Here is a 56,885-nt window from a genome sequence, read left to right as displayed (position 1 = left end):
TCCCTTGCGATGTGATTGGACTGGATTGGCGAACATCCATACATCAAGCACGGAAGCTGGGGATTACAAAAGCGCTTCAGGGAAATTTGGACCCTTCACTGCTTTTAGCCCCGTGGGATATCATTGAAGAGCGAGCAAGGGAAATTCTTGATCAAGGATTGGAAACACCGGGATATATTTTCAACTTGGGTCACGGAACCTTTCCTGAACTAGAAGTGGAAACCCTCCAACGATTAACGCGATTTATCCACCAATATACGCAGAAATGAGGTGAAGCGTTATGCCCAAACAAATCATCGGATTATTGATCATGGCCTATGGCACACCTCGGAGTGCAGAAGAGATCGAACCTTACTATACACATATCCGTCGCGGAAGAAAACCATCCAAAGAGATGCTTCAAGACCTGGAGAACCGATATGAAGCGATCGGCGGCCTGTCCCCTTTGGCTCAGATTACCAATGACCAGGTTCAGGCCCTGGAACAGAAACTAAACCAATCTCTTGATGAAGTGGAATTTCGAGCATACCTTGGTCTAAAACATATTCACCCCTTTATTGAAGATGCTGTGGAACGGATGCATCAAGACGGAATTGAGCGAGCAGTCAGTTTAGTATTGGCTCCCCACTATTCTACCTTTAGTGTGAAATCCTATAATGGACGAGCAAAGGAAAAAGCGAAGAGTTTGGGTAGTCCTGAGATTCATTCAGTGGAAAGTTGGTATAAAGAGCCCCGGTTTATCCAATATTGGGCCAATCAGCTAAAAGCGACTTTTAACCAGATTCCAAAAGAAAAACAGGATCAGTCGGTTGTGATTTTTTCAGCGCATTCCCTTCCGGAAAAGATTTTGGCGGCAGGAGACCCTTATCCACAACAGTTAGAAGAAACCGCACAGTTAGTCGCTGAAAAGGCAAACATTCACCATTATGCCATCGGATGGCAAAGTGCCGGGAATACTCCAGAACCATGGTTGGGCCCTGATGTCCAAGACTTAACCCGGACGCTCTATCAAAAAAAAGGATTCACATCTTTCATATATTGTCCTTTGGGATTTGTTGCGGAGCATTTGGAGGTTCTGTACGACAACGATTTTGAATGTAAAGTGGTCTGTGATGAACTTGGTGCCGATTACTATCGTCCCCCGATGCCCAATGCCAACCCTGAATTTATCAAGTGTTTGGCAGAAGTAATCCGCAAAAAATGGGAAGAAATCCGAGGAGGTCATCGATGAAACAAACGCGAGTCGCCATTGTCGGTGGTGGGATCACCGGTCTTTCAACCGCCTTTTATCTCCAAAAGGAAATAGAAAGGAAATCTCTCCCTCTTAATTTCGTTTTGATTGAAGGTAAGAAACATCTGGGCGGAAAAATTGAAACCGAACGAACGGATGGCTTTGTGATGGAAAAGGGACCGGATTCGTTTCTGGAACGAAAGGCGGACGCGAAACAATTAGCCATCGACTTGGGGCTGGAAAAAGAATTAGTGCGAAATCAGACTGGCCAAGCATACATTTTGCACCAAGGTAAGCTGTTACCCATTCCCGAAGGAGCCATTATGGGGATTCCAACCCGAATTACCCCATTTGTATCCACTCCACTCTTCTCTTGGCCAGGGAAGTTTCGTGCCATAAAAGACCTCTTTATGTCCCGTCACCAGGAGGCCAACGATATATCCGTAGGGTCTTTTTTTCGTCGACGATTGGGAGATGAAGTAGTTGATCACCTGATCGAACCCTTATTATCCGGTATTTATGCCGGAAATATCGACCAATTGAGCCTCCAGGCGACTTTCCCCCAATTCGCTCGGATGGAAAAAGAACATCGCAGCTTAATCATCGGAATGAAGCGAAGCCGTCGTTCATCCCATAAATCCCCTCGATCGCAAGGGCAATTCCTAACAATGAAACGAGGGCTAAGACGTTTCGTTGAACAGATTGAAAACCAGCTTCCGGAAGAGTCCATCATTAAAGGGAACCCTTTAAACCGGATTATCAAGGAAAGAAATGGATATCTTCTGGTCCTTTCTTCAAACCGGGTCATACAAGCCGATGCTGTAATCATGACCCTGCCTTTTGAACGGATGAAAGCCTTACTCCCTAATCATCAATTACCGCACCCTGCTCATTCGGGAACAGCTACCTCTGTCGCTACTGTGATCTTGGGTTATGATGCCGAACAATTTCCGGATATTCCAAACGGAACCGGGTTTGTCGTTCCCAAAAGGGAAAATTCGACCATCACTGCTTGCACATGGACCCATAAAAAGTGGCCTCACACAGTTCCACAAGGGAAAGCGATGGTTCGCTGCTATGTTGGTCGGTCTGGAGACGATTCCATTGTGGAAGAATCAGATGAAACCATTGTAGAACGGGTTCAAGCCGATCTAAAAAAGATCCAAGGCATCGAGGTCACACCGGAATTTACAAACGTTACTCGCTGGCGGCAATCCATGCCCCAGTATAGGGTCGGACATGTCGAATGGCTGGAGAAACTGAATCATACCTGCCGAAAACAGCTTCCCGGTTTATTTTATGCTGGCGCTTCTTTTTCAGGAATTGGCATTCCGGATTGTATCAGACAAGGAAAACAGTCTGTTCGGGATGTTTTGCACTATCTTGAACAATAAAAACGAACCGCTTTGGGTTCGTTTTTTAATATCAGTGAAAGGAGGTTTTAATATTGGGGTGGCTATTCTTATATCTTTTGATTATCAATACAGTTTCCTTTTTTCTTTTCCGAAGGGACAAAATACGGGCGGAACGCGGTCAATGGAGAATCTCTGAAAAAGTGTTATTTCGTATGGTTTTAATCGGGGGAGGGGCAGGTGCCTTGCTGGCAATGAAAAAATACCGCCACAAGACACAGAAACTCGGATTTACATGGGGAATTCCTATCTGTATCCTCATTCAGGGTTTGGTATTGTTTTTCTTTTTGTCTGAATGAATTCCCAAACTTAAATTCTGTCAGTAAATTTCGAACTGATGTTTGTGCTATAAGCTTTCATCGTGTATACTAAAGAAAATGTGTTCGTTTGTCGATTATAAACCGGGGAAAGGAGTCGATGATGTTGACGGCTAAGTTATCACCACGACAACAGGCGATATTGGACTACATAAAACAAGAGGTGAAACAAAAGGGTTATCCACCTTCTGTACGAGAAATTGGAGAAGCTGTTGGGCTGGCTTCCAGCTCCACCGTTCATGGCCATCTTGCCAGATTGGAAAAAAAGAATCTGATCCGCAGAGATCCCACTAAGCCCCGAGCGATAGAAATATTGGAAGACGAACAGGAGACCTTTCCCGATCCAACCGAGCATACGGTTATGGTGCCTCTCATCGGAAAAGTAACTGCTGGGGAACCGATTACCGCAGTGGAAAACGTGGAAGACTATTTCCCTCTTCCCCGCCGTATGGTAGGACCCGACGATTCAATCTTCCTTTTGTCTGTTCACGGCGATAGTATGATCAATTCCGGAATTATGGATGGAGATTATGTACTGGTTCGGCAACAACAAACGGCAAGCAACAAAGACATTATTGTTGCCATGACCCCGGACAATGAAGCCACCGTCAAACGGTTTTACAAGGAAAAAGATCATATTCGGCTACAACCCGAAAACGACAATATGGAACCCATCATCCTCCCTGAAGTAACGATCCTTGGAAAGGTGATCGGACTGTTTCGGGATTTGACATAAATAGAGATCCGGACTTAAATAAGTCCGGATCTCTATTTTGTTTTACAATGAGGTAAACCGCTCGATCCGATCCATTGCTTTCTCCAGCTGATCCATCGACGTCGCATAAGAAAGACGTACATGGGCTGGTGATCCAAACGCAGCTCCTGGGATCAAAGCCACTTTTTCTTTCTCCAACAGTGCCTTCACCCACTCATCGGTGTTAGAAAAACCACTTTTTTGGGCTGCTTCTTCTACATTGGCAAAGACATAAAAAGCACCCTGAGGAGTGTCACATCGAATACCGGCCATCTTTGAAAGACGGTCTACAACATAATCCCTGCGTTCCTTAAAAGCAGCCAACATCTTTTTTACCGGTTCTTGCGTTCCATTCAAAGCCTCGATCGCCGCATATTGCGCCACAGAAGTCGGGTTAGAAGTGCTGTGACTGGATAATCCAGACATCGCTTTGATAATCTGGGCATCCCCTGCCGCAAAACCGATACGCCACCCGGTCATGGAATATGTTTTGGATACCCCGTTAATAATGACTGTCCGATCTTTTAACTCTGGACTTAACGAGGCCATGCTTATATGTTTTTCATCCCCATAAATCAGATGTTCATAAATCTCATCGGAAACAATGGTCAGCTCATGTTTCAAACAGATCTCACCTAATTGGTGAAGCTCCTCTTTACCATACATCGCACCTGTTGGATTGGAGGGGCTGTTGATCAAAAAGGCGACGGTTTTGTCCGTAATGGCCGATTTCAATTGATCTGGAGTCACTTTAAACGTATTTTCTTCTTTTCCTTCAATCACAACCGGGACGCCTCCGGCCAGTTTTACCTGTTCAATATAACTTACCCAGTACGGAGCGGGAATAATCACTTCATCCCCTGGGTCCAAAATGACTTGAAACAGGTTGTATAGAGCATGCTTGGCTCCAACAGTAACGATAACCTCATCCCGTGTATATTCCAGCCCCTGATCCCGCTTCAGTTTGTCCGTAATGGCATCCTTTAGTTCAATGACCCCTCCGGGAGGAGTATACTTGGTTTGACCTTTTTGCATGGAATCAGATGCAGCTTCCAGTATATGATCCGGAGTGTTGAAATCCGGCTCCCCGGCACCGAGCACCACAACATCATGCCCCTGTTGTTTCAGTTCTTTGGCCATTGCTGTGATTTCAATCGTTTTTGAAGGTGTTAATTGCTGAACCCGCTGGGATAACTTCATTCAGATTTTCTCCTCTCATGCGGTATTGCCATCATTGTAACACAGAAAAATGTTCTTTTACATTTGTCTATAAAAAGCCCGCCTAAAAGGCGGACGTGGATTTCATTACAGCGGCAACATCTTTTTCTTAGCTGCTGACTGAAACAGATGAGGGAGCATATTGCTTTAATAATTGACGAAATTGCTCTCCGGAGAGAACTTCTTCCTGCAAAAGTACGTGAAGTCCTTCTTCAAATACATGTGTATAGCGATGAAGCAAGTGCAATGTTTGGTTATACAATTCCTTCAGAATTTTTGACGATTCCCGATGGAGAGTTTCGTTGCTTACCCACTCTTTATTGATAATCCCCAGGTCAGATAAACCTGCATCAATCATCATGCGAATATTTCGGTTCGCTTGTTCGTAATCATTCTGAGCACCTGTAGAGCGGTTCTGATAAACCTTATCCTCCGCAGCTGCTCCTGCCAGACAGATCATAATTTGCTCCTCGATCTGCTTTCGTGTTTGCAGATACCGATCTTCTCCCGGATGATGGCGAACATACCCCAAAGCCTGTCCCCGAGGAGAAAGAGAAACCTGGGAGACCGAACCGGGACGAACCCACTCCGACACAATCGCATGCCCCAATTCATGGACAGCAACCCTTTCCCGTTCATCCTGAGTCGCTTCCCTGTCGGTTTTTTCGCCCATCATCACTTTATCGATTGCCTGGGACAAATGTTTTTGAGCGATCACTTCACTTTTTTCCCTGAGTGCATAAATGGCTGCCTCGTTTGTTAAGCTTTCCAGTTGCGCACCGGAGAAGCCAAAGGTCTCATCGGAGATACTTTCAACACTGACATTCTTGGCCAATGGCTTATTCTTCAGATGCAGATTCAAAATTGCGATTCGGGCTTTCTTATCAGGAAGATCCACAACAATGTGTCGATCAAAACGGCCAGGACGCAAAAGGGCCGAATCCAACATATCTTTTCGGTTTGTGGCTGCAATGACCAACAGTTGAATTTCCATGTTTGCAGAAATCCCATCCATTTCCGTGAGCAACTGGTTTAGGGTCTGATCATATTCCCGATGTTGAGATCCTTCTCGTTGGCCGCCAATAATGTCAATTTCATCAATAAATACAATGGCACTTTTCTTCTGTTTCTTTTTGGCTAAATTACGGGCCTCCTGAAATAAATCCCTGATCCTTTGCGCTCCAACCCCGACATACATTTCCACAAACTCGCTTCCACTGGTGGCAACAAATACAGAGTCTGTGTAATGGGCCGCTGCTTTCGCCATCAGCGTTTTCCCTGTTCCCGGAGGACCAGACAACAGAATCCCTTTGATAGGGCGGATTCCATATTGATTAATGCGATCCCTGTGAATCAGAAAATCCAACGCTTCCTTCAATTCCCCTTTGGAACGGTTTTGTCCCCCGATATCTTCAAACGAGAGATCAGGAACGGAGTCTTTTTTCTTCGTACGGCTTCCGCGATTGTTTCTCAAGGGAGAACCGGAGCGAGAAAGGAACATCCAAGAAACCCCTATGATTCCGACCAGTATGGCTAGAGGAAAAATATTATATCCAAGATATATCAGGAATAGAAAAACGGCTGGCGTCGCTCCAATCATCACACCTTTACTCACTACTTTTCACCTCGCTTTCCGCAGGATGCAGAGGAAGAACCTTATACAAAAATCGGTCTCCCTGGTGCAACTCAATATAAACAAATGAATCATCTATAGAGAGCTTGTATCGAATGCTTTCTTCTGTCGCTACCTTATTTACGTTTTCACGAACCCATATATAACGTTGGTGAGCAGTCCTTGCTCTCACATTGTATGGACTCCATATATTTTCTTCTGTCGCGATCTTGTTTACAGTTTCGCGAATCATTGTATAGCGCCGATGAGCCAACCCTTCTTTTACACCAAATACCATTTGATTCCACGCTTCATTCAAAGCGGGATTGGGTGCATCGATCAAGCGGACATCCATCGTTCGATCTCCGGCAAGAGACGCCATTTTTCTTCGCAGAAATGGATAATCTTTTGCGAGGGAATACTTTTCATCCGGTTTCAAGGTCAGAGTAACTTTGTTCGGTTGTACGAAAATATCTTGTAGTTGAAGATGAGGTGCTTCCTTAACCATTTGACGGATGGGTTGTTCTACTGTGAACCATTGGAACGCATAAAAACCCCCGAATAATACGATGAGGCTGATAAGCAGAGTAGACACCGCTATAGGCCATCTGATTTTCACTAATCTCCAGCCTCCTTTCTGCGAATAGGATCATACGGAAATAGTATATCATATTGTATATACGATTCGTGTTAAGGATAAAAGTAACAAAAAACCTTGAGCGGAACTCAAGGTTTAATCAAAGCGATATTCGATGGTTTCTGCAGACTCTGTCTTACTGGAAGGAATGATTTGGATTGTAAAGCGATCCAATCCTCCCTGAGCAGGATCGACATAAAATAAATAATGAACGCGAAACTTCCGGCTTGCTTGATTGGCCACTCCTTGTTTAAACGCTTCTCCCATCCATTGCCCCAGTTGATCCCCGATTTTTTCACTGGAAAGAACCGCTTTCAATCCGTTTTCCTTTCCCAATGGGTGAACCCGGAGAATGGATGATTTCACCAATAACAGGTGATCCTTGGGAGAAAGAAGCCCCAATTGACGATCCTTCAGCTTTTCTGTCTGCCCTCCCCAAGTCAATCGAATAACCTTTCCTTTTTTTACAATATGGATCGCTTTATCCTGATCGGGAGAAGATGTGCTTTGAATCGACCAATTGTCACCCTTTTGCTGTCCTTTGAATAAAGCCTGATCAACATAAATGGAAAAGGGATAATCCTCACGCTCCAACTGTGCGTCAATCGCCTGCAAAAGACGGGAGCGCAACATTTTTTCTTTGACGGATGTTTCTTCTCCCTGTTTTTCTTGTGTAGAAGCAGAAAAATCCTGACGAGCGCATCCGGAAACGATAATTAACACAGTCATCAAGATGAGACCGGGCATTCGGAAATTCATTGTCTCTCCTCCTGTGCCCTTTTACCGACAGTGTACGAAACGGAACCGTTATTTATCACTAGAAAAGATCTGATTATTTATATAATTTAATATTGAATTGGACGGAATAATATGCGGAAACACAAAGTCAGGATAAGGTTAAGGATTTTATCCAAGACAACATTGGATATCACTGTAAACAGAGAAATCGAAAATACGTTCCCATCAAGGCTGTGACAGGAGGTCGCAACAATTCCTGCCATTATACATCCTTTCCGTATCCATCTAGACAAAAATGTGTTAGACATATTGCTTTTCCACCGGGTGATACTAAGCGTACACAAGGAGGTGAAGCAATGGGTATTTCTTTTTCCTCCGGGTGGGATCTGATCCAGTACGAACTGCAACAACATTTTTCCGATGAAGAAATGGAGAAGATCCAAGCCTATATGCAATCGGAATCCTGGATCTCTCCAACATGCAGAAATCGCTGGTGTCAACGTTCTCCGTTGGAAATGCCGTTGCGTTTCCATCTGGATGTGGATTTAAAGATGTAGCTTATTCTGTAGTATAACTAATTTTCTCCTGCCTATACTTCCTGCCATCTTCCCTGCCGCTTTGTCGGCAGTTTTTTTTATGATTTCACTTCCTCAAAGGCTTGAAGCGCTTCATATCGAATCTTTTCTTCGTCCAGTGTACAGAGTTCCCCGTTTTGCATCAATGGAATACCATCCACATATACATCCCTTACATCGTCTCTTCCAGCAGAATAAACGATATGCGACAAAAGGTCGTGTGGAGGCTGCATATGGGCGCCAGTTAAATCCACAGAGATAAGGTCCGCCTGTTTTCCGGGTTCCAACGTTCCAATCGCATGATCCAAAAACAGTGCTTCCGCCCCAAAGCTTGTCCCCATCCTTAGTGCAGTTTCAGCCGGAACCGCTTCCGGGTCTTCCTGCACTCCTTTATGGATTAAAGCAGCCAAACGGATCTCTTCCAGCATATCCAGGTTGTTATTGCTGGCAGCTCCATCCGTTCCCAATGACGGGCGGATGCCTGCTTTTAACATTGCTGGTATGGGAGCGATTCCACTTCCCAGTTTGAGATTGCTCCCTGGATTGTGAGAGATCTTCACTCCGTATTCCGCCAACATCTGAATCTCTTCCTCAGTGACATGAACCGCATGAGCCACTAGTGTTGGACGGTTAAATACCCCCAGTCGCTCAAGGTGTTCCACGGGACGGACCCCGTATTCTTTAACATTTGTCTCCACTTCAGCACGTGTTTCTGACATATGAATATGAATCGGAAGATTCAGATCTTCTGCATCAGATACAATCCTTTCAATATAATCCGGAGGACAGGTATAGGGCGCATGGGGGGCCAGCATGGTTGTAATTCGCCCTTCACCGGCTCCATTCCAGTTACGGGCAAATTGAACGGCTTCTCTTCGTTTGTTTTCTTGCTCTTCTGAAGAACCCAGTCCGATCACACCTCTGCACAGTCGCGCACGGAGTCCAGCTTCAACCGTAACCTGAGCCACCTCGTCCATATGGTCATACATATCTGCATAGCAAGTGACACCACTACGGATCATCTCAACGACAGCAAGGGCTGTTCCCCATTTCACTTGTTCAGGACCAAACCGACCTTCAATAGGCCACATTTTTTCTTCCAGCCACGTTTGCAGCGGCAAATCATCCGCAAATCCTCGCAACAATGTCATAGCTGCATGACTATGTGTATTAATCAATCCCGGAAGAAGAAGCCGATCCTTCATATCCACCACTTCATCGATTCCTTCCGGTGGTTGTCCACTCCCGATTTGAGCAATCATACTGCCGTCAATCAGAAGATATGCATCGTCCAATATTTGATTGTCTTGACCCATGGATAAAATGCGCGCATTTTTAAGCAATTGTTTCATACCCTTCCTCCTTTTTATATCGTCAAATCCACCATACCTCAGTCACCATGGATCAAACAAGATCCAGATTCCTTCTTTTAGAAAGAAAGCCAAGAAGATCCGTTAAATCATAACGATGATGCGGTTGGGAAATCGAAGCAAAAAGATCCTGTTCCTTTTCCAGCCGTTGATGAATGGTTTCCAACGTGAACTGTCTTGGAGTAAAACCGGGCTTTAACTCTTCCCATTTCAGCGGTGTCGAAATGGTTGCTTCCGGTCGTGCTCTGGGGGAATAGGCGGCAATCAATGTCTTTCCTCCCCAGTGTTGCAGGTAATCAAAATATACCCGATGCCCCCGTTTTTTCACTTTCCGTTCAATGGTAATCAAATGAGGATACTTCTTCTGAAGATAGCGGGCCAAAAATTCGCTGATTTTTCGCGTTTCCTCAAATGTAAAACGCGGTTGAATGGGAACATAAATTTGCAACCCTGTCGCTCCGGATGTTTTTACCACCCCGTCTAGACCCATGGAACGAAGAGCTTCCCGTGTATAGAGTGCGGTTTCCATGACAGATTCAAAACCGCTTACTGAAGGATCAATATCAAAGACCAGTTCCGTTGGATATCCAGGATGATCAACCCGATCAAAGGAAACGTGAAACTCCAGACAAGCGAGATTCCCCAACCAGACTAAGGTCGGGAGATCCTGGAGGAGAATATATGTAATCTCCCCTGACTTTGCTGTTTGCACCCATTCCGGAGCATGAGAAGGTACATTCTTTTGGTAAAAAAATTCCCCATCTACCCCCTCTGGATAACGAATGGTGGTTAAAAAACGTTTCCGCACATAGGGCAACAGATACGGAGCCAGTCTAGTCAAATGGAGAACCCACTCCCATTTAGTTAATCCTGGAAACAATAACTTTTCCGGATTGGAAATCCGCAGTTCTCTTCCTTCAATACGAACATATTGATCGTCCATGTTTTTACCCTCCTTGTCGTCCCGCCCAAATCCAACAGGACAAATGACCCATACACCTTTAGTTACATACATTGCATAAGGAAAAGAGAAATTACCTTGAGGAGGAATCATCATGTCCCAAAACGAACAGCCTTTGGAAGATTACACCCTTCCGTCAGCACCCCTAAACACCGCTGGTGTGCAATCAAATGAAGGCGTCCCTTCATTTGACCTGATGAACCCGTATGGCGGATATAACGGTGATTACACCCAAATTTCCTCGTATGGTGGCTATGGAGATTTTGGGCACTATGGCGGTTATGGCCCTGTAAGCTATGAGAGAGATGCTCATACCAGTATCTTTTTCCCCTTCTTTGGATTCCCTTTTTTTGGTGCCCCGTTTTTTCCGTTCTTTCGTCCATTCCCCTTTTTTCCTAGACGGTTCTTCTGATAAGCGGATGATAAACAGAAACCCGGCATAAACCGGGTTTCTTATCGTTTGGGCGGCATTCGAAACCCCATAATCGTTGGAGAGCGAAGAGTTCCTTCCGGTGTCCATTCCAAATACCGAATGTCTACTGGGAGAGTCGGGCGTAGCCAAGTAACCCTGTCGTTCCTAGGAGGATTGATCACCGAAGGATCTTTTTGACACAACAGAGGAACAAACTGAGTCAGTAGCATCCGTTCCTCTTCATTCAGCCCGGACCCTGCTCGACCGATATACCTCCAATGATTTTTTTCCCTGATCCCAAGCAGCAATGACTGAACCACTTCTCCCCGTCGCAATGCACCCACAGCTGTCGCCGTCAAGGTTTTGAAGTGCTTGATTTTTAGCCAAGTAGGATGCTTTTTTCCGGGATGATACCGCCCATGACGTTCTTTCATAACAATTCCTTCCCAACCCTTCTCTTCAGTAGCTTTCCATAATTCCTTCCCATCTGGGAAACTCTCACACATTTGAACGGTATTGAACTCTTTACCGGAAAAAACGTTCTTAAGTTTTTCCAATCGCTCCTCTAAAGGCGTATTCAACAAGGATGTTCCATCAATGGAAAGAAGATCAAAAACGACATAATAAACTGGGATATCGTACATCATGGAAGATAACCCCTTTCCTTTCCCATACAATTCACGTTTCAAAACCTTGTAAAAGTTAGGTCGGCGATCTTCCATGGCTATCACTTCCCCATCCACTATTCCAGAATTCATCGGGAAATCCATAAGTGATTGTACAATTTCCGGATATTGATCCGTTCGGCGACGAAGCTTGCGATTAAACAGTTCCACCTTCCCTTGGTTTAAGTATGCTTGCATACGAATGCCATCCCATTTCACCTGGTAAAGCCAATCATCTGACTGAAAGATTTGCTCTCGGGATACAGGTTCCATAAGGGGAACGGGAGCCATCACCACCCTTCACCCTCCTTGTATGTTGTTTCTTGATTCAGGGAATGTACAGATATGCTTTAGTATGAGCACATCGGATTGTCAACATGAAAAAAACCCCGATCGGGGTCAGAAAGCTGTGTTAATGGTTTGTATCTTCGTGGTGATCTTCCCTATGATCCTCAGACTTTCCCAACCTTTTTCTTAACCACCACCAGGGACCGACAATGAGGAAGATCGGATTTCTGAAAAAAGACGGCTTTTTCCCTTCAAACATGTGCCCGATCAACTGCAGAACCCAACCCAGTATAAATAGAATAAGGGCTGGAGCCCAGTTAAAGAAAAACAAAGGAAGTGATACCACAATCATGGGAATACCGATGGCGTGAGTCAATTGATTAAGCGGATGTTGATGATCTTTTTTGTATTGTTCAAATAAATCGGAAAATTTCATGTTAAAAACCTCCTTTGTTACTTTCTTATTCCAGTTATTCTCGGACTTTCCTCCTTTTCAGGTATGGTTCTTTGGTTTTTACCATAAACATGTACCACAAAGGAGGCGACACAGATGAATGTTTCCATTAAAAAGAACTGGACATCCACTCTCCTGGTAACCGTCATCGCTTTTAATATGATGATGATCGGTCTTATTATCGCTCAACACCAGATTGCCCTGAAAGAAACAGCTCCCGTTACCACATCTCCCACTTCCGCCTCTCCCAACCAACGGATTGATACCCGTACAGAATTCAGGGGTAGCCGACGTGTCGGAAATTGGGAAGTGGAACATTACCAAAAGGTGGAAGTCATTCGGGATAAGCAGGGGCATGAAATAAAAACACGCCCGACCGGAGAAGACACATATATCCGGTATTGGAAAGGAGATCAGCCTGACTCCTGATCCATCTGCTGTTATCGAACGGCTTTTTTCTTTTTTCGGGGTTTCTTTCCCTTCGTATCCTCCAAGCTGGCTTTGAGAGCTTCCATCAGATCGACAACTCGCTCCGGCTTTTTTTCGGGGGCTTCGACGATCTCTTCTCCCTTGATCTTTTTCTCAATCATTTCTTCGACGGCTTGACGGTAGGTATCTTCATATTTGTCCGGTTCAAATTCTGTAGCCAGATTTTCAATTAGTTGCTTGGCCATTTCCATCTCTTTTTCCGGCAATTCCAGATTGGATGGCACTTCCGGAACGTGTTCTGTATTGCGAACCTCATCCGGATAAAAAATGGTTTCCAATATCAGACACTGTTGGTATACGCGCACCACAGCCAAGGATTGCTTGGAGCGAAGGGTTATTTTGGCCACTCCGATTTTCCCTGTTTCATTCATCGCTTCTCTCAGCAGTGAGTATGCCTTTTCACCATGTTCTCCCGGACCCAGATAGTATGTTTTATCAAAATAAACCGGATCAATCTCCTCCAGTTGAACAAAATCTAAAATTTCAATCGCCTTTCGGTTCTCCGTCTCAATCGCTTCCAATTCCTCTTTTTCCACCAGAACAAATTGATTGTCCCCATATTCATAGCCCTTTACCACTTCATCGAACGGAATATTTGTGTCACAGGTGGAACAGTATCGATTGTATCGAATAGGGGTTTTACATTTTTTATGGAGACTTCGAAAGGATACATTTTTCGGCTGTGTGGCTGTAAACATTTTGACAGGAATATGAACCAGTCCGAAACTGATTGATCCCTTCCAAAGGGTATGCATATTTCACCCTCCTATTTTAAAATGGTTTCCCAACACTGTCGGGTTTGATTGGTTTGGCCGGTCAATACATAACATAATCCTTCATAAAACACTGGATCTGCCCAGTGCGGATTCTGTTCCTGCGCTTTTTGAAAAGCTTTTACGGCTTGTTGCGTTTGATGTTGTTCCAATAACACGCGACCAAGCTGATAATATCCCAAAGATTGAGCCAACGGGTCGGTTTGATGAATGACTCGACGGGCCATGGTTTCTGCATGTTGAAGATCCCCGCAGTAAGCAGAAATTCGGGACTGTAAAACCAACCATATCGGGTGTTCAACCAACGTCTCTGGAATGCGGGCCAGAGACTTTTGAACTTGTTCCAAATCGCCCTCTTGCAAACAATACCACACATAAGTAAACAGAAGTTCCTGGTTATCGGGAGCCAGTGTCAATCCTTTTTGAAGAGACGCGATCGCTTCCCTCGGCTGTCCCGACAACCATAAATTCCAACTAAGTCCATGATAGGCATCAGTCCTTTCCGGAGAGGCCTTGAGGACTTTCTGATACCAATAGACAGCCTGCTCATTTTCCCCTCTTTCTTCAAAATGATGGGCGATGGACTCCATGACTGAGGGATGTTTGGCTTTACGAAAAGAAGCCATTCGCCAATAGGTGACGTATTCCCATTGACCTAACTTTTCGTAACAACAGGACAGATAGTACATACTTTCCCAGTCTTCTGGATTCTGATCAAGAACGCGCATAAATAAAGGGATCGATTCATGATAATTTCTGAGACGAAAGTGACAGGTGGCCATATTAAACAAGGTATCCTCTCTGTCCGGTTCAATGGATAGGGACTTCTCAAACTGCCGAATTGCCTGGGAATCCTGTCCTTTTCGAACATGTATGCAACCCAGCATATGGTAGGCAAAAGCACTAAACCGGGGGATGTCAGAGGTTTCAGCCACCATTTGAAACTCTCGGTGAGCTTCCATCAGTTTCCCTTCCTGAAAATCACTCAAAGCCAGATACAAACGTCCCAGAAGAAATTCCGGCTCATTTTGAACGACAATTTGAAAATAAGGACGAGCTTCTGCGAACATTTTTAACTGATAAAAACCTTGTCCTTCCCGAAAAGCCCGAACGGCTTGGCTGTCCAGAAAAAATTCTTCGCTTAATTCTTCTTCAGATTCTCCTAGGTCAGGACAGTGATTCAGGAGGGAGGTCATCTGTTCTTCCAAATCAATCCAACCATCTAACAGCTCATTCAGATCCCGACGCAGTTTTCGGAATGTATTCCGAAGTTGGATGCGCTCTTGGTCTCCCGCTGTTTCATATTGCCTTTCAATATCGGTTAACTGTTTTTTTGTTTGTTGCAGCCATTTACGGAACATACATTCCCCTCCCTGCAATCACGAAGTATTCCACAGTATCTCCTAAGTGGAAAAATCCATGCAGCCATCTAAACATGAACACAACTTAGTATGAAATGAAGAATGGAAAATAACGGTCTCTTTGCAAAATCCGCAAATGACTGACTTTATTATTTTTTCAAGTAACCTTGTGGTCGCAAGCGGTGGAACATGTTATGAAAATGGTAGGAGTCAGTTTGGAAAGAAGCAATCGCCAGATACATAATCCCTCAAGTAAAAAAGGGCAGTTCCCTTAAAACGGGATTCGTCATCTTTTTGGACAAAAACCTCCTACTTATAATTAAAATAGGGGATTATTTCTGTTAGGAAAAATTGTTATCCTACAATAATCGCATTTTTGTATGGATTTTTCGTGTTAAAATTGTATGAAAAACAGCTGGCCATAAAGGATGTGAATCATATGAAAAAAAGAAATCAAATATGGATGGCATTTCGTTCGGCTTTTCCGTATACAACCCCCATATTTGCAGGCTTTGTATTTTTGGGAATCGCTTATGGAATCTATATGAATTCATTAGGTTTCAGTGCAATTTATCCAATCCTGTTGAGTCTAACGATATTTGCGGGATCCATGGAGTTTGTTGCAGCCCATTTATTGCTTGCTGCCTTTCATCCGATTAACGCCCTTTTTCTAACGTTAATGGTGAATGCTCGACATTTGTTTTATGGCATTTCCATGCTGGACAAGTATAGGGGAACCGGCAAGAAAAAGTTTTATATGATTTATGGGTTATGCGATGAGTCTTTTTCTATCAATTGTACCGTTGATGTTCCAATGAATGTGGACAAGGGCTGGTTTATGTTCTTCGTGACATTGCTTAATCATTCCTATTGGGTCATAGGAGCGACGATTGGTGGCATTTTTGGATCTCTAGTGCAGTTCAACACAGAAGGGCTTGATTTTGTTATGACGGCTCTCTTTGTTGTAATCTTCATTGAACAGTGGATGAAAGAGAAAAGGCACCATAGTGCTCTCGTAGGGCTTGGACTGTCAACTGTCTGTCTTATTATTTTTGGCGGAAACAACTTCATTATTCCCGCTATGCTGGTGATTCTGGGGATGCTTACGGTTCTTAGAAAACCATTGGAGAAAGCTGAGGCTACTGTATGACTATGAGTTTAACGCAGCAAATTGTCACGATTGCTATGGTTGTATTAGGCACTATGCTTACAAGGTTTCTTCCATTTGTTATTTTCCCACCCGGTAAACCCACACCGAAGTATGTTCAGTATCTGGGCAAAGTGTTGCCCTCAGCAGTGTTAGGACTTTTGGTGATTTACTCTTTAAAGGATGTAAGCTTATTATCTGGCAGCCACGGGGTCCCTGAGTTTATTGCAATAGCGGCAGTTTCTCTGCTTCATTTTTGGAGGAAAAATATGCTGATCTCTATAGCAGGAGGAACAATGGTCTACATGATTTTGGTCCAATTGTTTTTTTAATTGGAAATAGTCAAAGGGGGAGTCCATAGTGGTGAAAAAATTAATGAGTTTGAAATACATGAGAAACATCATTAGACTCTCGACAACAATATGGAGGCAGTTTCTTATCGTACATCCGTTTTACACTTTTTATAATTGCCGGCGTCGTACTCAATCTAAAGCCAACCCGTGAAGGTTGGCTTTAGATTGAACTCTTATTCAATTGATTTCTTTTTCCTTGATCGGCGTTCGCTCCCTCTACCCCTATTTTTCGATTATAAGGTGGTTCCCTGGATTTCCTTTTCGATGATCTGTGTAATCTGGTTTCCCTCTCCCATGATTGCGATCTTCGGTTCATGATGCCGGGCGTCGTTTTCCGGCATCATGGTATAGGAGATGATGATGACCGTATCTCCGGGTTGAACCAAACGGGCAGCTGCTCCGTTTAAGCAAATGGTTCCACTTTTCCGGGGGCCGGGGATGACATACGTTTCCAAACGTGCTCCATTGTTGTTGTTCACAATCTGCACCTTTTCATTGGGCAGAATATCTAGGGTATCCATTAATTCCTGATCAATGGTAATGCTCCCCACATAATTCAGGTTTGCTTCCGTTACCGTAGCACGGTGAATTTTAGATTTCATCATCATGCGATACATATTCATCTCTCCTCTGATGACCAAATCACATTATCAATCAAACGAGTGTTTCCCAGCCAGACAGCCACCGCTGCAATGCTGGTCTGCTGTCCAAGTTCTTGAACGGGGGCCAGACCAGGATAGCTTAACACTTCCACATAGTCTACAGAGAGGCCAGAAATCACTTCCAATTTCTTCCTTATAAAGTCAGCGGCCTGAGAAGCATGGATCAACTGTCCACTTTCCTTTTGTTTTGTCGCCTCGCAAAGCGTTTGATAAAGAATGACTGCCTTTTTTCGCTCCTCCGGTGACAGATATATGTTGCGGGAACTCATCGCCAATCCGTCCTCTTCCCGTACGATCGGACATGGAACGATTTCGACCGGAAAGTTAAGATCATTCACCATTTGCTGGATGACGGCAACCTGTTGCGCATCTTTCAGTCCAAAATACGCCCGGTTTGGCATAACGATGTGAAACAATTTGGAAACGACGGTTGCCACTCCGTCAAAATGGCCGGGGCGGGAAGCTCCACACAATCGATGGGTTAACTCTGTTACAGAAACGGTTGTTCGCGGTTTGGCGGGATACATTTCATTGATTTCAGGGCAAAATACAAGGTCCGCTCCCGCTTCTTTTGCCAAGCGGAGATCTCGCTTTAAATCCCGTGGATACCGCTTTAAATCTTCATTTGGAGCAAATTGGAGAGGGTTGACAAAGATACTCACCACAACCCGGTCACATTCCTGTACGGCTCGCTCAATCAGGCTGATATGCCCCTGGTGCAAATATCCCATCGTTGGAACCAACCCTACGATTTTCCCCTGTTCTTCTGCAAGGATTCCCTGAAGTTCTCGGATGGTTTGAATGGTTTTCATGAAGAACGTCCTCCATATAGGGTATCCATTACGGAAGGATGAAGCTGAAACGTATGTTTTTTGTCCGGAAAAGCTCCTTCCCGAACCTCTCTTACATACGTCGCAATCCCACGAATCACCTCTTCACCGGTTTTGGCGTACGTCTTGACAAATGAAGGGCTCATTTCACTGCCATATTGTAAGAGATCATGGTATACAAGAACTTGACCATCACAAAAACGACCCGCTCCAATTCCGATTGTGGGAACGTTGAGCGCTTCCGTAATTCTGGCTGTCACTTCTTCCGGAACGCATTCCAGCACAATCGAAAAAACTCCAGCCTCTTCCAGTCGTTTGGCATCATCCATTAACTGTTTGGCGGATTCCAGGTCTCTTCCCTGGATGCGATACCCGCCCAATTGATGAACGGATTGGGGGGTTAACCCGATATGGCCCATGACAGGAATCCCAGCATCCACACAGGCACGAATTCCGTCCAGTACTGCATTGTTGCATCCTTCCACTTTAACAGCTTGGGCGCCTCCTTCTTGCATCAAGCGACCGGCAGCTTTTAAAACATCTTCCCGACCAAGGTGAGCCGTTAAAAACGGAAGATCGGATACGACCAGTGAGTGGTGTGCTCCGCGTACCACTGCTTTGGTATGGTGAAGCATATCTTCAAGCGTAACAGGGACGGTAGATTCGTAACCAAGTACAACCATCCCCAAAGAATCTCCAACGAGCAGAAGATCCGCTCCTCCGGCTTCCGCCATCTTGGCCGAAGGGTAGTCATATGCGGTAACCATAGCAATTTTGGTTCCCTGATTCTTCATTTGATGAAGGGTCCGAAGCGTCACTTTCTTTGCATGTGTACTCATGACACCAACCTCCTTGTGATGCTCCGGAGTCAGAGGTAATACAATACAAAAACGCCTTCCTAGCCATCAATGGACAAGAAGACGTCTGTTTTCGACGATACCTCTGTCTCCGTCCCGAGGGCTCAGAGCAGAAAACAAGATGTAATTCAGTTTTGCAGAAAGCAAAGTGATAAGTGCGACTCCAATTGGATGCCGCCTGTTGCTTCTTATTCAGATTAAACCATCTTTCGCTCGTTGACAATAAAAATTAATATTCGATGTCGGAGGAAAACACCGGTGTTACCTTTTCTCCTTGACGAATCAGGAGAGCGCCCGTTGAATCCAGCCCCATAGCTACTCCCTCAATAACTCCCCGGTGGGTGGTGGTGCGCACCTGTTTTCCCAGTATCGCAGCGTATTCCTCCCACAAAATCCGAATGGGTTCAAACCCATTATCCAAAAAAGCATCATATAGATCTTCCATCTCTTTTAATATCGCCGGAATTAACACCCTTCGACGATATTGCTTTTTCCCTTCAATGGCCAGGGAGGTGGCGATCTCTCTTAGCTCTTCAGGCCAATCGCTTTCTGTTTGGTTGGCATTAATCCCCATACCTAAAATGACATATTGAACGCCATCTTGTTCTCCGCGGGTTTCGGTCAAAATCCCTGAGATTTTTTTCCCTTCAATTAAAAGGTCATTGGGCCATTTAATCCGTATATCCAATCCTGTTTCCCTGCGCAATGACCGAGTCAAAGCTACAGAACCCACCAAAGTCAACTGGGAAGCTTGAGCCAATGTAATTTCCGGTCTAAGGATCAGGCTCATCCAGATGCCGGTTCCTGGTGGTGAATGCCAAAAACGGCCCATGCGTCCTCGTCCCTGGGTCTGTTCTTCTGTTACCACCAACGACCCTTCCTTCGCTCCCTCTTTGGCCCACTCATGGGCCAAAACTTGAGTGGACGGAAGGCTTTCCCGATACCGAATCCATTGCCCAAACCGTTGTGTCTTCAGATGAAACTTGAGTTCTTCAGGAGATACCCGATCCGGTCGGTAAAGGAGTTGATATCCCTTTTTGGGTCGGGCTTCAATTTGATATCCTTCTTTCCGAAGTTCTTCAATATGTTTCCAGATCGCGGTACGACTGCAATGCAAACGCTCACTGATCTCTTCTCCGGAAAGAAATTCACTTTCATGTTCCAGCAACAGTGATAATAAGTGTTCACGAATCTTGGACAAGTCGACATCCCTCCTGAATCAACAATTCTCTTTGATTGGAAATCTCACCGAGAGCCACTTTTTCCAATAACACTTGAATCACTTGGCCGATCCACGGTCCGGGCTTCCGACCAACAGATTCTAACAGGATTTGGCCATTTAATTGCAGATCTTCCGGCCCATGAACCGGCATTTCTCTGTACCAGCGTTTTAGCGCTTGTTGAAGGGTTTGAACGTTTCCTTTCTCCCAACCGTACATTCGGGAGGCTGTAATCAATGATTTACTTAAGACATCTAGACCTTCGGATAAAAGTAGCCTTTTCCCATCCTTTTCATCACTTTCAGTAAGATGCCAACCCAAAGCCAGTTGATAGATTTTGCGGATGAACGCAACCTCTTTGGAAGACAAACGCAAACTGTGCAATCGATCCGTGATATCTGGTCCCCGCGCACCATAAAGGTAGAGCAAAAGCGCCCAACAGATTTGCGGGTCTTTGATATCATCCAATCGTGTGAAAGAAGAGGGATCGAGAGTGGACGGGTTCCAACGATGAAACGGAGGAAGATCAGAAAACAGATCCTTCCTCCACAGCAATTCAAGGGCTTGGGATGGCTGTCTTGTTTTCCATAGTTTATGAAACTCCATTGTAACCCTCTCCACTGCCAAATAACGCATCAGTTTCTTTTGACGAAGCAGTGCTTCTTCTGTCTCCGCATCCAACTGAAAGGACAACTGTGCCATAAACCGTAGGGCTCGTACCATTCGCAAGGCGTCTTCCTGAAAGCGCATGTCTGCTTTCCCAACAGCCCGTATCACTTTTCGTTTTAGATCTTCTGCACCTTTGAAAGGATCGTACAGATTTCCATATCGATCTTGTGCCATGGCATTAATGGTGAAGTCACGACGGGACAGGTCTGCGGAAAGATCCTTTACAAAGGTTACTTGACGGGGTCTCCGATGATCTGTGAAACCGGTCTCTTGACGAAAAGTGGTCACCTCCGTCATCTGTCCATCCTGGATCACCGCTACCGTTCCATGTTGTAAACCCGTAGGTACAGTCTTTGAAAACAACCGCTGAACGGTTTCCGGATGAGCATCAGTGGTCACATCGTAGTCCACCGGCTCCTTGCCAAGAAGACGATCCCGAACACAGCCACCCACCCAATACGCTTGATAGCCATGGGATTCCAGAGTGGTAATCACTTTAAGAGAAGCATGATATGCTTCATTCATGTTTCAATCACCCGTTGATAAAGCGCTTCATACTGGTCAGCAATTTTCTCAGCACAGAATACCTCTTTTGCCCGTATCAATCCATTTTCCGAACATCGGTGGTATAACTCTGAATCTGTAAGCAACCGGATTGCGTTCTTTGCCATATGACTCACATCTCCGACTTCCGACAAGAAACCAGTTTCGCCGTCGATTACCACTTCGGGCAATCCGCCCGCACGGGAACCAACAGTCGGCACACCACAAGCCATAGCTTCTAGTGCTACCAAACCAAAGCTCTCTTTGGATGAGGGCAATAACAAAAGATCAGCTAAAGAAATTAACCGAGCAACCTCATCCTGTTTTCCCAGAAATGAAATCTTGGACTCCAGACCCAGATCCTTGGCCAGCTGAACAGCTCGTGGCCACTCAGGGCCTTCACCTACCAAAATAAGGCGGGAGGGTACATGTTTTTGTACTTGTTCAAAGATACGAATGACATCCAATGGTCGTTTTACAGCTCGAAAGTTGGAAATATGTAAAAGTAATTTCTCTTCATTCGTTGCGTATTCGCAGCGTATATCTGAAACGTCTTTTGGTTTGTAAACCCGTTGGTCTACAAAGTTATAAATCTTGTCCAATCCTTGATCCACACAAAACAATTCCTTGGTTTGCCGGACAAGGCTTTCTGAAACAGCAGTCACGGCATCACTATGGTTAATTCCAAAACAGATGATATCTTTCAATGAAGGATCTTCCCCCAGAACCGTAATATCGGTTCCGTGCAATGTAGTAACCACCTTTAACGATTTCCCAACCATCTGCTTGGCAAGATAGGCACACAGTGCATGGGGTACAGCGTAATGAACATGGATCAGATCCAGATGATGCATCTTTGCCACCTGTGCCATCCGGTTGGCCAGAGCGAGGTCGTAGGGGGGGACTCGAAGCACCGCATATCGATTGGCTTCCACCTCATGATAGTGAATATTGTGATGAAAGCTTCCCAGTCGAAAAGGTATATCATAGGAGATAAAGTGGACTTGGTGACCTCGTTCAGACATCAGTTTTCCCAACTCTGTGGCCACAACTCCAGACCCTCCATGACTGGGATAACAGGTGATTCCAATGCGCATCAAAACTCCTCCTTAGCATTCACTCGATCAGCGATTTCATCGAGATAGGTTGAATCGATACCAATCCCTCTCCATGAGTTACACCGATCTGATATCCCCAATTTCTGTCACGCCCATCCACCATTGACAAATATGTTGGATTGTTTAAAGGGGTATTTACTCGACCGTCGCCAGGAACAAACTGACTTTCAAATGCCAATATGGCATCCTTTTTTCTGGAATACACACTGCTGACATCAACAATCATATCAGCTTTTCCTGTATGATTGATAAAATAAAAGTAAAGATGTTGGACTCGGTGGGGGGCCTCACCATTTTGAGTGGCTTTTTTACGGATCGCAGCATCAAAAACCGCCTCCCTGACCATTTGGCTGCAAGCAATATGATCGGGATGGCGGTCTTCCCAATGTGGAGCCAGAACAACACGCGGTTGAAGTTTACGGATCAATGCAACCATCGCATGAATTTGCTGATCCGATCCATCTAACCCGCGATCCGGAAAACCTAAGCGATACCGCTGAGAAAGGCCCAATATTTCTCCCGCATGATCCGCTTCCTTTCGCCGGGTATTCACATCTCCATTGGACGAAAGCTCTCCATCCGTCAGATCACAAATGGCAACTGAAAATCCTTTTGTGGTATGGAGTGCCACAATCCCTCCCGCCCCGATTTCAACATCGTCAGGGTGAGCACCAAAAGCCAATAGATCTACTTGAGGGTACGCATTATCCATCATCATTCTTCCTTTCGTGAATGGATCAATTGACGCCATTGAAAGTTCCCTTGTTCAAACGATCGAATAAAGATTTCTGCCGCCGCAATATTGGTGGCAACTGGAACATGATGTACATCTGCCAAACGTAACAATGCCAGTATATCCGGCTCATGGGGCTGTGCTTGCAATGGGTCACGTAAAAATATAATGCAATCCATCCGGTTCTCCGCCAATAAAGCCCCAATTTGCTGATCCCCTCCCATAGGTCCTGACAGAAAACGATGAACCGTCAACCCAGTTGCTTCCACAATTTTCTTGCCGGTTGTCCCTGTAGCATATAACGTATGCTTACGTAACAGCGGTTGATAGGCGATCGCAAACTGAACCATATCTTTTTTCAAATTGTCATGGGCAATCAGTGCGATATTCATCCCTGCTCCTCCCAGATCAGATGTTTGAAAAAACCACCCGGCAACTTCACCCTACCGCGCGGAAAAATAGAACTCAAGGCATAATATCAAATTGAATTGATTTCATTATATTCTATTCCAAAACACAGAATCAAGAAAGATAGAACGTTTCACCCTGCAAATCGAGATCTCAAATGATAATAATAATTCGTGATCCCTTGGGATTTCGAACCTTTCTTTTTGAGTTTGTTTTGCAAACCTGTTTGAAACTATAATGATCCAAAATCACCCTTGCGGAGAAAACACCGTTAAAAAAGAGAGACGATTTCCGGTGGAAACCCTGCACCCAACCATCCGCTGGTTGGAGAGCAGAGGCATCTTTAACGGAAATCGCCTCCCTTTCATTTGTCCATCACCTCAAGTAGCTCCCCCTTTAAAGATCCATAACATTTTCCAGACCATAGACCAGGCGCTTTAACTCCATGACCTTTTCTACGGCCAGTTTCACACCTGGCATAAACGATTGGCGATTCATGGAGTCATGACGAAGCGTCAACAATTGCCCTGCCCCTCCAAAAAGCACTTCTTGGTGTGCCACCAAACCGGGCAAACGAACACTGTGAATGCGAAATCCATCCCGGTATCCGCCGCGTGCCCCTTCCAATACTTCTTTTTCATCGATATGTCCTTGCTTCCGTTCATCTCTTTTTTGGGAGATCAGTTCTGCTGTTTTCATTGCCGTTCCGGAAGGCGCATCCAACTTTTGATCGTGATGCATTTCAATGATCTCTACATCTGGTAGATACTGAGCTGCTTTTGAAGCAAAAACCATCATCAATACAGCACCTATGGCAAAATTGGGAGCGATAATTCCACCGAGCTCCCGTTCCTGGCATTGATGGTCCAATTCTTGGATTGATTCTTCGCTCAGACCGGAAGTCCCAACCACCGGCCGAACGCCTGATTGGATGGCCAGTTCCATGTGTTTTTTTACTGCTTCAGGTGTGGTAAGATCAATCATTACATCAGGTTGTCCCAGATCCAACGCTTCTTCCAGTGAATTTGTCAAAGGGACACCGATTTCATTCAATCCGATCGCAAGTCCCACATCCTCCCCTTTATGGGAACGAGCTACCGCACCCGTAAGCTTTAAATGCTCCTCTTGATGGATCATTTTAATGGTTTCCTGCCCCATCCGACCTGTAGCTCCAGCAACAACGATATGTATCGGCTTCATTCTGTGACACGCTCCGACGCTGAAAGGCACCGGAGACGCTTTCCTCCCTTACTGTTATAATTCTTTTGCTTCTTCTTCAATTCGGGTCCAACGGTCCGCATCACGGGTATAATACTTATTCATAACCTCCCGAAATGCGGTTTCCAAATCAATATCTAAGGAATTGGCAAAACAAATGATAATAAATAGGAGATCACCTAGCTCCATCTCCATACTGCCTTCTGCTTCTGTTTCTTTTTTGGGTTTTTCTCCAAAGTGATGATTCACTTCCCTTGCGAGCTCGCCTACTTCTTCTGTCATTCGTGCCAGCATGGAGAGCGGTTGGAAATAACCCTCTTTAAATTGGGAAATATAACGATCCACATCTTGTTGCATTTCTTTCATCGTCTTCTCTGCCATCTTCTCTCCTCCTTTGTCTTCTCCATGGTAACGGATTGGTTCAGGGAAGACAAACAACGCTGGAGAAAGGAAACGATATCCAAATGATTTTATATAAACAGAAATCACCGATATTACTATCTCTTAAAATGTTTTCGCATGTGTCCATTATATAGTAACATACATGTGTTGGGTCCGGATATTAAGCCCGCACTAAAATTCAGTAAGGGAGGAGAAGGAATGAATAAGCAAGTAAAAGACATATTGACCATTCTTCTGGGTTCATTCATTTTCGCGTGGGGAATCAATTACTTTGCCATCCCCAATAAACTCTCTGAAGGCGGATTCACAGGGATTTCCCTGATCCTATACTACCTGTTTGAAATTTCTCCTGGAATCGTCATTTTGGGTCTTAATATTCCGCTTTTCATCATTGGATACAAAGTATTTGGCACACGGACACTGATTTATACCATTGTCGGTACCGTTGCTGTTTCTGTTGCCCTTTCATTGACTGAAGGAAATTATGAACCTGTGGACGACCCTTTACTGGCGGCACTATACACTGGGGTTTTAGTCGGAAGTGGGCTTGGACTCATTTTCCGAGTTGGGGGAACCACCGGTGGTGTCGATATAATCGCGCGTCTTGGTAATAAATATCTCGACTGGAGTATTGGTCGAACCATGTTTCTGTTTGATATCCTCGTTATAGGCGCTTCTGCTTTCTTTATCGGTCGGGAAAAAGCGATGTACACCGTCGTAGCCGTCTTTGTGGGAGCCCGTATCATCGACTTTTTTGTAGAAGGTCTGGATACAGCCAAAGCGGTTACCATTATCTCCAACTCTGCTGTCTCCATATCGGACAAAATCACAAAAGAAATGGAGCGGGGCGTCACGCTTTTAAAAGGGCGAGGCGGGTATACCGGTACGGACAAGGAAGTGCTGTATGTCATCATCAACCGAAATGAACTGCCGCGCATGAAACAGCTGGTTCATTCCATAGATCCCTATGCGTTTGTCGTCCTTCACGATGTACGCGATGTTTTGGGGGAAGGATTTACATTTGATCGGGAATAGCTTCTGTCATAGACACGAATCTGCTGATACTTGTATTTTTTCCACCCCACATAGGTGAGAACAGCCACAATAACTCCACCGAGAACCAAAGCTGCTTCAGGCCAGGTCGGTCGGTTTCTGTGTGCCAATGCCAGCAATTCCTCCTCCTTCTGTCGAAACAGGGGTTCCAGCATCCGTTCCCATAATTCCACTCCTTCAGAAAGCTGGTTCATCTCCAGAGAACCCTTGCGGATCTCGCCCTCCAGTGAATAGAGAAGATTTCTTACAGCTCCTGCTGTCTCCGAATCCATTGAGACATAAAGAGCGGGCTCAATTCTTTCAAAATGTTGAATCAATGTTCGGCCTTTGGAACGGACCGCTTCTGGGCGGTCTTGTTTTATATATTTTTTCAAAGCCAACACATCACTTTTCAATAATGATTCATATTGATGCCATAAAGGTTGATGATCATGTGCCAACGCATCAAAAGCCAACAACATCCGTTCGGATGCATAGGACAATCGTTTAGGGCGCGGCTTTACTCTCACCAATTCCTGATCCAAATCCACCAGGGTCTCGGAAAGAGCTTTCATTCCTTCCACAGAGAGATGAGACTTGGTAAAGTTGCCACTGGAAAAGCCGTTGGCTAACTGAGCCAACGCTCTCCGTGCCTGCTCCCATTCCTTCTTTTTTACCAAGCGGTCCACCTCTTCTGCCTGACGAGCCCAGTTCTCACTCTGATTCGTTTTCTCTGCAACAACAATCTGGGGAAACAGCATCATAAAAATAAGACCATGAAAAGCAATACCCATAGCCAGCCTGGAAAACACAAAATCCCCTCCCCGGACAAGACTCTTTATGTCATCTTATGCATGGATTGTCCGGACATGAGGAGAAGATGAAAACAAGACAGTAGCGTGATGGGACCTTTACAGGACCGTTTTCGAAAGTATTTTTTGTCTGTATTGCAAACTGGTTTAAATATAAAACATCCTACCGATTTCTCACCCAAAGGGGGAAGTTCCATTTTCTTTCTTGTTTCGCGGGAAAAACCAGCAGAGCAAAGAGAAGAATGCTGAATAGGCTGAGTCCTAGCGTAAATGCAGCAACAACCTCTTCTGTTCCTCGCAGGGACAAAGAGAGCCAAGGATGGATGTTTAGTCCGTAATCCAGGATGTCATTTAACAATGTCCATCCTCCTACCAGGATCAATTCTTTGATACCAAACGTAAAGAAGCGGCTATATAGAACGCCTTCCAGCGCCATTCCCAAATGAGAGATCATCAGCATCCAGTCTGTCCATTGAAGAGACTCCAAGAACGGTTCAGGAGAACGTGCTGCGGCTGCAAGAATCATCGTTACTGCCCAGATTCCGTATTTAAAGAGAGTCACTCCTGCAAACGCCTCCCAAAATGGGCTGCGTTTTCGAACAATGTATAGCACCAGAACCAATGTAAATGCCGCACTCGCCGTTGGGCTGTCGGGAACAAACAGCTTCAGCCATCCCTCCGTCACAGCCAGCTGATTCTTGTACCAATAGTATCCATAGAGAGTCCCCACAAAATTAACGATTACCAGGATCTGCAGAAACCATCGCTTGTCCAGTTCCAGCATTAGCCTGTTCCACCACCATGGATGCTTCACACCTTCATCCTCCCATACCAAACGGATAAAAAAGAACCCGAACCCCGTAACCGGGGACGGGTTCAACGGGATTACCCGTTTACTCTTCAGATTCCTCTTCTTTCGGAGGGTCCTGTTCGGCTAGCCATTCAGCCAGTTGTTGTTTTTCCTCCGCATTTCCCTGGAACATACCGGCAGGCATTTGCCCTTTTCCTTCATCCATGATCTTGATAATATCTTCCGGTGTGTAGGCATCTCCGATCCCCGTCAATGCCGGACCTTGAAGCCCCTCCAATTTTTGACCATGGCAGTTGACACAAGCGTTGTTCTTATAAATTTCATAAGCAGGGTCCTGGGGATTTACAATTTTTGCATCCTCACTTGATCCCTTCGGCTGGGAAGCGAGTTGCTTTTCGTGTTCATCCCAGGCCACCCAGGTCAAAGCCACAATCGCCACCAAGGACAAAATTGCAATCCCAGTAGCTGCTGGACGCTTAAAAGGACGTCGATCTTTACCACGGTCTAACCACGGTGCCAAAAACAGACCACCAAACAGAAGACCGGGAACCACAACCGTCCCCAACACAACAAAGGGACCCGATGCCCATTTAAACTTCAAGAGCTCATACAGGAACAAAAAGTACCAGTCCGGTACCGGAAGGAAGCTGGTGTTGGTCGGATCAGCCTGTTCGCCAAGAGGTGGTTCATGAGCCATAACCAATGCCATGAACCCAACCAAAACGACCACAGCCACCATCCATTCCTTTAGAAGGAAGTTCGGAAAAAATGCCTCTGTTTTACCAGGAAATTCGGAGTAGTCCTTTGGAAGCAACTTCTCTTTTCGAACACGGACCCGTGAATCTCCGACAAAGTGAACCTCTTTATCCTTATCATGATGTGCCAAATTTCTTTCCCCCCTAACCTTCGGCTTATAGTGGCCCTGAAATTCCTTGCTTCCGAATCAGGAAGAAATGGGCGCCCATCAGACCCAACAAGGCGGCGGGAAGGAAAAAGACATGCAAAGCGAAGAACCGCGCCAGCGTCTGGGCCCCGACAATCTCTCCCCCTTGAAGAAACGTGGCGATGGCGTCACCGACAACCGGAACGCTGGCCGCGATCTGAATCCCCACCTGAGTGGCAAAATATGCTTTGTTATCCCAGGGTAACAGATAGCCTGTAAAACCCAATCCAAGCATGGTAAAGAAAAGAAGCATTCCGACTACCCAGTTGAACTCGCGGGGATTTTTGTACGAACCCGTGAAGAAGACTCGCATCGTATGCAAAAATAACATCACAATGGAAACGCTGGCACCCCAATGGTGCATTCCGCGAACAATGTGACCAAAAGCAATTTCATTCTGTAAGTAATCCACACTCTTCCATGCGTTTTCAATATCCGGAACATAATACATCGTCAAAAACATCCCTGAAAGGATTTGAATGACGACAATAAAAAAGGTCAACCCACCAAAACAGTAGATAAAAGCCGAAAAGTGATGTGCAGGATTTACGTGTTCCGGTACCTCATGGTCAGCAATATCACGCCACATTGGGGTAATGTCTATACGTTTATCCAACCACTCATAAGCTGCTTTCAACATAATCAGGCACCTCCCCGCTGTTTAATCGCCCCGAGCAGAAGCCTGCCGTTTTCCACTTTGTAATCATACATGTCAAGCGGTGCGTTCGGGGGAGTTCCTGGGACGTTGATCCCATCTTTGGTGTACAAACCGCCGTGGCAAGGACAATAAAACTGTTCCTGATGTCCGCCACCCTCCCATTTGACGGTGCATCCCAAGTGCTTACAAATTGGAGAAAGCGCCAAGATTTCGTTTCCCTCTCTTTGAACCCAAGCGGTCGCCTTTTCTCCTTCTTCCGGTTTATACCAACCATCTTTCCGTTTGATGCGGAATTCTACCGATTTAGGCTCTTTTCCGAATTCCTCCACCGGTCCGACATCAACAAATTTGGTATCCGCTCCCTTTTGCAACAGCGGATCGACAGCGAAACGAATCATCGGGAATAACACACCGGATGCAAGAAATCCACCGGTACTTGCGATTGTATAAGTTAAAAACTTACGACGCGACATTCCCGGCTTTCGCTGATTTTCTTTTTCGCTCACGACATTTCCGACCTCCCTCTATGCGGCATAACGTCCAACCGGACCGGAACCTTGAGGTTACTAGGACATATTCATGATAGCCAACTGGCTGAAGCTATGTCAAGAAGTCTAAAACTCGGACTTTGAAATAAAGGATCGGTTATACCTTTTCCCGAAAACCTGTTCATCATTCCTGAGAGTTTTGTTCCCAACGAATGATAATCTCTTGGCACAGCTCTTCAGCCAGATCCTCAGAATCGATCCCTCCTCCTTCAGATGGAACCGTTAACAGCTTCCACTGATCCTGTTCACTCGGCTCCAGTGATATTGAATGGGATTCCGGTACAAGCAAAAACAGATGATGAAACCCGGTACGACCCAACTCTTCCACTACACTTTCCACATAACAGCGCAAACGTTTGTCAGTTGGTTGACCGTATGGAATTGCGGGTAACAGGAGCAGTCTGCCTGCCAACTCCCGTTCCACACGGTCTGCCAATTCCCGGACCCTTCTGGCTTCCCCCAAATCCGGCTGTTTGCCGGGAATCCGGATCTGGTAAATAGGGATCAGGAGGGTATCCACATATGGGGCCAAATGGCTCCACTCTGTACCTTCAAGATGGGAAAGCCTCATGGTTCTGCTCCTCCTGTATAAAAGTAAAAGCCCGGCATCTGCCGGACATTATATAAGAAACTACTCCCTATTTTCCACTAGCTGCAACCATTGTTCGGTTAATTGTAAGAATTCCTTTTCGTCTCCTACTTCCAGAGCTTGATCAATCCGTCTGTACAAATCCTTTTCCCGGAAGTCGCGAACCGCGTGATCGAGGATCATTTCCGCCATCAAGCCAAACAGGGTCTCCTGAACAAGATCTTGTTTTTCCATAGGATTAACCTCCAATACGGCGGCATACTCTGGGCAAGTAGACTTGTCCTTAAAACATAGACTGATGTAAAGGTCCTCTTTTGTACTGGACCGAAGGTCGTAAAAGGCCGTTTCCACATCGGCACTTACTCGTTTGTTTTTCGTAAACCGAAAGGGCGTCATCCGGACACAACGGGTGGAAACCAAAACTGTCTTCGGAAGATGTCGCAAACTATCCACAAAATGGGTTCGTTTGAGCAACTGATCATCGGAACATAAATAGTTAAGGAGCCAAGCTGCTTCCCGCTTCTGCAACTCATGATGATTTAAAAACCACCGGATAAACTCCTTTTTTTCCAAGACCGTAACATTCCCGCTCATGTTGATCCCCCCACCCAGGACAGTCAAAGAAAATTTAGATATTTGCTGGGTTATTCAGTTCGTAATTCATAACTATGAATGTCTCTTTTATTTTTATTCCACATAATCCGGTACTTTCCCTTCTTCATCCCTGATTTTATTTTTGAACCGAGACCTCCAAATATTCCCTGTCCAAGGTTCTTTCTGTAAAACCGGAAATCCCGTTTACCCATGCATGTCCTCTGGAAGTCATTTTTATAAGTTTTCTTTTGGATTCTGTTTCCCCAATCTGCAACATCCCCAAGTGCATCATCATTCGAATCAATTGCTGGAACAATTCATCTTCTCCGGCGTAATAGAAGGAATTCAGCCAGTTTTCTACCACTTTTTTAACTGTATGAGTCGCAATCCATCTCCTGTGACTCAAAAGATCAATCCACTTGACAATCACAGCTAATTGCGGAATGGGATGTCGATATAATCGAAGCCAAAAGCGGTAAATTTCTTTTCCCTCTTCCAGTCTGTAATTGCGGATTTTCTCTACACCCGATTCACTTAAATGTACAATCCCTTCCCACTCATCTTCCACAATATATCCGCGATAGTAAGCATAATCATACAGTAGAGAAAACCGATCCGGGTATTGGTGATAACGTCTCCCAAATCCAAATCGCCATCCCTTTCGGGAAACAGCCTCTTCGGCAATATGAAGGCTTTTCATCAATTGACGCTGTTGGTGACGGTATATTGCACCATCAGCGGTCAATCGCACATCTTGACGGGAAAGAAACTGAAGAAAGCGGTGAAGATCTTCTTCCATCAATCCTTCTTCACTTCGATAAGCTGTAGGAGTAACCTCCTTCTCCTGATCAGAATACATTTTTGCAAATAGTTGAAGAAAGCGATGGCGCAAATCTTCAGGAACCTCCAGCAAGGCTTTGTTTTTGCCGGCGACAACCGGAAACAGCCATCCCTTCCTCAGCCCAGTAATGACAAGATCTCTGGGAGACTCTTCCCCTTCACCCAAACAAGCACGACCCTTCCCCAGTAACTCCTCTTTGCTGAAAACTCTGCGTGAATCCAGACAGATCTGTTGAAGAAACCGAAACTCAGCAGAAGTGAGCGCATCCAATTCCTCTTTTAACCTAGCTGATCCACCCAAATAATACAAGAGTGAAGTAATCAACTCATTTTTGGAATGTTCATCTTCTCCGCAGCCATAATGCAGGGCCATCCGTTTCAGATGATCGATATCCGCATAAGTAAGTAAATCTGCAAAACGCATGCAAAACAGCCCCTTCTCACTTCTTCAAATATATTCTCTTCTTATCATGGCTGTTCTATCAGCTTTGCATGCAACGCAGATTTGGTTTGCATGACAAACTTGTTTATATTTTCACTTCCCTTTAATCAAAAAAGCACCCCCGATGGGATGCTCTCTATTCAACCTACTTTTCATCTATTTGAAACCACTTTGGATTGTTGCAAGCTCTTGATTGATTCCTCTTCCTCTACATAAACATTTCTTCCACACAGGAACAACAAAGCGGTCAAAAAACATAGAGTCAGGGGATGAAAGACCCATCGGTCAGGGGTAAACAGACGAATTCCGTCACCAATCAATCCCCACCATAAGAGGGACAGATCCTTCCATAACGAAGGGACGGACCATCCGGCTTCCATCAAGATCACGGGTAAGACCAAGGGGAGATGGATGACCAAATAGATCCCTATAGAAGAAGGAAGTGAGAGCTTATAGATATGTCTCGCAGACGAACCAAAGCCAATATAAGCAAAACAACCGATCACCGTCACCACAATTAATACCCACTCCAACACGGTGGATGCGGTATCTGCAACAGGAAACCACTTCCATATAAAAAAAGGGTAAACCCACTCTTTCAACATCATGATAATCACTGGAACAAAAACCATTTCCAAAGCCAGAGCACCGGATTTTCCGCTCATCATCCTCCCCCCTACTCTTACGCTTATGAGGGTTTGGACAAAAAAAGAACCACCCGGTCGGAGTGGTTACAACATATGTTGTTATGGATAGGAGTGGAGAGAAACCATACTATGAATTTATTATAAGCAAGCTTAAACACTGAGTCAACTATTATTTTAAATTTTCTGATTGAACTGTCTTTTAAGACAGACGGGAGAATACCGCTTCAAAACCTGGGAAGGAAACATCGATCGCTTCTGGACGTTCAACGGTAACGCCTCCCTTTGCCACCAGTCCAGCCACAGCCATGGCCATACCAATCCGATGATCTCCATGACTGTCACATTGATCCCCGATCAGTGCAGTCTTTCCTTCAATGATCATACCATCATCCGTCTCCTCCACTTGTGCCCCCAATTTTCGAAGCTCTCCTGCTGTCATGGCAATCCGGTCTGTCTCTTTCACCTTCAACTCAGCGGCATCCCGGATGACAGTCCTCCCTTCCGCTTGAGTGGCTGCAACCGCAAGAACCGGAATTTCATCGATTAAACGAGGGATGACCTCCCCAGATACCTCCACTCCTTTCAGTGCACTGTAGGAAACCGTAATATCTCCCACAGGCTCCCCACACCACTCTCCAGTGGGTGCCACTTGAATATCGCCCCCCATTTTCGTCAGGATATCCAGGATTCCAGTTCGGGTGGGATTTAACCCTACATGTTGAATGGTTACACAGCTATCCGGCGTAATCAGTGCTGCAACCATGAGAAATGCAGCCGACGAAATGTCACCGGGAACCTGAACATCACGGGCCTGGAGAACTTGTCCACCTTCCACTGACACTCCATCAGGGCTTTGATCCACCTTCACACCAAAGGCATTTAGCATCCGCTCTGTATGATCTCTGGAAGGAGATGGCTCTTTCACCTGGGTTCTCCCCTCAGCCTGCAACCCGGCCAACAAAAGGCAAGACTTCACTTGGGCACTGGCAACAGGACTTTGGTAAGAGATGCCCTTCAACCCACCTCCGCGAATCGATAGAGGAGTAAACGATGCATCCGACCGACCGTCCAATGTTGCCCCCATCAGACGCAAAGGTTGTACCACACGATCCATCGGCCGACGTCCAATGGATTCATCCCCAGTAACGATCGTGTGAAAAGGACGTCCGGCCAATAATCCCATCATCAAACGAATGGTTGTACCGGAATTACCTACATCCAAAACCGTATCCGGCTCAGTTAAACCGTCCCAACCCCGACCTTCAATGTGAAGTGAAGTGGGACCAACACGCTGAATATTTACACCTAACTGACGAAAACATTGAATTGTACTTAAACAATCCGCTCCGGGAAGAAAGCCATCCACCTGGGTCATCCCTTGGGCAACTGCTCCAAACATCACAGCGCGGTGGGAAATGGACTTATCCCCAGGGACACTTACAGTCCCGCGCAGCTTATCTCGTTTCTCCATCCGTAACAAACCGATCGCTCCTCTTTCCCTAGAATCCACTTATGAATCAAGTACAAACACTTGATAACCGGAAGCCCTCAATCGAGCTTCTGCCTTTTCCAGCTGTTCTCCGGTATGGAAAACCAAACGTAACACTCCCGCCCGATCTTCCCTGTTCTCCATTACACCAATGTTGCGCAGACTGATTCCCTCCATCCCCAGCAAATGTGCTACTTTAGCAATCTCTCCGGGTGCATCCGGGACATCCACATAACATTCATACTCAGGCAAAATCGCTCCTTTTTTACGCTCCGGCAATCCCTCTCTCGCTTCCTTCGCCTGTCGGAAAAACATTTCGATCTCTTCGGCATCTCCTTTGGAAACCAACTCCCGCACCTGCTTCATTTCAACCACCCAATCGTCAAGAAGGTGAAGAACCGCTTTTTGGTTACTGAGTAGAATATCTCTCCACATCACCGGATGGCTGGAAGCCACGCGTGTCAAATCGCGAAAGCCCCCCGCTGCAAGCCGAAAAAACCATTCATTGGACTCATTATAACCTGCCACCTGATTCACCAACCCTGCCGCAACAATATGGGGCAGGTGACTGATGGCACCCACTACACGATCATGATGGTCCGGAGCCATGATCACCAATCGGGCGCGAGTTGCCTCTTCCAGAAGACGGCTTAATTTCTGCACTTCAGACATCGGCGTCTCAGGAACCGGCGTCAGCACATAATAAGCATTTTCAAACAGAAGTGAATGGGCCGCCTGCACACCTGATCGATGAGATCCCGCCATCGGATGTCCACCGATAAAGGTTCCGCCCAGATTCTTCAGACGTCCGGCGTGTTGAACAATCTGCCCCTTTGTGCTACCCACATCACTGATGATACAGTCCGGCTTCAGCGAGAACTCAGCCAACTGTTCCAAAAGTCTGGCAGCCGCTCCCAAAGGCACCGCCAAAAAGAGAAAATCCGCCTCTTCAACAGCTGGTTTCAGCTCTGTATGACCTCGGTGTATCATCCCTGCTGCCTCAGCCAATCGAATGGATTCCTCCGAAGCATCAAAACCGTGAACATCCAATGTTGTATTCTCCTTGAGACAAAGCGCCAAGGAGCCTCCAATCAGCCCAATGCCCAATACCACTGCCTTTTTCATTACTTAACTCATCCTATCCCTGAACGGTTTATCTAAGCAACTAGCCAGTCCTTTGAGAAACAAGTGATTTTGCTCCTGACTCCCAATCGTCACCCGAATATATGTGGGATAGCCCAATGCTCTGCCGGAACGGACAATGATCCCTTTGTGCAGCAGACACTGAAATACGCTGTCAGCAGATCGGCCTGTATCCATCAGAATAAAGTTTCCCTGTGCAGGAAAAGAAAAGAGTCCCCATTCATCCAACTGTTCCTGAATCTGCTTTTTGCCTTCCTGATTTGCCTGATGACATCGTTGGATAAAGTCCTGATCCTCCAAAGCAGCACTAGCTGCCCGCTGGGCAATCCGATTGGTATTAAACGGTTCCCTTACCTTATTTAACTCCGTAACAATGGACTCCGAAGCAATCCCGTAGCCGATTCGGAAGGCTGCCAAGCCATAAATCTTGGAAAAGGTTCGAAGGATGATTAATCGAGGGTCCTTTTCCAATAACGAAAGCGTATCTGGATAAGAGGAATCATCCACATATTCCTGATAGGCTTCATCTACCACGACCAACACATGTTTGGGTATCCGATCCAGAAAGAGTTCCAGTTCTTGATGGGAAACAATTGTTCCCGTTGGATTATTGGGATTGCAGATCCATACAATCTGCGTGCGATCGGTGATCGCATCAGCCATCTTCTCCAGATCATGGACCCCGTCCTTGAGAGGAACCTCCACCGGTATGCCTCCCTCAATGAGAACCTGCGTTTTATAGCGCGGAAACGTGATGTCCGCCATCACAGATTCCTTTCCCGGTTCCATAAATGATCGTGCAATCAACTGGACCACTTCATCAGACCCATTGCCAAAAATGATCGTTTCCGGATGTACCTTATGATAGACTGCCAACTTCTCACGAAGTTGAGGAGCCAAGCCTTCGGGATACATTGCCGTATGATGTTCTTCCTCTCTCAATGCATTCCACACCTGGGGTGAACAGCCAAAAGGATTCTCATTGGAAGCCAATTTAATCACTTGGGAGAGACCCAATTCCCTTTTCACTTCCTCCAACGGCTTTCCCGGCTGATATACAGACAATCCTTGCAAAGTGCTTTTGGGCTTCACATTTGCTTCCTCCCCCACACATTTTCTCTCTATATTACAACAGACCGACTCAAAAGCCCAACAGAAAAACTTCAAGCCCCATATATGAGGCTTGAAGTTTCACTTAAGAGTTTACAGTCCTGACTGTGTTCATCAAACTGCGTATAAACTGCCGAATTTCATCCAATGCTTCGTTCCGTCGATCCGGATTCGTCAGCTTTTCCCCTGTTTCTTCAATCTTCCGGACCAATGCACTGCCGACGACCACGGCATCGGCGTGTTGAAGAAAGCGTTGAACATGATCGGAGTGAGAGATACCAAATCCTACTGCCGTGGGTACAGGACTCCACTTTCGCACGGTATCCAAAAAAACGTCCACTTCTTGCTCAAACGCATGGCGAACACCTGTCGTACCCCTAGAAGATACACAATAGACAAACCCCTGGGCATCGGAGACAATCTGTCGCACCCGCTCACGGGAGGTGGGGGCCACCAAAGGAATCAAATCCACTCCCTGCTTTGAAGCATAGGCGGACATCTCCCTTCCTTCTTCCCAAGGAAGGTCCGGGATAATGAAACCATCAATCCCCGCCTTGCGGGCCTGGGAAACCAAGGATTTTGGACCGTATTGCAAAATCGGATTATAGTAGGAAAAGAGAATCAGCGGTGTCGTCACACCAATCTCTCGCGCCTTATCCGCCAATTCCAACACCTGCGGCAGGGTGACACCATGAGCCAACGCCCGCGCTGAAGCAGATTGGATCACAGGACCGTCTGCCAAGGGATCGGAATAGGGAACACCCAGTTCAATCCCGGTCACCTTTTCGTCATCCAAAAGCCGAATCAGGTCCAAAGTGGTGGACATATCGGGATCTCCTACGGTAATAAAAGGGATCAAAGGTTTTCGGTCCTTTTGTTGAAACACTTCCTTCATTCGCATCGATTATCCTCCCATCCCTTTGCGAATCGACTCCACATCTTTATCTCCCCGACCGGACAAACAGATCACCACAACAGAATCCGGATGACCCTTCTTTGCAACCTTAATCCCTTCCGCCACAGCATGGGCCGACTCCAAAGCAGGGAGAATTCCTTCAGTTTGGGAAAGATGACGAACCGCTTCCAAGGCTTCCTGATCCTTTGCCGTCGTATACCGGACACGCCCCGTTTTTTTCAATCCGGCATGTTCCGGACCCACTCCGGGGTAATCCAATCCTGCTGAAATGGAATGTGCAGGAAGCACCTGACCGTGTTCATCCTGCAAGAGATAGGTGAACGATCCATGAATCACGCCGGGAGTTCCCTCCGTAAGACTCGCCGCATGCTTGCCTGTGGCGATCCCTGCCCCCGCCGCTTCCACCCCGTGAAGATGCACGGTTGGGTCGTCGAGAAAGGCTGTAAACATCCCCATCGCATTGGACCCTCCTCCAACACATGCGACCACATCGTCAGGTAGACGCCCTTCCCTTTCCAAGAGTTGTGTTCTTGTTTCATCTCCAATCACCCTTTGAAAATTGCGCACCATCTCAGGATAAGGATGGGGACCCACTACCGATCCAACCAAGTAAAATGTATCCTCCACACAAGAGACCCAATGACGAATCGCTTCATTGGTAGCATCCTTCAATGTACCGTTCCCCGAAGTGACCGGGATCACCTCTGCCCCCAACAATTTCATTCGGAAAACATTTAACCTTTGTCTTTGAACATCTTCCTCCCCCATAAATACTTTACACTCCATATCCAAAAGGGCCGCCACTGTCGCCGTTGCCACTCCATGTTGTCCGGCACCCGTTTCGGCAATTAACTTTTTCTTTCCCATCCGCCTGGCCAACAATCCCTGCCCCAAGGTATTATTAATCTTATGGGCACCCGTATGATTCAGATCTTCCCGTTTCAGGTAAATCCGCGAACCTCCTACTTTTCGGGTCAAACCTTGAGCCAAAGTAAGCGGTGTCGGCCGTCCGGAATAGTTGGTTAAAAACCCCTTCAGCTCTTCTTGAAATCCTGGATCATCCCACGCTTTTCGATAAGCATCTTCCAAATCAATTAAAGCAGCCATCAGAGTCTCAGGAACAAACCGACCTCCAAACCCCGCAAAACGCCCCAAAGGCTCCGTTTGAAAACTGTCAACGGAATTGACGGTCATAAGCTCTCACCCTCTCCACAAATTGAACCATTTTGAACCGATCTTTTACACCATCCAACTCCACTCCACTGGATACATCCACTCCATCAGGAGTGTACTGCTCCAACAATTGATTTACGTTTTCCACCCGAAGGCCACCAGCAACCCAAACTGAAACTCCAAAGGTTTCCCAACGCTCTTTTTCTTTCTGAAGAATTCTCCAGTCAAAAACCTTTCCGGTTCCCCCTCTTTTTCCTTCAGAAAATGAATCAATGAGAGCCACATCAATCCAGGGAGCATAATCCTCCAATTGACCCGGACTTCTTATACCGGCATGAAACACTTTCACTACTTTAGTTTGAAATCGCTCCTTTACCCACTGACAAAACGCAGGGGATTCCGATCCATGCAGTTGAACAAAATCCACATTCACCCGGTTACACACTGTAAACATCTCTTCTTTTGAAGGGTCCATCCATACCCCAACCAACTTGACGCCTGTGGGAATCTGTTTTGCGATTTCCGCTCCGTCCTGTGGTTTCACCGTTCGCTTCACCCCAGGAACAAAAATGATTCCCGCAGCATCCACATCGACTCCTATCAACTTTTCCGCATCCACTGGAGTTCGTAGCCCGCAAACTTTAATAAACGTACGCTTCATAACCCAACCTCCGCGGTAAGACTTCGTACCGCTCGGTATGGAGAAGCCTGACGCATCAGATACTCTCCAACCAACACTCCATCCACACCGGCCTGTGCCAATCGCTCAAAATCCTTGCGGGAATGGACACCACTTTCCCCAATAACCGGAAACCTCTTTGGAATCAAGGGACGAAGCCGTTCGGTTACCTCAAGATCCGTCACAAAGGTATGAAGATTACGATTGTTAATCCCCAGAATGTCCGGGTTTGCCGCCACTGCTCGATGTATCTCATCTTCCTCATGAACTTCCAGCAAGACTTCCAGCCCCAGTTGATGGGCCTCTTGGACAAGTGAGCAAAGCTTTTCTTCTGAAAACAATGCGGCGATTAAAAGAACGGCATCCGCCCCGGCCAAACGGCTTTCTGTCAATTGTACAGGCTCTAGGATAAAATCTTTGCGAAGAACCGGGACCTGTACACTCGCTTTCACCTTTTGCAGATTTTGAAGGTTCCCCTTAAAAAACGTCCGTTCCGTCAACACGGAGATGGCTTTCGCACCACCCTCCGCATATCCCTGGGCCGTAGCTGTTACATCCACTTCAGGTCGAATATCCCCTTTAGAAGGAGAAGCCGGTTTCACTTCCGCAATCAATCCCGGATGTCCCATTTTCTCTTTCAAGGCGTTTGCAAGGGAGCAAACCGCCGGCAATTGATGGACACGCTCCCGCTCTTTCTCTTGAAGACTTCCTTCTAGTTGTCGGATCTCCTGTCGCTTCATCTCCACGATTCGTTCAAGAAACATGGGAAACCTCCTTTGTTCCCTGAACCATCTCTTCCAATTTGGCCTGTGCTTTCCCATGATCGATCGTTTCAGCAGCGAGATGAATGCCTTCCTGTAGGCAACTGGCTGTCCCGGCGATGGTGAGAACTGCCCCCGCGTTGACCAATACAATGTCGCGTTGCGGTCCTCTCTCTCCTTGAAAGATGGAACGGACAATTTCAGCATTCTCCGTGGCGTTTCCACCTTCCAGTTCCTTGGGGTCCGCTCTTTCCAAACCAAGCTCCTCTGGCGTGATCCGATATGTGAAGACCTTTCCATTCTGCACTTCACTGATTTGCGTTTCACCTGCAAGTGTAATTTCATCCATTCCATCCAAACCCGCCACCACCATGGCACGTTCAGTTCCCAAAGACAACAATGTGTGTGCGATGGTGTCTGTCAGCCGGAAATCAAACACCCCCATCAACTGCTTTCGGACTCCGGCAGGATTGGACAATGGCCCCAGAAGATGAAAACACGTGCGAAACCCCAGTTCTTTTCGGGTGGGCATCACATTTTTCATTCCATGATGAAAAAGTGGAGCAAACAGAAAACAGATATTGGTCTTTGACAGCATCTCTACCGCTTCATCCGGAGTTATTTGAATATTGATATCCAAAGCCTCCAGCACATCGGCACTGCCACTCTTCCCCGATACCGCCCGGTTTCCATGTTTGGCCACCGGAACTCCGGCAGCAGCGGCCACAATTGCGGAAGCAGTAGAGATATTAAAGGTCTTTCCACCATCTCCTCCAGTTCCACAAGTATCGACCGCATGTTGCAACATTTTGGGAAGGCGAAGGGCTTTCGCTTGCATGGAAGCAGCCAATCCGCTCAATTCTTCCACCGTCTCTCCCTTGATGCGAAAGGCAGTAAGTACCGCTGCAATCTGTGCGGAAGAGAGTTTTCCCTCCAAGATGTTCCCCATCAACATTTTGGCCTCATTCTGGGTGAGATTTTCTTGCTCAATCAATTTCACTAAGCTCCGCTGTACCATACTCAACTCTCCTTTACTCCACTAATCATTCTTTGGCTGCAAGGGTAAACATCTGTTGCGCCAGCGTCAGGGCACGGATCAATCCTCTCGCTTTGTTTCTTGATTCTTCATATTCCCGTTCCGGAACGGAATCGGCTACAACACCTCCCCCGGCCTGTACCCAAGCAGACCCATCTTTAAAATGGATCGTCCGGATCGTGATACAGCTATCCAAATTTCCGGCAAAGCCGAAATAACCAATAGCACCGGCATAAATTCCCCGATTTTCCGGTTCAAGCTCGGAAAGCAATTGCATCGCCCGAACCTTGGGTGCACCGGATACCGTTCCAGCCGGAAAACAGGAAGTAAATCCCTCCAGGGGGGAAACCCCCTCCCGAAGTGTTCCGGTTACGTGAGAAACCAAATGCATCACATGGGAATAACGCTCCACAGCCATTTCCTCGGTCACGTGTACCGTTCCATAACGGGAAACCCTTCCCAGATCGTTCCGACCCAAATCCAATAACATCGTATGCTCTGCCCGTTCCTTTTCATCTGCCTTTAGCTGATCCGCCAATTTTCTATCCTCTTGGTCACTTTTTCCTCTGGGACAAGTACCGGCAATCGGGCGTGTTTCAATCTGTCCATCCGTCACCCGAACCAACAACTCCGGTGAGGCTCCGACAATCTCTTCATCCCCCAACGACAGACAGTACATATAGGGAGAGGGATTTAATAAGCGAAGAACACGGTATACCTCAAAGGAAGGAGGAGCGTGTTCGCACTTCCAGCGTTGAGAAGGAACGATTTGAAAAACGTCCCCTTTGCGAATGGATTCCTTGGCTCTTTCGACTCGATCACAATATTCTTCCTTCGTCATATTGGGAATAACCTGGTTGAAATCCGCTTCCCCGTCATCGAAAGAAATCTTGGGAAAAGACGTCGGAAATGACTCTTTGGACAGCAGCTCTTCTGTCCAACGGTCCAATTCTTGCAAAACGGAATGATACGCATCCCGCAGTTCCTTTTCAGCCATTTCCGGATCAACGTGAAGATTGATTACCAAGGACCATTCCTGTTTTAAATGGTCAACAACAATCATTCGATCGCAAAACATGAGGTGAATATCCCTGGAATGAGGCCTCCCGTTTCGCGGAACAGATGGTTCTATCGTCGTAATCGCATCAAAGCCCACATACCCAACAGCTCCACCCAAAAACGGAGGATAACCGGCATAACAGGGAGAACGGTATTGTTCCAACAAGCTATCCAATGTATCGAAGGGAGATTCTGAATAAAACGCTTTTCGTTTTCCTTTTTCCATAATTTCCACTTGATGACGCGTACATTGAAATATAAGAAAAGGGTCCGTTCCAATAAAGGAATACCTCCCCCACCGACCTCCCTCTTCCGCACTTTCCAAAAGGAAGGAATAGGGCTTTTGACGCACACGCTGGTAGAGCGAAATCGGGGTCTCCGTATCAAGAAAAAGGGAACGGCAAACAGGAATGGTGGAATATGTGCGGGCATATTGCCGCACATCATCAAACAGGGGGTAATACACGACATCTCCCTCCTTAGGACTTAACCACAGGAGATGAGAAAACGTGACAGAAGAGAAGAATCATAGGAGAAAATAAAAAGACCAAAGCACAGAAGCCTTGGTCGGAGGTCCGTTCATTTCAACTCCGCTCTTCTCTGCTCAACTGTCTACACTCATCTCTTCTCTTAACTCAACTCTAGCTTACCCTCTACTTTACTGAACAACGATGATGCTGTCAACACTTACACGCTTATCTTTCCGCCAGATCAGGGCGCAAACGACGGGCTTCTCCCAAATAAGCATGGTGTATCTCGTTCGCCTGCAACTCTGTATTGACCAGAATCAACAAGCGAATGCAACGTTCCAGTGCACCAGGAACATCGATTTCCGTTGCACACATCAATGGGACAGCTTCCCATCCTGGCATGATTCGAATCGCCCTTGCCGGAAACGTGGCATCCAAATCCGGACTCATCGTGATAAAAACACTCACAATCTCTTCCGGTTGAACGTGATTTCGATCCACGATTTCCCGTAACAGCTTGCGTGTAGCCTCTAAAATCGGCTCTTCTTCATTCACAGAGACGGTGATTGCTCCACGAATCCCGCGAACGCTCATCTGCCCTCTCCTCGCAAACATTTAAGCACCTTGAGAATCCGTTTTTCTTCCACCCCGTGGATGAGCTCCACATGGCCCACATTCCGGGGAAGAACAAAGGTGTACACTCCTTGCTTCACCTTTTTATCCCTCCGCATTCGCTCCATAAGATCTTCATTGCTGAGCTTGCCTCTGATGCGGGTAGGAAGGTTGAATGCTTCCAAAAGCTTTTGCGTTCGACCCGCTAAAGGAGGGCACAAGCCCAATTCCTCTCCCAACATTGCAGCCCCGACCATTCCAATGGCTACCGCTTCCCCATGGGTATAGGTACCGTAGCCAGCCGTTGCTTCCAAAGCGTGTCCAATGGTATGACCATAGTTTAAAATGGCCCGGAGGCCTGTTTCCTTCTCATCTTTGGAAACAACATCCGCTTTGACCGAACACCCACGCAAGATGGCTTCCGTTACAAAGGAAGACTCCAGCTTCATTAGTGCGGAGCTGTTTGCTTCCAACCAGCTGACAAAATCGGGATCATAGATCAACGCCTCTTTTATCACCTCAGCATAACCTGAAGCAACCTCTCTTGCCGGCAATGAATGCAATGTGTCCACATCAAATATAACCATTGACGGTTGGTGAAAGGCCCCGATCATGTTCTTTCCCAACGGATGATTGACCCCCACTTTTCCGCCCACGCTGCTGTCGTGAGCCAGCAGTGTCGTGGGAAGCTGAATAAACGGAATTCCTCGCATGTACGTCGCAGCAAGGAAACCCGCCAAATCCCCAACCACACCGCCACCCAAAGCCAAAATTCCACTTGTCCGGTCCAAACCTGCACGAATGCACTTTGTCAGCAGTTCTTCCCAATATAAGAGGGTTTTGGATGCTTCTCCGGCGGGAATCGTGACACACTCAACATGGTAGCCATGATCTGTCAGAGAGCGATAAACGGGTTCCTGATAGAGAGGGGCCACCTGATCATCCGTCACCAACATGAGAGACTGTTCCGAACTCCATCCCGCTTCCTCGATCAAATCAGGTAATTGACGAAGAAGCCCGGAACCGATATGAATCGGATACGTCCGTTCTTTCGTTTGCACCATTAATGTCTTCATATCAGAAATTCCGCGCCTCCTCCCGGCGTCGATTCACTCCCTGCAGAAGGTCTTCAGCCGTATCAGCAGGGAATGTCTCCAGCAATGACCGAGCCACCTCCCAAGCCACCACATTTTCCGCCACAACACAAGCTGCCGGGACAGCACAGTTATCTGACCGCTCAATACTGGCTGCAAACGGTTCTTTTGTATCAATATCCACACTCTGCAAGGGTTTATACAGAGTGGGAATCGGCTTCATGACACCGCGCAAAACAATAGGCTCTCCGGTGGTCATTCCTCCTTCAAAACCGCCGAGGCGATTGGAGGCTCTGTGATAGCCTTTCTCTTCCGACCAAAGGATGGGATCATGAACTTGGGAACCTTTTCGCTCTCCCGCTTCAAACCCAATACCGATTTCCACACCTTTAAATGCATTGATGCTGACAATCGCTTGAGCCAAACGCGCATCCAGTTTGCGATCCCAATGAACATGACTGCCCAGACCAACCGGAACATTTTCCACAATCACTTCAACAACTCCACCCAGACTGTCCCCTTCTGCCTTTGCTTCATCGATATGCTGAATCATCTTTTTTTCAGCGTCGGAATCCAAGCATCGAACCGGTGACTGCTCTGAACGCTCAACAATCTCCTCCAGAGACCAACCTTCCAATCGCCGGGTACTGACCGAACCAATCCGAACCACATGTCCGGCCACACGAATGCCACAATACTCTAACAGCTGCCGACCTACTGCTCCGGCCGCTGTCCGTGCAGCCGTCTCCCGTGCGCTTGAACGTTCCAGTACATCCCGCATATCGCGATGATTATATTTGATGGCCCCGTTTAAATCCGCATGCCCTGGACGCGGACGGGAAACCCGACGTTTCGTTGCTTTCTCATCATCAGGATAAACACTCATGATATCCGTCCACTTTTTCCAGTCCTTGTTTTCAATCGCCAACGCCACTGGCGCACCTGTCGTCTTTCCAAACCGAACTCCGGATAATATTTGAGCTTCATCCGATTCAATCTGCATTCGCCGACCTCTGCCATACCCTTTTTGACGCCGCCTCAGTTGATCATCCACTTTCTCTTTGGAAAGAGGCAACTGACTGGGTAACCCCTCTACAATCAACGTTAATTGGGGGCCATGGGACTCTCCCGCTGTAAGGTACCGCATAACTAATCCCGTCCTCTCTATGTCGACTGATGTGACTTCTCCTTCAAACCACTGTATTTCGTTAAAGTTAGATGTATGATAACATAGGACCCCCACAGGAAAAAGGCTTTTTTTCCTGTGGGGGTCCTATTCACACACGGAATCCCTCATGGGAAAGAGTGCTTAGTACACCCAGGATTCAATCGCTTTTTCATAGGATGAAATCTCTTTCTCCTCAAACCATAAGGCGATTTCCCGTTTGGCACTTTCCGGGGAGTCGGAACCGTGTACAATATTTTTACCCACTGTTAAACCGTAATCACCGCGTACCGTCCCCGGAGCTGCTTCGGAGGGTTTGGTTTGTCCCATCATCCGACGAGCAGTAGCAATTACATCTTCACCGGCCCATACCATAGCAAAGACCGGACCAGACGTAATAAAGTCAACCAGCTCTCCAAAAAAGGGCTTATCCTTATGCTCTGCATAGTGCTTTTCTGCCAACTCTCTGGAAACATTCATCAGTTTACCGCCTTCCAGACGGAATCCTTTTTGTTCAAAGCGGGAAATAATCTCTCCGATCAGTCCCCGTTGCACACCGTCAGGTTTTACCATGATAAATGTTTTTTCCATATCTGTAATCCTCCATTGTTCTATGTAGTTATAAATGGCCCAGCTATTGAGCGCCAGCGCTGGAAAGCCCATCGAAATTTTACCAGAAAGATGGGCCTAGATCAAACGGGAAGATTTAATAGGAACGACGGGCTATAAATTTAGCGATCAGCCGAAATGATTCCTTTGCTTTTCCTTCCGGCAAACCCTCCAACATCCTCAACCCTTTATTCAAATACTGATCAGCCAGCTGATGAGCACATAAAATCCCTTCTGAATGGCGAACCTGTTGTAAAATTTCAGGGAGAGAACCGGATCGCCCCTCGGAATGGAGATAACGTATAATACGTTTTCGATCTTCTTCCCGACCTTTCTTCAGGATATAAATAACAGGCAATGTCACATTTCCCTGTCTGAGATCGCTTCCAGCAGGTTTGCCCAGAGTCATCTCATCCCCTGTTAAATCCAACACATCATCCGTAATTTGGAAAGCCATTCCTATAAAATATCCATAGAGGCGCAGTCGACGTACCACTTGTGAATCAGCCCCGCTAACCAGAGCACCTAGTTCACAGCTAACGGCCATTAAAAGTGCTGTTTTCCGTTTGATCCGGTGAAGGTAACGAAGAAATGACAAATCTGTACGATAGAGATCACGGATTTGTTCAATTTCTCCTTTACACATTTGATGCATCGCCCGAGCCAGAACCCGCTGTGCTACAGGGTTTTGGATTCGGGATGCAACCTCAAGGGAACGGGCCAAGATATAATCCCCAGTATACATAGCTACCCGGTTATCCCATTTTGCTTTCACTGTAGGCCGGCCTCGGCGGGTTGCCGCATTATCGATTACATCATCATGAACCAGCGTAGCCATGTGGATGAGCTCAAGAGCCACAGCTACCTGCTTCAGGGATTCCATCTCATAGTAACCAAATCTCCCAGCCAACAAAACGAAAACCGGCCGCATCCGTTTTCCTCCCGCTTCCAACAGATGAACGGCGGACCGGTTCAGTTCCTGATGTTCTGACTGGACGGACCGTTTCAACTCCCGCTCAATATCCCTGAGATCTTTCTTTAAACTGGTATATATATCTTTCATTTTCATCCCATTCACCCTGGTTTGCACAAACTTACCCTCCATCTGTCCCCAGATCCCGCGAACACCCACCAGAGTTTCAGGAACGTACAACCCCGATGTGAAGTGCGGCAATCCCCCCAAACAATGGATAAACTTGAACCTTATCAAAACAATCCTGCTTCTCCATGATCCGAGCCAACGCTTTAAAATCCGGAAATTCTACAAGAGATTCTGGTAGCCACTTATATTGTTCATATCGATTGGCAAACAGTTTGCCTAAAAGAGGAAGCACCCGCTGAAAATAAGCGTAGTAAACCGCCCGAAAAGGAGGCCATGCAGGCTTGGACAATTCCAAGGAAACCACTTGTCCACCAGGCTTCACCACTCTCGCCATCTCTTTGAGTACCTCTTGATAATCCGGGACATTTCTCAGAGCAAAACCGATGGTAGCATGATCGAATGACCCATCCGGATATGGAAGCTCCATCGCATTGCCACAGACCAATTCCACTTGCTTATCCAATCCCAAGCGTTTAATCTTTTCCTCTCCAATTTTCAACATATTGCGACTGAAATCCAAACCGGCTACCTTTCCTGTACCAGACGCTTCAGCCAGTGCAATTGCCCAATCACAGGTACCACAACAAACATCGATGGCACTGTCACCGGAACGAACGTTCATTTTATCCATAGCAAATTTTCGCCAACGCTTATGCTGGCTGAAACTCAACAGCGTATTCATTCGGTCATAATCTTTTGCAATGCTTTCAAATACCTGATGGACAAATTTTTCTTTTGATTCTTTCCCGTGCAAAATGTTTACCCCTCCTGGGCCTTCCGGGCCATAAACTCACCAACATGCTGGCAAACCACTCCCCGAAGCCAGTCTGTCAGAGTATGCCTGACGTTTAAAGGCCGTATCTCGCGAACTTGCTGAAAGGTTTCTGCGGCAAGAGATTGAAGAAATTGATCCGAGAAACAGATACCGATTTCAGGAGCGGTTAAGGCAGCCCTTTGCCAGTTGGCAAGAATCAAGAGATTTTCCGCCAGCGGATCCCAAGGATTTTTTTTAAGAGGATCATTCCAAAAAAAATAGGACAAATGAGTCACCAAACCTCCGGATACTTTTTTTACCAATCGGAGGATGGCAGATTGAGAAACCGAAGAGAGATCCTGCTGTCCATAGAGTTCCATTTTTGCTTCATTAATCTCACAGATCGCTTTGGAAAGACATGCCACACCTTCGATTTCATCCTGTTCGGAAAGGTTTTTATAAAAAAGACTGCTCATATAGTCACCGGCTAACACAGACAATTGACGGAAGCGCAACGCCTCCCTTTCCGTTTCTTCACTCGTTGTCACTGTTTCATGGATGGAAAGCCCCATCTGAAGAAGTGTCGCCGTGACACAGTACAGACGTATCCGGTCTTGGGGGAGCGTTTGGGAAGAAAGCATTAGATAAAGCACCCTCACAAATGAATCCGGTACTTCCTGTTGGTGGATGTACCGTTCAATAATAGGGTGGCGAGCCTGGTCTCTGACTTCCTGCAAGATCAGATCCATTTCTTTAGACAATGTCATCATGGTCATGCTCCCCCCGCAAAAACAGTCAATTACATTTAGTTCCCAATCAGTATACCACAATTTTTGCGGAGCGACATATGCAGCCTACCTAGGTATCTCCTCCTGAACCAAACGAAATGTTTGTTCTATATATTCCCTGGCCGACATCTTTTTGGCTCTTTGCATCTGAGGATCATCAGCCAGATCACTCCGATTGGCATAAAGCGTCAGTCCCTGCCTTCCATCGGTAAGCGTAATCTGTAACTTTATAAACTCCACATTGGAAACCTCAACAAAACTGCTGTACAGCAACGTCAGAATATCATTGTATACCTTTTCCTCCGGATTCATCTCTTTCAGACGAATCAGAAGCCTCCCCTGTTCCAGGTCTACGCGATCCAACTGAACATGGAGAGGTTGTTGCAAGAGAAAGTTAACCAGCGTTTCCTGTGTAAGAGACCCTTCTGTATGCGAGTGGAATGCCGGTATTTCTCCATTCCCCTGATCTTGAGAATCCAGCGCAGGCAACAGCGACAAGAGGCCCGCAGCCATCAAAGAAATGAAAATGGAAGCAAACAGTCGACGGCCCAAGCCTTCCACACATATCCCCCCTCATCCCTCTGACACCATTGTATGGTCAGAGGAGAAGGGAACATGCCTATTCTTCAATTATTCATCCTCTTCCGTATCTGTTTGTCCAAATGGAGTCATGACCAACGCTTTGCCCCGAACTTTAATCGCTGAAGTATGTTCAGTGAATTGCGCCACCATCACTTCTCCCCGATCCAGCTTTTCCGAATGATGAAAACGTGTATCTTTTCCACGGGTTAGTCCAATGACGTTCACACCATCCTCTTTCGCTTTTACGAGAAAGAAATTCCCCATCTGTTCTGCCATAAAAGAAACCTCCTTTGTATTTGGCAAATCATAAAAACAAAAAAGGCTCCCCCAGCTTGGAGAGCCTTTGATCATCTGGTCGGGCTAGCCGGATTTGAACCGACGACCTCTTGCGCCCCATGCAAGCGCGCTACCAAGCTGCGCCATAGCCCGACATATTCCCGAAATGTTGTGTTGATGAATTGTTCATCGAAGCGACAATGACTATTATATCCGGAGTATAAATGAGTGTCAAGGGTTTATGTCGGTTTTTTTATATAAAAATTATCGACCAATACCGATCAAGCTAAATGCTTCGGCACGTGCGGCAGGATCATTTTCAAAAACCCCGCGAACAGCGGAAGTAACCGTTTTTGATCCGGGTTTTTTCACTCCGCGCATCGTCATACACATATGCTCCGCTTCTACAACAACAATCACTCCATGGGGTTCAAGCGTTTTTTCGATTGAATCCGCAACCGTATATGTGATCCGTTCCTGCAGTTGAGGGCGCCGAGAAACAGCTTCCACCGCCCGTGCCAACTTACTCAAACCTGTTACCCTACCACTCTTGGGGATGTAGCCCACATGAGCTTTGCCGAAAAAGGGAACCAGATGATGTTCACACATCGAAAAGAACGGGATATCCTTAACCAATACCAACTCTTCATGGTCTTCACTAAACATGGTGGAGAAATATTCTTCAGGGTCCTCATACATACCAGAAAAAACTTCCTCATACATTCGGGCTACACGGGCGGGGGTATCCTTCAATCCTTCTCGATCTGGATCTTCACCTACTGCTTGAAGGATCATTCGTACTGCCTCTTGAATCTGTTCATGGTTGACTGACATATCTCCTTTTCGCCTCCAAACCGCGGTTTTTTCTGGAACCATTGAACCTTACATCCCGAATTGATTTTATCCCACTTCATAATAATGATCAAATAATAGCAAATAAAAAACAAAGGCCCCGAAGGGCCTTTTGGGTACAGTCAGCGAATGATAGAGACCTTCCATACCCCGACTGCACCCTCTTTCAGAGGGGACACATTCATTGCCCCCCCGGCAAGAAGTATGTACCCGTCCTACCAATTATTTGTTGACGTCATCCTTCAGCGCCTTACCCGGTTTGAATGCGGGCACTTTGCTGGCGGGAATATCGATTTCCTTGCCGGTTTGTGGGTTGCGGCCTTTGCGGGCAGCACGTTCACGCACCTCAAAGTTCCCAAACCCAATCAATTGCACCTTGTCTCCTGCTTTCAAAGCTTCGGAGATTGTGTCAAACACAGCGTCCACCGCTTGCGTCGCATCTTTCTTGGTCATTTCAGTTTTCTCTGCAACTTGAGCGATCAGTTCCGTCTTGTTCACAACCCTCACCTCCTCTCCAAGGTTTTTGGTTCTAAAATCAATACTTCACTGTTCCACATAAACTTATGCACCCCAAACCTTTGCACCAGTCGGGACAAACTTATAGTAATACACTCAGCTGGGAAATATCAAGTGTTTATGCGGGTTTTAAATAAAAAAAACAAAAAAGCACTCTATACCAGAGCGCTTGAGAGACAAGAACACGGAGAAAATTACAGGATAATGGCGATTAAGCCGCCTGAGCCTTCATTGATAATTCTCTCCAGCGTTTCCTGAAGTTTGTACCTGGCGTTTTCCGGCATCATCGACAGTTTCGCCTGAATACCTTCCTGAACGATAGAATGAAGGGAACGACCAAAAATATCAGACTCCCAGATGCTTAATGGATCTGCTTCAAAGTCTTTCATCAAATAGTTGACTAACTCTTCACTCTGTCGTTCAGATCCTATAATTGGAGCAAATTCGGAGTGGACATTCACTCGAATCATATGAATGGAAGGAGCGGTTGCCTTTAGGCGAACTCCAAAGCGGGACCCTTGTTTAATCAACTCAGGCTCATCCAGTGTCATTTCTTCCATTGTTGGTGCTGCAACCCCATACCCTGTGGTTTTTACCATCTGAACCGCTTCGGAAACTTTATCATATTCCTGCTTCGCCTTGGAAAATTCTTTCATCAACTGAAGCAAATGATCTTTCCCCTGAATAGTAACCCCTACCACTTCAGTGAGGATATTGTCGTACAATTCATCCGGGGCATAAAGATCGATTTCCGCGACACCTTGACCCATATCCATTCCTGATAAGGCTGCTCGTTCGATAAATTCATATTCCGAAAATTGACCAACCACCTGATCTACATCTCGGAGACGCCGAATATCATTTACTGTTTCCCGAACAGATGTTTCGAAATTCTGTCTCAACCAGTGATCCTCATCTAACACCATCACCCAACTCGGAAGGTTTACATTTACTTCATGTACTGGAAACTCAAACAGAACTTCTTTCAGAACAGCGTAGATCTGTTCTTCATCAATTGTCGCTACACTGACAGCCATAACGGGAACATCATATTTCTCAGCCAGTGTCTCTCTCAATTGTAGAACTTCCTCACTGTTGGGGTGGGTGGAGTTTAATACCAGAACAAAAGGCTTTCCAACCTCTTTCATTTCTTCTACAATACGCTCTTCCACTTCCTCGTAAGCTGAACGGGGAATATCCGTAATCGACCCATCTGTCGTCACCACAACACCCAAAGTGGAATGTTCCTGAATCACCTTCCGCGTTCCAACCTCTGCAGCCTCTTGAAAAGGAATCGGTTCTTCAAACCATGGAGTATTAATCATCCTTGGTCCGGACTCATCCTCATAACCTTTTGCTCCATCAATCGCATAACCAACGCAGTCAACGAGCCGGACATTTATATCGATTCCTTCATCTACATGAAGTTGGACCGCCTGATTGGGTACAAACTTAGGCTCTATGGTCGTGATGGTTTTTCCTGCCCCACTTTGGGGAAGTTCGTCAGTGGCCCGAACTCTCTCCGTTTCTTCACTGATATTTGGTATGACAACCTGCTCCATAAACCGCTTGATAAAGGTGGATTTTCCGGTGCGCACCGCACCGACCACACCCAGATAAATATCTCCTCCCGTTCGTTCGGCAATATCTTTAAAGATGTCCACTTTCTCCACGAAAACCCCTCCCTCATAAGTTCCGCTTTCACTGATCCGTCGTCGGTGCGAAGGCGAACCGCCTCCTTTATATACGCACAGATGGAATTTGGACACTATAAATATATGAGTAGGTTTTTCGGTTATGATTTATCAGTGGAGAAAAATCAAAAAAGGGCATTCAAAATCAAGACTTATTCCAGAAAAACGTTTAACGATGAAAAACGTCCTCCTTATATCATGGAATTCAATTATTTTCCATATAATAAAAAAACAGCCCAATTTATCGTTAAAATTGGACTGTTTTTTTGGAAAACGAACGCGTTATCCAATAGGGACATCTTCATACCCTTCTATGTTCTTTTTCAGGGTGCTTTTCAACTCTTTTCACCTTAACTCGAAACCCAGAGACTTTTAACACCGACAACCTTCCCAGTAAAAATATCGCCGGAATTACAATGAGATGAAACACAAGGCTTTCTAAACCATCCAATGTTTCTTCATCTCGCTTCTCTCATCCTTTACTCCATCTTTATGAACAAACCGTGTTCATTATTCGCTGTACAATACCGGATCCCCATCTTTCAGACGCATCGGGGGAGAATATGCCGGCGCAAACAAAGAATCTTGATACAACAGTTGTCTCGTGTCCATATTTTTTTCCGGTTTTTTCTTTGTTTCCTCCAAGATTTGAACCAGATCCATACGATAATCCACATAAAGTGTTCCTTTTTTGTCAATTAACAAAGGAAGAGACAACTGAGAATGGTATGGACTTGGAATGGTCACCGGTTCAGTATCCAACTTATCAAAGTTAAGCGCATAGAGACCTTTACCTTCTTTTTTTCCTAGGGGCAAATGACCTTGTTCCATATTGTACGCGTTTACACGCCCTTGCAGTTCCCGCAACCGTTCCGTCACTCGAAGGTCCATCACTTTTACTTTGGGCTGCTCTCCAGGATCAACCACCACAAAAACGTAATTTCCACCTTTTTGATACGAATTTGATGGAATGCTTCCCAAATATGGCTCCAACTTGGAGAAATCCACGATATATTTTTGATACAGCGTGGAACCTTGAGGGGGTTTCAATGGCAAGACTCCGTTATTTTCCTTCCTGTATTGGTCCACAGCAGTTTGCACTTTCTGGACGTCATGGGGTAAATCTTCCGTTATACGTTGTTTGAATTCCTTCGTTTGAGCACAACCCGACAATAACAAGACAACCAGAAAGACAGTTGCCCACATCCAACGGTTCATTTGACTCCCTCCAATACTCGCCTGCATCCTTTCAGGTCAATGCCCGAATCCCGAACAGGAACGCAGGCAACAAGAGAAGCGTAGCGATAATGGACAGTACAATCCGAATCCAACCTGTGCTCAACTGTCGGGTCCAAGCCATCATAAAATTTGCAACCAACAACAAAATAATACTGATCATGGCTTCCATGATTCATCAACTTCCTTTTTTCCATTCTGATACCAGTATAGCAAATCCACATCCGCCCACCAATATTTCGGGCTACTGTCCAGATCGACACCAAGATATTCGCATAGGATAGGAAGACAACAGCCCGAAGTGGAGGAGATTCGCTGTGTCAAAAAACACGGTTCGACGGAGTCACCCAAGAAGAGCTCGCAAAAGGCGTAAGCCTGTGCCACAGAAGAATTCCACTCCTCAAAACAACCAAACAGACTTGAATTCCATTAACTTGACAAAAATCATCAATGGTTTTTACACATTGCGCTCTACACTGAAGGACTTAAGTCAATCACTGCACCGTATGGAAAGAATTATGGACAATGCGTATCAAATGTTTGAAATGGCCAATCAATTTATGGGACAACGTCGGTCGCCATCCCGATTTCGTCCCCCATTGAGACTGGTAAAGCCCAATCGGCATGAAGAAGAAGAGATTCCGAGACTCAACCTGCCACCACCAGATCCAGATCCGGAAGGAAACACGCAATCCCCCAACCCTCTCCAACAATTTGATTTTTCCCAACTGATAAAAATCCTTCAATCCCCTTTATTCAAACAGATCCTATCCCAGTTGATGCAAGCAAAAACATCTGAAATTCCGAACGAACGCAAACAAAAACAGGGGCAACGCTGATCTGATCGGCGTTCCCCTGTTTTCCGGTTTAACACCCGTAAGCCTGCTGGTCCCTGTTCCCCTGGCTAAGAGCCGTCATAATCGTAGACAGGTGGAAACCGGAAGTACTACAGCTTATGTGGGACGAGAAATCTTTGCAACGACTCCTGTGAACAATAGGCGTTTTAATCCAATGAACCTTCAATCATTTGCTCCATCTCATCTGTTTTTCCACGGGTCATCAAATCCTCTACTGCTTGACGAGGATCTTTCTGTTCAAAAAGGACAGCATAAAGCTCCTGGGTAATCGGCATTTCCACCAGATAACGCGCTGACAGTTCCTGTGCAGCCTGTGTGGTCTTAATTCCCTCCACCACCATCCCCATCTGGTTCAGCACTTCGTCCAGTCCCATTCCTTGACTCAAGAGGTTCCCCGCTCTCCAGTTTCGACTGTGTCGACTGGTACAGGTCACGACAAGGTCACCGACTCCGGAAAGACCCGCAAATGTGATGGGCTTCGCCCCCATTGCCATTCCCAAACGGGCCATCTCAGCCAGCCCCCGTGTAATCAGTGCCGCTTTGGCATTATCACCAAAGCCGAGGCCATCTGAAAGACCCGCTCCCAAGGCAATAATATTTTTTAATGAACCGCCCACCTCGACACCCGTCACATCTGGATGCGTGTAAACCCGAAAGTAGGAATTAATCAAATAGGATTGGGCTTTTTGGGCTACAGAGGAATGATCGGATGCAACGACAACGGTAGTGGGTGACTTTTCAATCACTTCCTCAGCATGACTGGGTCCGGACAATACAGCAATCCGATCAGAGGCAAATGAAGGAAACTCCTCTTTCAGAACTTCAGACATCCGTTTTAAGGAGTTGAGCTCAAAACCCTTGGTTGCATGTACGACAACGCATTTGTGTTTCAAGTAAGGAGCCGCTTGTTTGGCCACCTCCCGCATGGAATGGGAAGGGACCACAAACAGGAGAAAATCAGCTCCAGATACAGCATCCCTGATGGAGGAGGTCGCCTTTAACGTTTCAGGAAGCTGAATACCTTGAAGGTATTGGCTGTTTATTCGCTTCTCATTTATCTCCTGGACCACGGCACCTCTTCGTGCCCAAATGGTTACATCCAGACCGTTATCGGCCAATACCGTAGCCAAAACGGTTCCCCAACTGCCTGCTCCCAAGACTGTCGCTTTTTTTTGTGTCATCCTTTATACCTCCGTCTACGCTAGCTCCGTTGCTGCTGGGATGAACCCAGCTTACTCTCCGTTCCTTTCAGCAGTCGCTTGATGTTGGAAGCATGTCGAATAATGGCCATAACCGTAATTACGAGACTGAGATAAACATAAGGGGATGGATAATCCAGGAGCAAAATCATGATTGGAAGACTGACAGCAAAAATCAAGGACCCCAATGAAACATAACGGGTAAGAATAATAGCCAAAATAGCGGTAACCCCTGAAATCAACGCTGCCAAAAGAGTAAGGAAAGCTGTAACACCGATTGTGGTTGCAATCCCTTTTCCACCACGAAAACCAAGAAACACTGGCCAGTTGTGTCCAATGATCGCCATCACTCCCGCCAACATCATCATTG

66 protein-coding genes and 1 tRNA gene (2 of these 67 only partly in view) are annotated in these 56,885 nt (G+C 46.2%); 12 read left to right on the top strand and 55 right to left on the bottom strand.

Annotated features, from left to right (window positions below; all coding sequences use genetic code 11):
- The 5 genes from hemE to lexA all read left to right on the top strand — a co-directional run.
- Window positions 1–269, top strand: the final stretch of a protein-coding gene (gene hemE / locus FN782_RS03050; protein WP_142504274.1) for a uroporphyrinogen decarboxylase. 772 nt of this gene lie to the left of the window's left edge; 269 of the gene's 1,041 nt are visible here — the last part of the coding sequence; its start codon lies off the left edge, out of view; the stop codon is at window positions 267–269.
- Between the two features lie 11 nt (window positions 270–280).
- The gene (hemH, locus tag FN782_RS03045) at window positions 281–1,231 is read left to right on the top strand and encodes a ferrochelatase (protein WP_142504273.1); all 951 of its coding nucleotides are present in this window, start codon (window positions 281–283) and stop codon (window positions 1,229–1,231) included.
- On the top strand, window positions 1,228–2,625 hold the full coding sequence (gene hemY / locus FN782_RS03040) for a protoporphyrinogen oxidase (protein WP_142504272.1): 1,398 nt from the start codon (window positions 1,228–1,230) through the stop codon (window positions 2,623–2,625). The genes hemH and hemY overlap by 4 nt, the downstream gene beginning before the upstream one ends.
- Before the next feature lie 53 nt (window positions 2,626–2,678).
- Complete coding sequence (locus FN782_RS03035) at window positions 2,679–2,942, top strand: DUF1294 domain-containing protein (protein WP_185955994.1); 264 nt, start codon at window positions 2,679–2,681, stop codon at window positions 2,940–2,942.
- Between the two features lie 124 nt (window positions 2,943–3,066).
- A complete protein-coding gene (gene lexA, locus FN782_RS03030; protein ID WP_425462670.1) occupies window positions 3,067–3,696 on the top strand; it encodes a transcriptional repressor LexA in 630 nt (209 codons plus the stop codon).
- Between the two features lie 42 nt (window positions 3,697–3,738).
- Here lexA and FN782_RS03025 read toward each other — a convergent pair whose 3' ends face one another.
- The 4 genes from FN782_RS03025 to FN782_RS03010 form a co-directional block, all read right to left on the bottom strand.
- On the bottom strand, window positions 3,739–4,914 hold the full coding sequence (locus FN782_RS03025; RefSeq protein ID WP_142504270.1) for a pyridoxal phosphate-dependent aminotransferase: 1,176 nt from the start codon (window positions 4,912–4,914) through the stop codon (window positions 3,739–3,741).
- Between the two features lie 127 nt (window positions 4,915–5,041).
- Window positions 5,042–6,532, bottom strand: a complete 1,491-nt coding sequence (locus tag FN782_RS03020; protein WP_142504323.1) for an AAA family ATPase — start codon at window positions 6,530–6,532, stop codon at window positions 5,042–5,044.
- 7 nt (window positions 6,533–6,539) lie between these two features.
- Window positions 6,540–7,163 (bottom strand): hypothetical protein, encoded by a 624-nt coding sequence (locus tag FN782_RS03015; protein WP_142504269.1) that lies wholly within the window; start codon window positions 7,161–7,163, stop codon window positions 6,540–6,542.
- Window positions 7,164–7,277: 114 nt separating this feature from the next.
- Window positions 7,278–7,940, bottom strand: coding sequence for a hypothetical protein (locus FN782_RS03010; RefSeq protein WP_142504268.1), 663 nt, complete (start codon window positions 7,938–7,940; stop codon window positions 7,278–7,280).
- A 335-nt stretch (window positions 7,941–8,275) separates the two neighbouring features.
- On the opposite strand from FN782_RS03010, the gene FN782_RS03005 reads away from it, so the two are divergent.
- Window positions 8,276–8,476 (top strand): hypothetical protein, encoded by a 201-nt coding sequence (locus FN782_RS03005; RefSeq protein WP_142504267.1) that lies wholly within the window; start codon window positions 8,276–8,278, stop codon window positions 8,474–8,476.
- 77 nt (window positions 8,477–8,553) lie between these two features.
- Here the strand turns inward: FN782_RS03005 and FN782_RS03000 are convergent, their stop codons facing one another.
- Both FN782_RS03000 and ligD read right to left on the bottom strand, forming a co-directional pair.
- On the bottom strand, window positions 8,554–9,846 hold the full coding sequence (locus tag FN782_RS03000) for an amidohydrolase family protein (protein WP_142504266.1): 1,293 nt from the start codon (window positions 9,844–9,846) through the stop codon (window positions 8,554–8,556).
- A gap of 52 nt (window positions 9,847–9,898) precedes the next feature.
- Complete coding sequence (gene ligD, locus FN782_RS02995; RefSeq protein WP_142504265.1) at window positions 9,899–10,807, bottom strand: non-homologous end-joining DNA ligase; 909 nt, start codon at window positions 10,805–10,807, stop codon at window positions 9,899–9,901.
- Between the two features lie 112 nt (window positions 10,808–10,919).
- On the opposite strand from ligD, the gene FN782_RS02990 reads away from it, so the two are divergent.
- The gene (locus tag FN782_RS02990; RefSeq protein WP_142504264.1) at window positions 10,920–11,237 is read left to right on the top strand and encodes a hypothetical protein; all 318 of its coding nucleotides are present in this window, start codon (window positions 10,920–10,922) and stop codon (window positions 11,235–11,237) included.
- Window positions 11,238–11,278: 41 nt separating this feature from the next.
- On the opposite strand, the gene FN782_RS02985 is transcribed toward FN782_RS02990, so the two are convergent.
- Together FN782_RS02985 and FN782_RS02980 are read right to left on the bottom strand one after the other, a co-directional pair.
- Window positions 11,279–12,193, bottom strand: coding sequence for an ATP-dependent DNA ligase (locus FN782_RS02985; RefSeq protein WP_246064828.1), 915 nt, complete (start codon window positions 12,191–12,193; stop codon window positions 11,279–11,281).
- A gap of 121 nt (window positions 12,194–12,314) precedes the next feature.
- On the bottom strand, window positions 12,315–12,626 hold the full coding sequence (locus FN782_RS02980; RefSeq protein ID WP_142504262.1) for an Mpo1-like protein: 312 nt from the start codon (window positions 12,624–12,626) through the stop codon (window positions 12,315–12,317).
- A gap of 114 nt (window positions 12,627–12,740) precedes the next feature.
- Between FN782_RS02980 and FN782_RS02975 the strand changes: the two genes are divergently transcribed.
- Window positions 12,741–13,073 (top strand): hypothetical protein, encoded by a 333-nt coding sequence (locus tag FN782_RS02975; RefSeq protein WP_142504261.1) that lies wholly within the window; start codon window positions 12,741–12,743, stop codon window positions 13,071–13,073.
- Window positions 13,074–13,084: 11 nt separating this feature from the next.
- Here the strand turns inward: FN782_RS02975 and ku are convergent, their stop codons facing one another.
- The gene (gene ku / locus FN782_RS02970; protein ID WP_142504260.1) at window positions 13,085–13,888 is read right to left on the bottom strand and encodes a non-homologous end joining protein Ku; all 804 of its coding nucleotides are present in this window, start codon (window positions 13,886–13,888) and stop codon (window positions 13,085–13,087) included.
- 11 nt (window positions 13,889–13,899) lie between these two features.
- On the bottom strand, window positions 13,900–15,267 hold the full coding sequence (locus tag FN782_RS02965) for a tetratricopeptide repeat protein (RefSeq protein ID WP_142504259.1): 1,368 nt from the start codon (window positions 15,265–15,267) through the stop codon (window positions 13,900–13,902).
- 439 nt (window positions 15,268–15,706) lie between these two features.
- Here FN782_RS02965 and azlC point away from each other — a divergent pair, with 439 nt between their 5' ends.
- Entirely contained in the window at window positions 15,707–16,417 is a 711-nt protein-coding gene (gene azlC, locus FN782_RS02960; protein ID WP_142504322.1) for an azaleucine resistance protein AzlC, read from the top strand.
- A complete protein-coding gene (locus FN782_RS02955) occupies window positions 16,414–16,746 on the top strand; it encodes a branched-chain amino acid transporter permease (protein ID WP_142504258.1) in 333 nt (110 codons plus the stop codon). Before azlC ends, FN782_RS02955 begins: the two co-directional genes overlap by 4 nt.
- Before the next feature lie 254 nt (window positions 16,747–17,000).
- Here FN782_RS02955 and panD read toward each other — a convergent pair whose 3' ends face one another.
- The 10 genes from panD to FN782_RS02905 all read right to left on the bottom strand — a co-directional run bounded on the left by panD (window position 17,001) and on the right by FN782_RS02905 (window position 25,406).
- Window positions 17,001–17,384, bottom strand: a complete 384-nt coding sequence (gene panD, locus FN782_RS02950; protein WP_142504257.1) for an aspartate 1-decarboxylase — start codon at window positions 17,382–17,384, stop codon at window positions 17,001–17,003.
- 2 nt (window positions 17,385–17,386) lie between these two features.
- The gene (gene panC, locus FN782_RS02945) at window positions 17,387–18,241 is read right to left on the bottom strand and encodes a pantoate--beta-alanine ligase (RefSeq protein WP_142504256.1); all 855 of its coding nucleotides are present in this window, start codon (window positions 18,239–18,241) and stop codon (window positions 17,387–17,389) included.
- On the bottom strand, window positions 18,238–19,098 hold the full coding sequence (gene panB / locus FN782_RS02940; protein ID WP_142504255.1) for a 3-methyl-2-oxobutanoate hydroxymethyltransferase: 861 nt from the start codon (window positions 19,096–19,098) through the stop codon (window positions 18,238–18,240). The genes panC and panB overlap by 4 nt, the downstream gene beginning before the upstream one ends.
- 247 nt (window positions 19,099–19,345) lie before the next feature.
- Entirely contained in the window at window positions 19,346–20,317 is a 972-nt protein-coding gene (locus FN782_RS02935; RefSeq protein WP_142504254.1) for a biotin--[acetyl-CoA-carboxylase] ligase, read from the bottom strand.
- Window positions 20,301–21,530: a CCA tRNA nucleotidyltransferase gene (locus tag FN782_RS02930; protein WP_142504253.1), complete on the bottom strand. Its 1,230-nt coding sequence runs from the start codon at window positions 21,528–21,530 to the stop codon at window positions 20,301–20,303. The genes FN782_RS02935 and FN782_RS02930 overlap by 17 nt, the downstream gene beginning before the upstream one ends.
- A complete protein-coding gene (gene bshA / locus FN782_RS02925) occupies window positions 21,527–22,645 on the bottom strand; it encodes an N-acetyl-alpha-D-glucosaminyl L-malate synthase BshA (protein WP_142504252.1) in 1,119 nt (372 codons plus the stop codon). Before bshA ends, FN782_RS02930 begins: the two co-directional genes overlap by 4 nt.
- A gap of 19 nt (window positions 22,646–22,664) precedes the next feature.
- The gene (bshB1, locus tag FN782_RS02920; protein WP_246064816.1) at window positions 22,665–23,378 is read right to left on the bottom strand and encodes a bacillithiol biosynthesis deacetylase BshB1; all 714 of its coding nucleotides are present in this window, start codon (window positions 23,376–23,378) and stop codon (window positions 22,665–22,667) included.
- 2 nt (window positions 23,379–23,380) lie between these two features.
- Window positions 23,381–23,791, bottom strand: coding sequence for a methylglyoxal synthase (gene mgsA, locus FN782_RS02915; protein ID WP_142504250.1), 411 nt, complete (start codon window positions 23,789–23,791; stop codon window positions 23,381–23,383).
- Between the two features lie 412 nt (window positions 23,792–24,203).
- Entirely contained in the window at window positions 24,204–25,007 is an 804-nt protein-coding gene (dapB, locus tag FN782_RS02910; protein WP_142504321.1) for a 4-hydroxy-tetrahydrodipicolinate reductase, read from the bottom strand.
- A gap of 54 nt (window positions 25,008–25,061) precedes the next feature.
- A complete protein-coding gene (locus tag FN782_RS02905) occupies window positions 25,062–25,406 on the bottom strand; it encodes a nucleotide pyrophosphohydrolase (protein ID WP_142504249.1) in 345 nt (114 codons plus the stop codon).
- 219 nt (window positions 25,407–25,625) lie between these two features.
- On the opposite strand from FN782_RS02905, the gene FN782_RS02900 reads away from it, so the two are divergent.
- Window positions 25,626–26,462 carry a YitT family protein gene (locus tag FN782_RS02900; RefSeq protein WP_142504248.1) on the top strand — a complete coding sequence of 279 codons (837 nt, stop codon included), beginning with the start codon at window positions 25,626–25,628 and terminating at the stop codon, window positions 26,460–26,462.
- Here FN782_RS02900 and FN782_RS02895 read toward each other — a convergent pair.
- The 33 genes from FN782_RS02895 to FN782_RS16635 form a co-directional block, all read right to left on the bottom strand.
- Entirely contained in the window at window positions 26,411–27,271 is an 861-nt protein-coding gene (locus tag FN782_RS02895) for a sporulation protein YpjB (RefSeq protein ID WP_142504247.1), read from the bottom strand. The genes FN782_RS02900 and FN782_RS02895 overlap by 52 nt on opposite strands.
- Before the next feature lie 163 nt (window positions 27,272–27,434).
- The gene (locus FN782_RS02890; protein WP_185955993.1) at window positions 27,435–28,085 is read right to left on the bottom strand and encodes a DUF1405 domain-containing protein; all 651 of its coding nucleotides are present in this window, start codon (window positions 28,083–28,085) and stop codon (window positions 27,435–27,437) included.
- 79 nt (window positions 28,086–28,164) lie between these two features.
- Window positions 28,165–28,968, bottom strand: a complete 804-nt coding sequence (locus tag FN782_RS02885; protein ID WP_142504246.1) for a menaquinol-cytochrome c reductase cytochrome b/c subunit — start codon at window positions 28,966–28,968, stop codon at window positions 28,165–28,167.
- Window positions 28,969–28,993: 25 nt separating this feature from the next.
- Complete coding sequence (qcrB, locus tag FN782_RS02880) at window positions 28,994–29,665, bottom strand: menaquinol-cytochrome c reductase cytochrome b subunit (RefSeq protein ID WP_142504245.1); 672 nt, start codon at window positions 29,663–29,665, stop codon at window positions 28,994–28,996.
- 2 nt (window positions 29,666–29,667) lie between these two features.
- Window positions 29,668–30,189 (bottom strand): QcrA and Rieske domain-containing protein, encoded by a 522-nt coding sequence (locus tag FN782_RS02875; RefSeq protein ID WP_142504244.1) that lies wholly within the window; start codon window positions 30,187–30,189, stop codon window positions 29,668–29,670.
- Window positions 30,190–30,355: 166 nt separating this feature from the next.
- Window positions 30,356–30,802, bottom strand: a complete 447-nt coding sequence (locus FN782_RS02870) for a DUF2487 family protein (protein ID WP_142504243.1) — start codon at window positions 30,800–30,802, stop codon at window positions 30,356–30,358.
- Window positions 30,803–30,862: 60 nt separating this feature from the next.
- Window positions 30,863–31,414, bottom strand: coding sequence for a ReoY family proteolytic degradation factor (locus FN782_RS02865; RefSeq protein WP_142504242.1), 552 nt, complete (start codon window positions 31,412–31,414; stop codon window positions 30,863–30,865).
- Window positions 31,415–31,550: 136 nt separating this feature from the next.
- Complete coding sequence (locus FN782_RS02860; RefSeq protein WP_142504241.1) at window positions 31,551–32,678, bottom strand: hypothetical protein; 1,128 nt, start codon at window positions 32,676–32,678, stop codon at window positions 31,551–31,553.
- Window positions 32,679–32,848: 170 nt separating this feature from the next.
- Window positions 32,849–33,361, bottom strand: coding sequence for a hypothetical protein (locus FN782_RS02855; RefSeq protein ID WP_142504240.1), 513 nt, complete (start codon window positions 33,359–33,361; stop codon window positions 32,849–32,851).
- Window positions 33,362–33,542: 181 nt separating this feature from the next.
- Window positions 33,543–34,823, bottom strand: coding sequence for a 3-phosphoshikimate 1-carboxyvinyltransferase (gene aroA / locus FN782_RS02850; RefSeq protein WP_142504319.1), 1,281 nt, complete (start codon window positions 34,821–34,823; stop codon window positions 33,543–33,545).
- A 30-nt stretch (window positions 34,824–34,853) separates the two neighbouring features.
- Window positions 34,854–35,957 (bottom strand): prephenate dehydrogenase, encoded by a 1,104-nt coding sequence (locus FN782_RS02845; protein WP_142504239.1) that lies wholly within the window; start codon window positions 35,955–35,957, stop codon window positions 34,854–34,856.
- A gap of 3 nt (window positions 35,958–35,960) precedes the next feature.
- A complete protein-coding gene (gene hisC, locus FN782_RS02840) occupies window positions 35,961–37,067 on the bottom strand; it encodes a histidinol-phosphate transaminase (RefSeq protein WP_142504238.1) in 1,107 nt (368 codons plus the stop codon).
- 103 nt (window positions 37,068–37,170) lie between these two features.
- Entirely contained in the window at window positions 37,171–37,986 is an 816-nt protein-coding gene (trpA, locus tag FN782_RS02835) for a tryptophan synthase subunit alpha (RefSeq protein ID WP_142504237.1), read from the bottom strand.
- A gap of 3 nt (window positions 37,987–37,989) precedes the next feature.
- Complete coding sequence (trpB, locus tag FN782_RS02830) at window positions 37,990–39,195, bottom strand: tryptophan synthase subunit beta (protein ID WP_142504236.1); 1,206 nt, start codon at window positions 39,193–39,195, stop codon at window positions 37,990–37,992.
- Window positions 39,176–39,835, bottom strand: a complete 660-nt coding sequence (locus FN782_RS02825) for a phosphoribosylanthranilate isomerase (protein ID WP_142504235.1) — start codon at window positions 39,833–39,835, stop codon at window positions 39,176–39,178. The genes trpB and FN782_RS02825 overlap by 20 nt, the downstream gene beginning before the upstream one ends.
- Entirely contained in the window at window positions 39,832–40,617 is a 786-nt protein-coding gene (gene trpC, locus FN782_RS02820) for an indole-3-glycerol phosphate synthase TrpC (RefSeq protein WP_142504234.1), read from the bottom strand. The genes FN782_RS02825 and trpC overlap by 4 nt, the downstream gene beginning before the upstream one ends.
- Entirely contained in the window at window positions 40,607–41,632 is a 1,026-nt protein-coding gene (trpD, locus tag FN782_RS02815; protein WP_142504233.1) for an anthranilate phosphoribosyltransferase, read from the bottom strand. Before trpD ends, trpC begins: the two co-directional genes overlap by 11 nt.
- A 25-nt stretch (window positions 41,633–41,657) precedes the next feature.
- Window positions 41,658–43,175 (bottom strand): anthranilate synthase component I, encoded by a 1,518-nt coding sequence (gene trpE / locus FN782_RS02810; protein WP_142504232.1) that lies wholly within the window; start codon window positions 43,173–43,175, stop codon window positions 41,658–41,660.
- A 229-nt stretch (window positions 43,176–43,404) separates the two neighbouring features.
- Window positions 43,405–43,773 carry a chorismate mutase gene (gene aroH / locus FN782_RS02805; RefSeq protein ID WP_142504231.1) on the bottom strand — a complete coding sequence of 123 codons (369 nt, stop codon included), beginning with the start codon at window positions 43,771–43,773 and terminating at the stop codon, window positions 43,405–43,407.
- Window positions 43,770–44,867 carry a 3-dehydroquinate synthase gene (gene aroB / locus FN782_RS02800; RefSeq protein WP_142504230.1) on the bottom strand — a complete coding sequence of 366 codons (1,098 nt, stop codon included), beginning with the start codon at window positions 44,865–44,867 and terminating at the stop codon, window positions 43,770–43,772. Before aroB ends, aroH begins: the two co-directional genes overlap by 4 nt.
- A gap of 1 nt (window position 44,868) precedes the next feature.
- Window positions 44,869–46,032 (bottom strand): chorismate synthase, encoded by a 1,164-nt coding sequence (aroC, locus tag FN782_RS02795; protein ID WP_142504229.1) that lies wholly within the window; start codon window positions 46,030–46,032, stop codon window positions 44,869–44,871.
- A 162-nt stretch (window positions 46,033–46,194) separates the two neighbouring features.
- Complete coding sequence (gene ndk / locus FN782_RS02790) at window positions 46,195–46,641, bottom strand: nucleoside-diphosphate kinase (RefSeq protein ID WP_142504228.1); 447 nt, start codon at window positions 46,639–46,641, stop codon at window positions 46,195–46,197.
- A 115-nt stretch (window positions 46,642–46,756) separates the two neighbouring features.
- A complete protein-coding gene (locus tag FN782_RS02785; RefSeq protein WP_142504318.1) occupies window positions 46,757–47,728 on the bottom strand; it encodes a polyprenyl synthetase family protein in 972 nt (323 codons plus the stop codon).
- 70 nt (window positions 47,729–47,798) lie between these two features.
- On the bottom strand, window positions 47,799–48,515 hold the full coding sequence (locus tag FN782_RS02780) for a demethylmenaquinone methyltransferase (RefSeq protein ID WP_142504227.1): 717 nt from the start codon (window positions 48,513–48,515) through the stop codon (window positions 47,799–47,801).
- Between the two features lie 5 nt (window positions 48,516–48,520).
- A complete protein-coding gene (locus FN782_RS02775) occupies window positions 48,521–49,285 on the bottom strand; it encodes a heptaprenyl diphosphate synthase component 1 (protein ID WP_185955992.1) in 765 nt (254 codons plus the stop codon).
- Window positions 49,286–49,369: 84 nt separating this feature from the next.
- Window positions 49,370–49,864 carry a hypothetical protein gene (locus tag FN782_RS02770; protein ID WP_142504225.1) on the bottom strand — a complete coding sequence of 165 codons (495 nt, stop codon included), beginning with the start codon at window positions 49,862–49,864 and terminating at the stop codon, window positions 49,370–49,372.
- Window positions 49,865–49,933: 69 nt separating this feature from the next.
- Window positions 49,934–50,161: a trp RNA-binding attenuation protein MtrB gene (gene mtrB, locus FN782_RS02765; RefSeq protein WP_142504224.1), complete on the bottom strand. Its 228-nt coding sequence runs from the start codon at window positions 50,159–50,161 to the stop codon at window positions 49,934–49,936.
- Between the two features lie 76 nt (window positions 50,162–50,237).
- Window positions 50,238–50,314: transfer RNA gene (locus tag FN782_RS02760), tRNA-Pro, on the bottom strand.
- Between the two features lie 111 nt (window positions 50,315–50,425).
- Window positions 50,426–50,995 carry a GTP cyclohydrolase I FolE gene (gene folE / locus FN782_RS02755; protein ID WP_142504317.1) on the bottom strand — a complete coding sequence of 190 codons (570 nt, stop codon included), beginning with the start codon at window positions 50,993–50,995 and terminating at the stop codon, window positions 50,426–50,428.
- A gap of 240 nt (window positions 50,996–51,235) precedes the next feature.
- The gene (locus FN782_RS02750; RefSeq protein WP_142504223.1) at window positions 51,236–51,511 is read right to left on the bottom strand and encodes an HU family DNA-binding protein; all 276 of its coding nucleotides are present in this window, start codon (window positions 51,509–51,511) and stop codon (window positions 51,236–51,238) included.
- 212 nt (window positions 51,512–51,723) lie between these two features.
- On the bottom strand, window positions 51,724–53,202 hold the full coding sequence (gene spoIVA / locus FN782_RS02745) for a stage IV sporulation protein A (RefSeq protein WP_142504222.1): 1,479 nt from the start codon (window positions 53,200–53,202) through the stop codon (window positions 51,724–51,726).
- 531 nt (window positions 53,203–53,733) lie between these two features.
- Entirely contained in the window at window positions 53,734–54,441 is a 708-nt protein-coding gene (locus FN782_RS02740; protein WP_142504221.1) for a hypothetical protein, read from the bottom strand.
- A 31-nt stretch (window positions 54,442–54,472) separates the two neighbouring features.
- Window positions 54,473–54,631, bottom strand: a complete 159-nt coding sequence (locus FN782_RS16635) for a hypothetical protein (RefSeq protein ID WP_185955991.1) — start codon at window positions 54,629–54,631, stop codon at window positions 54,473–54,475.
- Window positions 54,632–54,776: 145 nt separating this feature from the next.
- Here FN782_RS16635 and FN782_RS02735 point away from each other — a divergent pair, with 145 nt between their 5' ends.
- Window positions 54,777–55,298: a hypothetical protein gene (locus tag FN782_RS02735; protein ID WP_142504220.1), complete on the top strand. Its 522-nt coding sequence runs from the start codon at window positions 54,777–54,779 to the stop codon at window positions 55,296–55,298.
- 164 nt (window positions 55,299–55,462) lie between these two features.
- Here the strand turns inward: FN782_RS02735 and FN782_RS02730 are convergent, their stop codons facing one another.
- Together FN782_RS02730 and plsY are read right to left on the bottom strand one after the other, a co-directional pair.
- The gene (locus tag FN782_RS02730) at window positions 55,463–56,497 is read right to left on the bottom strand and encodes an NAD(P)H-dependent glycerol-3-phosphate dehydrogenase (protein WP_142504219.1); all 1,035 of its coding nucleotides are present in this window, start codon (window positions 56,495–56,497) and stop codon (window positions 55,463–55,465) included.
- Window positions 56,498–56,517: 20 nt separating this feature from the next.
- Window positions 56,518–56,885: the 3' portion of a glycerol-3-phosphate 1-O-acyltransferase PlsY gene (gene plsY / locus FN782_RS02725; RefSeq protein ID WP_142504218.1), read on the bottom strand. Its footprint extends 238 nt past the window's final position; 368 of the gene's 606 nt are visible here — the last part of the coding sequence; its start codon lies off the right edge, out of view; the stop codon is at window positions 56,518–56,520.

This window comes from Melghirimyces algeriensis (genome assembly GCF_900182565.1).
GTDB lineage: Bacteria > Bacillota > Bacilli > Thermoactinomycetales > DSM-45169 > Melghirimyces > Melghirimyces algeriensis.
Note: the sequence above shows the minus strand (reverse complement) of the source record. Positions and strands in the feature narration are given on the sequence as shown.

What these genes read in the sequence shown, in the direction of transcription:
- hemH (WP_142504273.1), top strand. Translation starts at nt 281, where the DNA reads ATGCCCAAACAAATCATCGGATTATTGATCATGGCCTATGGCACACCT.
- hemY (WP_142504272.1), top strand. Translation starts at nt 1,228, where the DNA reads ATGAAACAAACGCGAGTCGCCATTGTCGGTGGTGGGATCACCGGTCTT.
- FN782_RS03025 (WP_142504270.1), bottom strand. Translation starts at nt 4,914, where the DNA reads ATGAAGTTATCCCAGCGGGTTCAGCAATTAACACCTTCAAAAACGATT.
- FN782_RS03020 (WP_142504323.1), bottom strand. Translation starts at nt 6,532, where the DNA reads ATGATTGGAGCGACGCCAGCCGTTTTTCTATTCCTGATATATCTTGGA.
- FN782_RS03010 (WP_142504268.1), bottom strand. Translation starts at nt 7,940, where the DNA reads ATGAATTTCCGAATGCCCGGTCTCATCTTGATGACTGTGTTAATTATC.
- FN782_RS03005 (WP_142504267.1), top strand. Translation starts at nt 8,276, where the DNA reads ATGGGTATTTCTTTTTCCTCCGGGTGGGATCTGATCCAGTACGAACTG.
- FN782_RS03000 (WP_142504266.1), bottom strand. Translation starts at nt 9,846, where the DNA reads ATGAAACAATTGCTTAAAAATGCGCGCATTTTATCCATGGGTCAAGAC.
- ligD (WP_142504265.1), bottom strand. Translation starts at nt 10,807, where the DNA reads ATGGACGATCAATATGTTCGTATTGAAGGAAGAGAACTGCGGATTTCC.
- FN782_RS02990 (WP_142504264.1), top strand. Translation starts at nt 10,920, where the DNA reads ATGTCCCAAAACGAACAGCCTTTGGAAGATTACACCCTTCCGTCAGCA.
- FN782_RS02985 (WP_246064828.1), bottom strand. Translation starts at nt 12,193, where the DNA reads ATGGCTCCCGTTCCCCTTATGGAACCTGTATCCCGAGAGCAAATCTTT.
- FN782_RS02980 (WP_142504262.1), bottom strand. Translation starts at nt 12,626, where the DNA reads ATGAAATTTTCCGATTTATTTGAACAATACAAAAAAGATCATCAACAT.
- FN782_RS02975 (WP_142504261.1), top strand. Translation starts at nt 12,741, where the DNA reads ATGAATGTTTCCATTAAAAAGAACTGGACATCCACTCTCCTGGTAACC.
- ku (WP_142504260.1), bottom strand. Translation starts at nt 13,888, where the DNA reads ATGCATACCCTTTGGAAGGGATCAATCAGTTTCGGACTGGTTCATATT.
- FN782_RS02965 (WP_142504259.1), bottom strand. Translation starts at nt 15,267, where the DNA reads ATGTTCCGTAAATGGCTGCAACAAACAAAAAAACAGTTAACCGATATT.
- azlC (WP_142504322.1), top strand. Translation starts at nt 15,707, where the DNA reads ATGAAAAAAAGAAATCAAATATGGATGGCATTTCGTTCGGCTTTTCCG.
- FN782_RS02955 (WP_142504258.1), top strand. Translation starts at nt 16,414, where the DNA reads ATGACTATGAGTTTAACGCAGCAAATTGTCACGATTGCTATGGTTGTA.
- panD (WP_142504257.1), bottom strand. Translation starts at nt 17,384, where the DNA reads ATGTATCGCATGATGATGAAATCTAAAATTCACCGTGCTACGGTAACG.
- panC (WP_142504256.1), bottom strand. Translation starts at nt 18,241, where the DNA reads ATGAAAACCATTCAAACCATCCGAGAACTTCAGGGAATCCTTGCAGAA.
- panB (WP_142504255.1), bottom strand. Translation starts at nt 19,098, where the DNA reads ATGAGTACACATGCAAAGAAAGTGACGCTTCGGACCCTTCATCAAATG.
- FN782_RS02930 (WP_142504253.1), bottom strand. Translation starts at nt 21,530, where the DNA reads ATGAATGAAGCATATCATGCTTCTCTTAAAGTGATTACCACTCTGGAA.
- bshA (WP_142504252.1), bottom strand. Translation starts at nt 22,645, where the DNA reads ATGCGCATTGGAATCACCTGTTATCCCAGTCATGGAGGGTCTGGAGTT.
- bshB1 (WP_246064816.1), bottom strand. Translation starts at nt 23,378, where the DNA reads ATGGATAATGCGTACCCTCAAGTAGATCTATTGGCTTTTGGTGCTCAC.
- mgsA (WP_142504250.1), bottom strand. Translation starts at nt 23,791, where the DNA reads ATGAATATCGCACTGATTGCCCATGACAATTTGAAAAAAGATATGGTT.
- dapB (WP_142504321.1), bottom strand. Translation starts at nt 25,007, where the DNA reads ATGAAGCCGATACATATCGTTGTTGCTGGAGCTACAGGTCGGATGGGG.
- FN782_RS02905 (WP_142504249.1), bottom strand. Translation starts at nt 25,406, where the DNA reads ATGGCAGAGAAGACGATGAAAGAAATGCAACAAGATGTGGATCGTTAT.
- FN782_RS02900 (WP_142504248.1), top strand. Translation starts at nt 25,626, where the DNA reads ATGAATAAGCAAGTAAAAGACATATTGACCATTCTTCTGGGTTCATTC.
- qcrB (WP_142504245.1), bottom strand. Translation starts at nt 29,665, where the DNA reads ATGTTGAAAGCAGCTTATGAGTGGTTGGATAAACGTATAGACATTACC.
- FN782_RS02870 (WP_142504243.1), bottom strand. Translation starts at nt 30,802, where the DNA reads ATGAGGCTTTCCCATCTTGAAGGTACAGAGTGGAGCCATTTGGCCCCA.
- FN782_RS02865 (WP_142504242.1), bottom strand. Translation starts at nt 31,414, where the DNA reads ATGAGCGGGAATGTTACGGTCTTGGAAAAAAAGGAGTTTATCCGGTGG.
- FN782_RS02860 (WP_142504241.1), bottom strand. Translation starts at nt 32,678, where the DNA reads ATGCGTTTTGCAGATTTACTTACTTATGCGGATATCGATCATCTGAAA.
- FN782_RS02855 (WP_142504240.1), bottom strand. Translation starts at nt 33,361, where the DNA reads ATGAGCGGAAAATCCGGTGCTCTGGCTTTGGAAATGGTTTTTGTTCCA.
- FN782_RS02845 (WP_142504239.1), bottom strand. Translation starts at nt 35,957, where the DNA reads ATGAAAAAGGCAGTGGTATTGGGCATTGGGCTGATTGGAGGCTCCTTG.
- trpA (WP_142504237.1), bottom strand. Translation starts at nt 37,986, where the DNA reads ATGCGAATGAAGGAAGTGTTTCAACAAAAGGACCGAAAACCTTTGATC.
- trpB (WP_142504236.1), bottom strand. Translation starts at nt 39,195, where the DNA reads ATGACCGTCAATTCCGTTGACAGTTTTCAAACGGAGCCTTTGGGGCGT.
- FN782_RS02825 (WP_142504235.1), bottom strand. Translation starts at nt 39,835, where the DNA reads ATGAAGCGTACGTTTATTAAAGTTTGCGGGCTACGAACTCCAGTGGAT.
- trpC (WP_142504234.1), bottom strand. Translation starts at nt 40,617, where the DNA reads ATGTTTCTTGAACGAATCGTGGAGATGAAGCGACAGGAGATCCGACAA.
- trpD (WP_142504233.1), bottom strand. Translation starts at nt 41,632, where the DNA reads ATGGTACAGCGGAGCTTAGTGAAATTGATTGAGCAAGAAAATCTCACC.
- aroH (WP_142504231.1), bottom strand. Translation starts at nt 43,773, where the DNA reads ATGAGCGTTCGCGGGATTCGTGGAGCAATCACCGTCTCTGTGAATGAA.
- aroB (WP_142504230.1), bottom strand. Translation starts at nt 44,867, where the DNA reads ATGAAGACATTAATGGTGCAAACGAAAGAACGGACGTATCCGATTCAT.
- aroC (WP_142504229.1), bottom strand. Translation starts at nt 46,032, where the DNA reads ATGCGGTACCTTACAGCGGGAGAGTCCCATGGCCCCCAATTAACGTTG.
- ndk (WP_142504228.1), bottom strand. Translation starts at nt 46,641, where the DNA reads ATGGAAAAAACATTTATCATGGTAAAACCTGACGGTGTGCAACGGGGA.
- FN782_RS02785 (WP_142504318.1), bottom strand. Translation starts at nt 47,728, where the DNA reads ATGAAAATGAAAGATATATATACCAGTTTAAAGAAAGATCTCAGGGAT.
- FN782_RS02775 (WP_185955992.1), bottom strand. Translation starts at nt 49,285, where the DNA reads ATGATGACATTGTCTAAAGAAATGGATCTGATCTTGCAGGAAGTCAGA.
- mtrB (WP_142504224.1), bottom strand. Translation starts at nt 50,161, where the DNA reads ATGGCAGAACAGATGGGGAATTTCTTTCTCGTAAAAGCGAAAGAGGAT.
- folE (WP_142504317.1), bottom strand. Translation starts at nt 50,995, where the DNA reads ATGTCAGTCAACCATGAACAGATTCAAGAGGCAGTACGAATGATCCTT.
- FN782_RS02740 (WP_142504221.1), bottom strand. Translation starts at nt 54,441, where the DNA reads ATGAACCGTTGGATGTGGGCAACTGTCTTTCTGGTTGTCTTGTTATTG.
- FN782_RS16635 (WP_185955991.1), bottom strand. Translation starts at nt 54,631, where the DNA reads ATGGAAGCCATGATCAGTATTATTTTGTTGTTGGTTGCAAATTTTATG.
- FN782_RS02730 (WP_142504219.1), bottom strand. Translation starts at nt 56,497, where the DNA reads ATGACACAAAAAAAAGCGACAGTCTTGGGAGCAGGCAGTTGGGGAACC.